Origin of the sequence: Actinomadura chibensis NBRC 106107 (assembly GCF_001552135.1) — a bacterium.
Lineage (GTDB): Bacteria > Actinomycetota > Actinomycetes > Streptosporangiales > Streptosporangiaceae > Spirillospora > Spirillospora chibensis.
On record NZ_BCQP01000041.1, the window covers coordinates 1 to 55138 of the forward strand.

The 55138-nt window shown below is 71.8% G+C and carries 59 protein-coding genes (1 of these 59 cut by a window edge); 34 read left to right on the forward strand and 25 right to left on the reverse strand.

Annotated features, from left to right (window positions below; translation table 11 throughout):
- Nucleotides 1–269: 269 nt before the first annotated feature.
- Entirely contained in the window at nucleotides 270–737 is a 468-nt protein-coding gene (locus ACH01S_RS23585; protein WP_067895327.1) for a nuclear transport factor 2 family protein, read from the forward strand.
- Between the two features lie 13 nt (nucleotides 738–750).
- Here the strand turns inward: ACH01S_RS23585 and ACH01S_RS23590 are convergent, their stop codons facing one another.
- From ACH01S_RS23590 to ACH01S_RS23605, 4 genes are all read right to left on the reverse strand, one after another.
- Nucleotides 751–2370, reverse strand: coding sequence for a hypothetical protein (locus ACH01S_RS23590; protein ID WP_067895330.1), 1620 nt, complete (start codon nucleotides 2368–2370; stop codon nucleotides 751–753).
- Between the two features lie 68 nt (nucleotides 2371–2438).
- Nucleotides 2439–3449 (reverse strand): LLM class flavin-dependent oxidoreductase, encoded by a 1011-nt coding sequence (locus ACH01S_RS23595; protein WP_067895333.1) that lies wholly within the window; start codon nucleotides 3447–3449, stop codon nucleotides 2439–2441.
- A gap of 18 nt (nucleotides 3450–3467) precedes the next feature.
- The gene (locus ACH01S_RS23600) at nucleotides 3468–4277 is read right to left on the reverse strand and encodes an IclR family transcriptional regulator (protein WP_067895335.1); all 810 of its coding nucleotides are present in this window, start codon (nucleotides 4275–4277) and stop codon (nucleotides 3468–3470) included.
- A 138-nt stretch (nucleotides 4278–4415) separates the two neighbouring features.
- The gene (locus ACH01S_RS23605; RefSeq protein WP_067895338.1) at nucleotides 4416–4844 is read right to left on the reverse strand and encodes a DUF3237 domain-containing protein; all 429 of its coding nucleotides are present in this window, start codon (nucleotides 4842–4844) and stop codon (nucleotides 4416–4418) included.
- A gap of 102 nt (nucleotides 4845–4946) precedes the next feature.
- Here ACH01S_RS23605 and ACH01S_RS23610 point away from each other — a divergent pair, with 102 nt between their 5' ends.
- From ACH01S_RS23610 to ACH01S_RS23665, 12 genes are all read left to right on the forward strand, one after another.
- On the forward strand, nucleotides 4947–5459 hold the full coding sequence (locus tag ACH01S_RS23610) for a VOC family protein (protein WP_067895341.1): 513 nt from the start codon (nucleotides 4947–4949) through the stop codon (nucleotides 5457–5459).
- Nucleotides 5456–6526, forward strand: a complete 1071-nt coding sequence (locus tag ACH01S_RS23615; RefSeq protein WP_067895344.1) for a hypothetical protein — start codon at nucleotides 5456–5458, stop codon at nucleotides 6524–6526. The genes ACH01S_RS23610 and ACH01S_RS23615 overlap by 4 nt, the downstream gene beginning before the upstream one ends.
- Nucleotides 6527–6599: 73 nt before the next feature.
- Entirely contained in the window at nucleotides 6600–7127 is a 528-nt protein-coding gene (locus ACH01S_RS44555; protein ID WP_067895347.1) for a UGSC family (seleno)protein, read from the forward strand.
- On the forward strand, nucleotides 7124–7912 hold the full coding sequence (locus tag ACH01S_RS23625; RefSeq protein WP_067895350.1) for an SDR family NAD(P)-dependent oxidoreductase: 789 nt from the start codon (nucleotides 7124–7126) through the stop codon (nucleotides 7910–7912). Before ACH01S_RS44555 ends, ACH01S_RS23625 begins: the two co-directional genes overlap by 4 nt.
- Before the next feature lie 242 nt (nucleotides 7913–8154).
- Nucleotides 8155–9339 (forward strand): ABC transporter substrate-binding protein, encoded by a 1185-nt coding sequence (locus ACH01S_RS23630; protein ID WP_067895353.1) that lies wholly within the window; start codon nucleotides 8155–8157, stop codon nucleotides 9337–9339.
- A 4-nt stretch (nucleotides 9340–9343) separates the two neighbouring features.
- On the forward strand, nucleotides 9344–10222 hold the full coding sequence (locus ACH01S_RS23635) for a branched-chain amino acid ABC transporter permease (protein WP_067895357.1): 879 nt from the start codon (nucleotides 9344–9346) through the stop codon (nucleotides 10220–10222).
- Complete coding sequence (locus tag ACH01S_RS23640; protein WP_067895362.1) at nucleotides 10222–11082, forward strand: branched-chain amino acid ABC transporter permease; 861 nt, start codon at nucleotides 10222–10224, stop codon at nucleotides 11080–11082. The genes ACH01S_RS23635 and ACH01S_RS23640 overlap by 1 nt, the downstream gene beginning before the upstream one ends.
- On the forward strand, nucleotides 11075–11827 hold the full coding sequence (locus tag ACH01S_RS23645) for an ABC transporter ATP-binding protein (RefSeq protein WP_218010363.1): 753 nt from the start codon (nucleotides 11075–11077) through the stop codon (nucleotides 11825–11827). The genes ACH01S_RS23640 and ACH01S_RS23645 overlap by 8 nt, the downstream gene beginning before the upstream one ends.
- Nucleotides 11817–12572 carry an ABC transporter ATP-binding protein gene (locus ACH01S_RS23650; RefSeq protein WP_246236474.1) on the forward strand — a complete coding sequence of 252 codons (756 nt, stop codon included), beginning with the start codon at nucleotides 11817–11819 and terminating at the stop codon, nucleotides 12570–12572. The genes ACH01S_RS23645 and ACH01S_RS23650 overlap by 11 nt, the downstream gene beginning before the upstream one ends.
- Before the next feature lie 36 nt (nucleotides 12573–12608).
- Entirely contained in the window at nucleotides 12609–13373 is a 765-nt protein-coding gene (locus ACH01S_RS23655) for an SDR family NAD(P)-dependent oxidoreductase (RefSeq protein WP_067895366.1), read from the forward strand.
- A 31-nt stretch (nucleotides 13374–13404) separates the two neighbouring features.
- Nucleotides 13405–14538 (forward strand): alpha/beta hydrolase family protein, encoded by a 1134-nt coding sequence (locus ACH01S_RS23660; RefSeq protein WP_218010364.1) that lies wholly within the window; start codon nucleotides 13405–13407, stop codon nucleotides 14536–14538.
- A gap of 52 nt (nucleotides 14539–14590) precedes the next feature.
- Entirely contained in the window at nucleotides 14591–15340 is a 750-nt protein-coding gene (locus tag ACH01S_RS23665; RefSeq protein WP_148344128.1) for a cupin domain-containing protein, read from the forward strand.
- Here ACH01S_RS23665 and phtC read toward each other — a convergent pair.
- From phtC to ACH01S_RS23700, 7 genes are read right to left on the reverse strand one after another with little or no spacing between them, the layout of a single operon-like run.
- Nucleotides 15324–16049: a 3,4-dihydroxyphthalate decarboxylase gene (gene phtC, locus ACH01S_RS23670; RefSeq protein ID WP_067895375.1), complete on the reverse strand. Its 726-nt coding sequence runs from the start codon at nucleotides 16047–16049 to the stop codon at nucleotides 15324–15326. The two genes, ACH01S_RS23665 and phtC, sit on opposite strands and share 17 nt — an antisense overlap.
- A complete protein-coding gene (locus tag ACH01S_RS23675; protein WP_067895379.1) occupies nucleotides 16046–17281 on the reverse strand; it encodes an NAD(P)/FAD-dependent oxidoreductase in 1236 nt (411 codons plus the stop codon). The genes phtC and ACH01S_RS23675 overlap by 4 nt, the downstream gene beginning before the upstream one ends.
- Nucleotides 17282–17286: 5 nt before the next feature.
- A complete protein-coding gene (locus tag ACH01S_RS23680) occupies nucleotides 17287–17484 on the reverse strand; it encodes a ferredoxin (protein WP_067895383.1) in 198 nt (65 codons plus the stop codon).
- Between the two features lie 36 nt (nucleotides 17485–17520).
- Nucleotides 17521–18306, reverse strand: coding sequence for a 3-(cis-5,6-dihydroxycyclohexa-1,3-dien-1-yl)propanoate dehydrogenase (gene hcaB, locus ACH01S_RS23685; protein ID WP_067895387.1), 786 nt, complete (start codon nucleotides 18304–18306; stop codon nucleotides 17521–17523).
- Nucleotides 18303–18623 carry a hypothetical protein gene (locus tag ACH01S_RS23690; RefSeq protein WP_067895390.1) on the reverse strand — a complete coding sequence of 107 codons (321 nt, stop codon included), beginning with the start codon at nucleotides 18621–18623 and terminating at the stop codon, nucleotides 18303–18305. Before ACH01S_RS23690 ends, hcaB begins: the two co-directional genes overlap by 4 nt.
- Entirely contained in the window at nucleotides 18620–19207 is a 588-nt protein-coding gene (locus tag ACH01S_RS43755; protein ID WP_067895395.1) for a 3-phenylpropionate/cinnamic acid dioxygenase subunit beta, read from the reverse strand. The genes ACH01S_RS23690 and ACH01S_RS43755 overlap by 4 nt, the downstream gene beginning before the upstream one ends.
- The gene (locus ACH01S_RS23700) at nucleotides 19204–20562 is read right to left on the reverse strand and encodes an aromatic ring-hydroxylating oxygenase subunit alpha (RefSeq protein ID WP_246236473.1); all 1359 of its coding nucleotides are present in this window, start codon (nucleotides 20560–20562) and stop codon (nucleotides 19204–19206) included. Before ACH01S_RS23700 ends, ACH01S_RS43755 begins: the two co-directional genes overlap by 4 nt.
- 306 nt (nucleotides 20563–20868) lie before the next feature.
- Between ACH01S_RS23700 and ACH01S_RS23705 the strand changes: the two genes are divergently transcribed.
- The 3 genes from ACH01S_RS23705 to ACH01S_RS23715 are packed head-to-tail and all read left to right on the forward strand — an operon-like array spanning nucleotide 20869 to nucleotide 23622.
- Nucleotides 20869–22062 carry an MBL fold metallo-hydrolase gene (locus ACH01S_RS23705; RefSeq protein ID WP_067895402.1) on the forward strand — a complete coding sequence of 398 codons (1194 nt, stop codon included), beginning with the start codon at nucleotides 20869–20871 and terminating at the stop codon, nucleotides 22060–22062.
- A 40-nt stretch (nucleotides 22063–22102) separates the two neighbouring features.
- Nucleotides 22103–22957 (forward strand): phosphotransferase family protein, encoded by an 855-nt coding sequence (locus ACH01S_RS23710; RefSeq protein ID WP_067895405.1) that lies wholly within the window; start codon nucleotides 22103–22105, stop codon nucleotides 22955–22957.
- A 53-nt stretch (nucleotides 22958–23010) separates the two neighbouring features.
- The gene (locus ACH01S_RS23715; RefSeq protein ID WP_067895408.1) at nucleotides 23011–23622 is read left to right on the forward strand and encodes a GNAT family N-acetyltransferase; all 612 of its coding nucleotides are present in this window, start codon (nucleotides 23011–23013) and stop codon (nucleotides 23620–23622) included.
- A gap of 29 nt (nucleotides 23623–23651) precedes the next feature.
- On the opposite strand, the gene ACH01S_RS23720 is transcribed toward ACH01S_RS23715, so the two are convergent.
- From ACH01S_RS23720 to ACH01S_RS45455, 3 genes are read right to left on the reverse strand one after another with little or no spacing between them, the layout of a single operon-like run.
- Nucleotides 23652–24488: a methyltransferase domain-containing protein gene (locus tag ACH01S_RS23720; RefSeq protein ID WP_067895412.1), complete on the reverse strand. Its 837-nt coding sequence runs from the start codon at nucleotides 24486–24488 to the stop codon at nucleotides 23652–23654.
- 45 nt (nucleotides 24489–24533) lie between these two features.
- Nucleotides 24534–24734 carry a hypothetical protein gene (locus tag ACH01S_RS23725; RefSeq protein WP_067895415.1) on the reverse strand — a complete coding sequence of 67 codons (201 nt, stop codon included), beginning with the start codon at nucleotides 24732–24734 and terminating at the stop codon, nucleotides 24534–24536.
- A 26-nt stretch (nucleotides 24735–24760) separates the two neighbouring features.
- The gene (locus tag ACH01S_RS45455; protein WP_218010365.1) at nucleotides 24761–24901 is read right to left on the reverse strand and encodes a hypothetical protein; all 141 of its coding nucleotides are present in this window, start codon (nucleotides 24899–24901) and stop codon (nucleotides 24761–24763) included.
- On the opposite strand from ACH01S_RS45455, the gene ACH01S_RS46825 reads away from it, so the two are divergent.
- Nucleotides 24833–25048: an MmyB family transcriptional regulator gene (locus ACH01S_RS46825; RefSeq protein WP_370671583.1), complete on the forward strand. Its 216-nt coding sequence runs from the start codon at nucleotides 24833–24835 to the stop codon at nucleotides 25046–25048. The genes ACH01S_RS45455 and ACH01S_RS46825 overlap by 69 nt on opposite strands.
- Here ACH01S_RS46825 and ACH01S_RS23730 read toward each other — a convergent pair.
- Nucleotides 25045–25950 (reverse strand): alpha/beta hydrolase, encoded by a 906-nt coding sequence (locus ACH01S_RS23730; protein ID WP_067895418.1) that lies wholly within the window; start codon nucleotides 25948–25950, stop codon nucleotides 25045–25047. The two genes, ACH01S_RS46825 and ACH01S_RS23730, sit on opposite strands and share 4 nt — an antisense overlap.
- A gap of 239 nt (nucleotides 25951–26189) precedes the next feature.
- On the opposite strand from ACH01S_RS23730, the gene ACH01S_RS23735 reads away from it, so the two are divergent.
- The 12 genes from ACH01S_RS23735 to ACH01S_RS23790 all read left to right on the forward strand — a co-directional run bounded on the left by ACH01S_RS23735 (nucleotide 26190) and on the right by ACH01S_RS23790 (nucleotide 40486).
- Nucleotides 26190–27236, forward strand: a complete 1047-nt coding sequence (locus tag ACH01S_RS23735; protein WP_067895420.1) for an NAD(P)H-dependent amine dehydrogenase family protein — start codon at nucleotides 26190–26192, stop codon at nucleotides 27234–27236.
- Nucleotides 27237–27247: 11 nt separating this feature from the next.
- A complete protein-coding gene (locus ACH01S_RS23740; RefSeq protein WP_083981045.1) occupies nucleotides 27248–28291 on the forward strand; it encodes a thiamine pyrophosphate-dependent dehydrogenase E1 component subunit alpha in 1044 nt (347 codons plus the stop codon).
- Nucleotides 28284–29261, forward strand: coding sequence for an alpha-ketoacid dehydrogenase subunit beta (locus ACH01S_RS23745; RefSeq protein WP_067895422.1), 978 nt, complete (start codon nucleotides 28284–28286; stop codon nucleotides 29259–29261). Before ACH01S_RS23740 ends, ACH01S_RS23745 begins: the two co-directional genes overlap by 8 nt.
- Before the next feature lie 36 nt (nucleotides 29262–29297).
- Entirely contained in the window at nucleotides 29298–31406 is a 2109-nt protein-coding gene (locus tag ACH01S_RS23750; protein ID WP_067895425.1) for a hydantoinase/oxoprolinase family protein, read from the forward strand.
- 2 nt (nucleotides 31407–31408) lie between these two features.
- The gene (locus tag ACH01S_RS23755; protein ID WP_067895428.1) at nucleotides 31409–33163 is read left to right on the forward strand and encodes a hydantoinase B/oxoprolinase family protein; all 1755 of its coding nucleotides are present in this window, start codon (nucleotides 31409–31411) and stop codon (nucleotides 33161–33163) included.
- A 37-nt stretch (nucleotides 33164–33200) separates the two neighbouring features.
- On the forward strand, nucleotides 33201–34451 hold the full coding sequence (locus tag ACH01S_RS23760) for a 2-oxo acid dehydrogenase subunit E2 (protein WP_067895431.1): 1251 nt from the start codon (nucleotides 33201–33203) through the stop codon (nucleotides 34449–34451).
- Nucleotides 34452–34608: 157 nt separating this feature from the next.
- Nucleotides 34609–35439 (forward strand): LLM class F420-dependent oxidoreductase, encoded by an 831-nt coding sequence (locus ACH01S_RS23765; RefSeq protein ID WP_067895434.1) that lies wholly within the window; start codon nucleotides 34609–34611, stop codon nucleotides 35437–35439.
- A gap of 202 nt (nucleotides 35440–35641) precedes the next feature.
- Nucleotides 35642–36865: an ABC transporter substrate-binding protein gene (locus ACH01S_RS23770; RefSeq protein ID WP_067895437.1), complete on the forward strand. Its 1224-nt coding sequence runs from the start codon at nucleotides 35642–35644 to the stop codon at nucleotides 36863–36865.
- A 108-nt stretch (nucleotides 36866–36973) separates the two neighbouring features.
- Entirely contained in the window at nucleotides 36974–37741 is a 768-nt protein-coding gene (locus ACH01S_RS23775) for an ABC transporter ATP-binding protein (protein WP_218010366.1), read from the forward strand.
- Nucleotides 37738–38493 carry an ABC transporter ATP-binding protein gene (locus ACH01S_RS23780; protein ID WP_067895441.1) on the forward strand — a complete coding sequence of 252 codons (756 nt, stop codon included), beginning with the start codon at nucleotides 37738–37740 and terminating at the stop codon, nucleotides 38491–38493. The genes ACH01S_RS23775 and ACH01S_RS23780 overlap by 4 nt, the downstream gene beginning before the upstream one ends.
- On the forward strand, nucleotides 38490–39374 hold the full coding sequence (locus ACH01S_RS23785; protein ID WP_067895444.1) for a branched-chain amino acid ABC transporter permease: 885 nt from the start codon (nucleotides 38490–38492) through the stop codon (nucleotides 39372–39374). The genes ACH01S_RS23780 and ACH01S_RS23785 overlap by 4 nt, the downstream gene beginning before the upstream one ends.
- Nucleotides 39374–40486: a branched-chain amino acid ABC transporter permease gene (locus tag ACH01S_RS23790; RefSeq protein ID WP_083981047.1), complete on the forward strand. Its 1113-nt coding sequence runs from the start codon at nucleotides 39374–39376 to the stop codon at nucleotides 40484–40486. Before ACH01S_RS23785 ends, ACH01S_RS23790 begins: the two co-directional genes overlap by 1 nt.
- Nucleotides 40487–40545: 59 nt before the next feature.
- Here ACH01S_RS23790 and ACH01S_RS23795 read toward each other — a convergent pair whose 3' ends face one another.
- A complete protein-coding gene (locus ACH01S_RS23795; RefSeq protein WP_218010367.1) occupies nucleotides 40546–41487 on the reverse strand; it encodes a PDR/VanB family oxidoreductase in 942 nt (313 codons plus the stop codon).
- 1 nt (nucleotide 41488) lies between these two features.
- Entirely contained in the window at nucleotides 41489–42199 is a 711-nt protein-coding gene (locus tag ACH01S_RS23800) for an MSMEG_1061 family FMN-dependent PPOX-type flavoprotein (RefSeq protein ID WP_083981048.1), read from the reverse strand.
- 192 nt (nucleotides 42200–42391) lie between these two features.
- Between ACH01S_RS23800 and ACH01S_RS23805 the strand changes: the two genes are divergently transcribed.
- Nucleotides 42392–43216, forward strand: a complete 825-nt coding sequence (locus ACH01S_RS23805; RefSeq protein WP_169809340.1) for an IclR family transcriptional regulator — start codon at nucleotides 42392–42394, stop codon at nucleotides 43214–43216.
- Here the strand turns inward: ACH01S_RS23805 and ACH01S_RS23810 are convergent.
- Nucleotides 43182–44093 (reverse strand): LysR substrate-binding domain-containing protein, encoded by a 912-nt coding sequence (locus tag ACH01S_RS23810; RefSeq protein ID WP_067895448.1) that lies wholly within the window; start codon nucleotides 44091–44093, stop codon nucleotides 43182–43184. The two genes, ACH01S_RS23805 and ACH01S_RS23810, sit on opposite strands and share 35 nt — an antisense overlap.
- Before the next feature lie 72 nt (nucleotides 44094–44165).
- Here ACH01S_RS23810 and ACH01S_RS23815 point away from each other — a divergent pair, with 72 nt between their 5' ends.
- Genes ACH01S_RS23815 through ACH01S_RS23825 form a run of 3 tightly spaced genes read left to right on the forward strand, consistent with a single transcriptional unit; the run spans nucleotide 44166 to nucleotide 46695 of the window.
- A complete protein-coding gene (locus ACH01S_RS23815) occupies nucleotides 44166–45347 on the forward strand; it encodes a thiolase family protein (RefSeq protein ID WP_067895452.1) in 1182 nt (393 codons plus the stop codon).
- Nucleotides 45344–46039: a 3-oxoacid CoA-transferase subunit A gene (locus ACH01S_RS23820; protein ID WP_067895456.1), complete on the forward strand. Its 696-nt coding sequence runs from the start codon at nucleotides 45344–45346 to the stop codon at nucleotides 46037–46039. The genes ACH01S_RS23815 and ACH01S_RS23820 overlap by 4 nt, the downstream gene beginning before the upstream one ends.
- Nucleotides 46040–46041: 2 nt before the next feature.
- The gene (locus ACH01S_RS23825; protein ID WP_067895461.1) at nucleotides 46042–46695 is read left to right on the forward strand and encodes a 3-oxoacid CoA-transferase subunit B; all 654 of its coding nucleotides are present in this window, start codon (nucleotides 46042–46044) and stop codon (nucleotides 46693–46695) included.
- On the opposite strand, the gene ACH01S_RS23830 is transcribed toward ACH01S_RS23825, so the two are convergent.
- From ACH01S_RS23830 to ACH01S_RS23840, 3 genes are all read right to left on the reverse strand, one after another.
- Nucleotides 46685–48049 (reverse strand): chymotrypsin family serine protease, encoded by a 1365-nt coding sequence (locus ACH01S_RS23830; RefSeq protein ID WP_148344127.1) that lies wholly within the window; start codon nucleotides 48047–48049, stop codon nucleotides 46685–46687. The genes ACH01S_RS23825 and ACH01S_RS23830 overlap by 11 nt on opposite strands.
- Nucleotides 48050–48162: 113 nt before the next feature.
- A complete protein-coding gene (locus ACH01S_RS23835) occupies nucleotides 48163–49905 on the reverse strand; it encodes a beta-N-acetylhexosaminidase (protein WP_218010368.1) in 1743 nt (580 codons plus the stop codon).
- 177 nt (nucleotides 49906–50082) lie between these two features.
- Nucleotides 50083–50892: an SDR family NAD(P)-dependent oxidoreductase gene (locus tag ACH01S_RS23840; RefSeq protein ID WP_083981051.1), complete on the reverse strand. Its 810-nt coding sequence runs from the start codon at nucleotides 50890–50892 to the stop codon at nucleotides 50083–50085.
- Nucleotides 50893–51023: 131 nt separating this feature from the next.
- Here ACH01S_RS23840 and ACH01S_RS23845 point away from each other — a divergent pair, with 131 nt between their 5' ends.
- Nucleotides 51024–51707, forward strand: a complete 684-nt coding sequence (locus ACH01S_RS23845; protein WP_067895469.1) for a winged helix-turn-helix transcriptional regulator — start codon at nucleotides 51024–51026, stop codon at nucleotides 51705–51707.
- A 51-nt stretch (nucleotides 51708–51758) separates the two neighbouring features.
- Here ACH01S_RS23845 and ACH01S_RS23850 read toward each other — a convergent pair whose 3' ends face one another.
- The 4 genes from ACH01S_RS23850 to ACH01S_RS23865 form a co-directional block, all read right to left on the reverse strand.
- A complete protein-coding gene (locus ACH01S_RS23850; RefSeq protein ID WP_067895472.1) occupies nucleotides 51759–52169 on the reverse strand; it encodes a hypothetical protein in 411 nt (136 codons plus the stop codon).
- Nucleotides 52170–52192: 23 nt separating this feature from the next.
- Entirely contained in the window at nucleotides 52193–53350 is a 1158-nt protein-coding gene (locus ACH01S_RS23855; protein ID WP_067895474.1) for an amidase domain-containing protein, read from the reverse strand.
- 311 nt (nucleotides 53351–53661) lie between these two features.
- Complete coding sequence (locus ACH01S_RS23860) at nucleotides 53662–54417, reverse strand: TIGR03943 family putative permease subunit (protein ID WP_067895478.1); 756 nt, start codon at nucleotides 54415–54417, stop codon at nucleotides 53662–53664.
- A protein-coding gene (locus ACH01S_RS23865) for a permease (protein WP_370671584.1) crosses the window boundary here: on the reverse strand, nucleotides 54414–55138 show its 3' portion. It continues 304 nt past the right edge of the window; only the last 725 of its 1029 coding nucleotides appear in the window; its start codon lies off the right edge, out of view; its stop codon occupies nucleotides 54414–54416. Before ACH01S_RS23865 ends, ACH01S_RS23860 begins: the two co-directional genes overlap by 4 nt.

Below are 55138 nucleotides of genomic sequence, written 5' to 3' on the forward strand. Positions count from 1 at the left end.
GGGCCACCGCGGCGAGCCAGCGGCGGGCGCCGTCCACGCCGGTCAGCGCGTCGTGGACGCCGTGCCGGTCGGCGAAGACGGTGTTCATCAGTTCGACCGGCAGCGCCTGTCCCATCAGCGGGGGCTGCGAGGTGGGCATCCCGCCAGTCTACGGTCTTCTAACGGATACTTCCCGCTTTATCCGTTTGACAGCGGACGAGCCACGGACCTACCGTTCTAACGGATGAAGAACAACTAACCCGTTAGAGTCGCCATCGGAAGGGTCCGCCATGAGCGAGTCACGTCCGCCGTTCCCGCCGTTCGACGAGGAGTCGGCACCGCGGAAGGTGCAGGCCGCCGAGGACGCGTGGAACACGCGCGACCCGCACCGGGTCAGCCTCGCCTACACGCCCGACTCCGTTTGGCGGAACCGCGACACCTTCATCACGGGCCGGGACGAGATCGTGCAATTCCTGACGGCGAAATGGGAACGCGAACAGGACTACGTGCTGCGCAAGAGCCTGTGGGGTTTCCGCGGAAACCGCATGGCCGTCCGGTTCCAGTACGAATGGCACGACGCGGACGGCCAGTGGTGGCGCAGTTACGGCAATGAATTGTGGCAGTTCACCGAGAGCGGGCTCATGAGCCGCCGCGAGGCAAGCATCAACGACGTGCGGATCGCCGAGTCCGACCGCCGCTGGTTCGGGCCGCGCTCGGACGACGAGCGCGGCCCGGGCCACGAGATTCCCCTCCGGTGAGTTCGGGCGTGGGTCAGCGGACGTCCACGTAGTCCCCGGCGCCGGTGACGGGCATGTAGGTGGCGCTGCCCGCGTAGACGGCGCGCCAGGTGCCGTCCTGCTTGGCGGTGAACGACTTGCGGAACACGCCGGTGGAGGCGCTGCGGGTGGTCCCGGCGAGCGTCCACGACGACGTCCCGGCCCGCTGGAAGTAGATCTTCACCGTCGCGCCCGACCCGGGCTTCCACCCGCCGACGTTCCGGCTCAGCTTGCCCTGCACCGTGAGCGCCCTGCCCTTGCGGACGGGCTCCGGCGCGGCGTTGAAGGAGGTGATGGAGGTCGCGTACCGCGTGTCGACGAAGTCGGTCCCGCTGACCACCGGGCGGTACGCGGCCGACCCCGCGTAGCGGACCCGCCAGTACCCGTCGCGCGCGGCGGGCGCGCCGACCGAGAACGCCCCGGTCGAACCGGTCGTCCCCCGGCCGACGCGCGTCCACCCGGACGTGCCGTTCGCGGAGAACTCGACGTCCACGGTGGCGCCCTTCACGGCCGCGCCGTTCGCCAGCAGCCGTCCCGACGTCGTGACCGTCCCGTTGAGCGCGACGGGCTCCGGCCCGGCGTTCGCCCCGCTGAACGCGGTGACGGCCCGCGCGGTCCCGACCTCCAGCGGCTGCCGGACCTCGCTCCGGGTGAACAGCCCGGTCGAGTTGGGCGCGTACTGGACGAGCAGCTCGCCCGGGGACGCGGTGAAGGTGAACTCGAACGACCCGCCCGCGCCGAGCGTCTCGACCTTCCCGAGGTACCGCGTGTCGCCGCCGTCGAACGGGATGATCCACGCCTCGACGTCCTCACCCGGCCCGAGGGTGACCGGCCCGCCGGTCCCGGCGCGCGTCAGCGCTCCCCGGACGGTGACCGTGCTGCCCGCCGGGACCGGGTTCGGCGCGCTGACCCGCGCCGAGATCGCCGTGGCGGTCTGGTTGACGGTGACCGGGAGCGCCGACCGGCCCTGGCACACCACGCCCTTCGCGGCGTTGGAGAGCTCGGGCCGGACGAAGGCGTCGCCCCGCACGGTGAACCGCCCGTCGGCGCCGGTCTCGGCGGTCCCCGGCGTCCCGAGGAGGTTCACCGACAGCCCGGCCGCGGGCTGGAGCGCGGCGCCCTTGGACGTCCGGTAGGAGATGCCGCCGGACGCCGTCACCGTCCGGTGGTCGGCGTCGAGCACCGAGGGCGTCGCGGTGACGCCGGAGTAGACCGCTCCGTAGCACGCCTGGAAGGTGTTGGCGTTCTGGCCGAGCAGGTCGCCCTTCGCGTCCTCCACGTAGGCGATGGCCCAGTGCCCGCCCGGGTGCTCCTCGACGGAGACCGGGAGGGAGCCCTGCCAGGTGCCGTCCTGCGCGGTCCCGCTGATCAGCCGGAGGTCTCCGAGCGTCGCCCAGCTCTCCCCGAACCGCGAGTCGGCGAGCCACGCGCGAACCCGCGCGACGCCCTCGCCCTTGACGTCCACCGTGACGGTCACGGGGTGCGCGGGATCGTCGCGGTCCAATGTCGAATGCACGAACACGTAGGGGGCCGCGTGCGCGGCGGGCGCGGCGACCACGACGACGGGCGCCGCCAGGACGGCGGCGGAGATCAGAGAGCGGAAACGGCGATGCACGGAATGCCTCCTCGGGCTGCTCACCCAGGAGGACGCGGCGCCCCGCCTCCAAGATCACATATCTTAGATTACGAATCGGTCACTGATCGCTCAGAGGTAACTGGCGGGAGGTCCGCGGCCGGAGCCAGGCGGCTGATCACGTCCGCGTACCGCCACGCCCCGTCGACCGGGATCGGGTACAGGACGGGCATGTCGACCCCGGCCTTGCGGTACTCCTCGACGCGGGCGCGGCACGCGGCCGGGTCGCCGTGGGCCACGAACGAGTCCGCGACGTGCTGCGGGACGTGCCGGGCCGCCCCCTCGAAGTCGCCCGCGCGGATCCGCTCCCGGACGGCGTCCATCGGGTCCCCGAACAGGCTCGGCGCGGCGGGGTGCAGCGCGTAGCGCGGGACGACGGCCCGCGCCCCCCGCGCCGCGACCTCCGCGTCGTCGGACAGGCAGGTGTGGACGACGCACGAGATCTCGACGTCCGCCGGGTCGCGTCCCGCCGCCACGGCGGACTCGCGGACGACGGCCACCGCCTCGGCGGCCCGGTCCGGCGACATGAGGTTGAGGATCACGCCGTCGGCCACGCGGCCCGCCAGCCGCAGCATGCGCGGCCCGAGCGCGGCGAGGTGGACGGGCAGGTCGGAGCGGTGCGGCGGACGGTCGAACAGCACCCGCCCGGTTCGGAAGACGGCGCCGTCGAAGCCCGGCGCGCCGGTGAGCGCCGCGCGCAGCACCGCCACGTACTCCTCGATCATCTGGAGCGGCGGCAGCGGCGGCAGGCCCAGTTGGGCGTTCCTGGCCGCGTTCGCGAGGCCGAGGCCGAGCCGGAACCGGCCGCCGGACATGTCGTCCAGGTGGACGGCGGTCCTCGCGGTGAGCACGGGCGGGCGCAGCGCCGCGTTGGCGATCGCGGTGCCCACGGCCACCGACCGGGTCGCCGCGATCATCGGCTGGCACAGCGCCAGGGCGTCGCCGTTCACCTCGGCGACGAACACGGCGTCGTATCCGGCGTCCTCGGCCGCCCGGGCCAGTTCGCCGAGCTCCGCGTGCGGCAGGGCGCTGTTCGACGCGATGGACAGGCCGAGGCTCATGCGGCCGCCTTTCCCGGTCTAGATGATCAGTTCGTCGATCTCCCGCACCGCGTCCGCGAGGGCGGCGACGATCTTGCGGCGGGTGGGGACGTTCATACGGCTCGCGGGAACGGAGATGTTCAGCGCCAGCGGGGAGTGGTTGGAGCGGGGCAGGGCCATCGCCACCGACATCACGCCCTCCTCGCTCTCCTCCTTGCTGGTCGCGTAGCCCTTGCGGCGCACGTCCTTCAGCGCGTCCAGGAGGGCGTCGCGGGAGTCGATCGACGCGCCCGTCATCTGTTCGAGCTTGGGCTCGGGGTACAGGTCCATGAGGTCGGCGTCCGGCAGTTGGGCCAGCATGGCCTTCCCGGTCGAGGTGCAGTGCGCGAGCATCGACCGGCCGAGGCGGGACCCGACGCGGACGGCGCGCGGGCTCTCGATCGAGTCGATGAAGCGGACCATCTGCCCTTCGAGGGTCCCGAGGTGGACGGTCTCCTGCAGCTCGGCGTTGAGCCGCTCCAGCACCGGGCGGGCGCGTTCGCGCACGTCGAGGCGGCCGAGCAGGGAGAAGGCGATCTTGTCGAGGGACGGCCCCGGCTCGTACATCCGGGACTGCCGGTTCTGCCGGACGAAACCGCGGTACTGGAGCATCGCGAGGAGCCGGTGCGCGGTGGACGAGGCGACGCCGAGGTAGTCCCCGGCGTCGGTCAGCCGGAGGGAGCCGCGCTCGCCGATCAGCCAGAGCAGCCGGAGGGCGTTGTCGACCGACTCGATCGGGTACTGCGGGGGCGCGGAGTGCTCCGGCTCGGCGGGCGGCTCCGCGTCCGGACCGGCGGGGTGATCGGGCATTGGTGCCTTTCTGGCGGTTGTCTTGGAACGCGGTCGTGAGCGCGTCTGGCGACGTCCCGATCGGGACTCTCCATTATCGCTCCGACACCGGCGGCGCGGAGAGCCGCGCCGACCGCGCGGCCCCCGCGCGCACGGGGGTCAGGTTCCGGCGGTCAGCGCGTACATCTCGTAGACGAGCGTGCTGCCGGTCCGGCGTCCGAGGCCGACCGCCTGCACCCTGTTCAGCCACCCGTACCGCTCGTCGTCGGTCTCGAAGGTGGGCGCGGTGAAGATGACGCCGCCGTCCGCGGGCGGCTTGTCGGCCTTCCCCCGGTAGGTCATGGCGATGACGGCTCCGTCGTCGGTGCGCAGCAGGATCCGGGCGTCCACGCTGACCGAGTTGTCGGCGTGGACGCGTACCCAGTCGCTGGCGCTGCGTCCGAGCTGGCTCGCCCGGACCCGGTCCCCCTCCCACCGGCAGTCGGCGGCCTCGCCGATGAGGCGCCCGCCCGCGGGGGTGGACGGCAGCTTCGTGTGCCGCTCGATCGTGATGGTCAGCGTGCCCAGCGGGTCCAGCTCGATGCCCACGCGCGCTCCTTCGGCCGACTCGGGGGTTGACATCCGATGACCAGAAAAGCATTCTGCATTGAAGAAATCAACCGACACCCTCGCTGATCAGAGAGGCCAGCCATGACTGGATTCGACCGACCTCGGGGCCTCAACCACGTCGCGTACGTGACCCGTGACACCGCGGCGACCAAGCGCTTCTACACCGAGCTGCTCGGCCTCCGGCTGGTCGGCTACGCCATGGACGACAGCGTGGGCAGCACCGGCGAGCCGACGACCTTCCTGCACACGTTCTTCGAGATGGGCGACGGCTCCTGCATCGCGTTCTTCGAGATCGAGGGGCTCGACGCCGACCACAACGACTCCCCGCTGCCGCGCTGGGCGCCGCACATCGCGCTCTCGCTGGACAGCCTGGAGGAGGTGGGGGCCGCCCGTGACCGGCTGGTCGAGGCGGGTGTCGAGGTCAAGGGCGTGGTCGATCACGAGGGCATCTGGTCGTCCATCTACTTCTTCGACCCCAACGGCGTGCGCCTGGAGCTGACGTACCAGAACCGTCCGCTGAACGACGACGACGCGGCGGCGGCGGAGAAGGCGGTGCGCGCCTGGCAGGACGAGCACGGCCCGGCCCGCGCATGACGCTCGCGTCCACCCGGCACGCGGTGGCCGACGAGGACGCGGCGCAGGACCTGTTCACGCGGAACGGCTGGGGCGACGGGCTGCCCGTCATCCCGCCCACGCCGGAGCGCGTCGAGCGGTTCGTCGCGGCGTCCGGCATCCCGGCCGGCCAGGTGATCGGACGGCTGCCCGAGCAGGGCGCCGCGCTCACCCTGGAGAAGATCGCGGTCAACGCGGTCGCGGCGGGGTGCCGCGAGGAGTACATGTCGGTGCTGGTCGCGACCGTCCGCGCCCTCACCCGCGAGCCGTTCAACCTGCACAGCACGACGGTCAGCGGCGCCACCGCGCCGCTCCTGATCATCAGCGGGCCGGTGGTGGACCGGCTGAACGTCAACACGTCGTTCAGCCTGTTCGGGCCGGGCCACCACGCGAACGCCACGATCGGCCGGGCCGTCCGGCTCATCCTGCAGAACCTGTGCGGGGGCGTGCCGGGCGTCCTGGACAAGTCCACCTTCGGGCATCCGGGCAAGTACGCCTACTGCGTCGGCGAGAGCACGACCTTCCCGCACGCCGCCGGGTGGCCGCCGCTGCACGCCGACCGGGGCGTGCCCGCCGACCGGAGCGCGGTGACGGTGTTCGCCGGTGAGGCGCCGGTCAACGCGCGCAACGACTGGGCGGGCGAGCCGGGCCCGATCCTCGCCACGATCGCGGACGCGATGCTGCCGTGCCACTACACCGGCGGGAGCTTCGTCGTCGTGATCGGCCCCCGGCACGCCGAGATCGTCCAGCGCGCCGGGATGACGAAGGCGGACGTGCGCGAGGAGCTGTTCCGGCTGGCCAGGCGCAGCGTTGGAGCGCTCCGCCGCGCGGGCCGCCTCCCGGACGCCGCCGCCCCGAGCGACGACGAGGAGCGCACCGTCGTCCGCCGTCCCGAGGACATCCTGATCACCGTCGCCGGGGGCGACGCCTACGGCTACTCGGCGGTCGTCCCGTACTGGGTCGGCGGCCACGAGTCCGAGCCCGTCACCGAGCCGCTCTCCCCTGAGGAGGCGGAGAGGTGCCAGATACCGCCGAGGGAGACGTCATGACCGGAGCGAAGCGAGGATCATGGCGTCCCCGCCGCGGGGGCCTGGGGGTCGTCCCCCAGAAAGGCAGGGCGTCATGACCGGAGGACTCGTCGTCCTTGATCCGACCGCCGACGTCCCGCGCGAGACGGTCGGGGCGCTGCCGCGTCCGGTGACGCTGTCCGGGCTCGCGGTCGGGTACCTCGACAACGGCAAGCCGAACAGCGACCGCTTCCTCCGCCTGCTCGCCGCGCGGCTGCGCGAGGACGGCGCCCTCGACGCGGCCTGGGAGCGCAAGCCCAGCATCGGACGGGTCGCGTCCGAGGAGACGCTCGACGACCTCGCCGCGCAGTGCGACGTGGTGGTGACGGGAGTGGGCGACTGCGCCGGGTGCTGCTCGTGCACGGTGCGGGACGCGATCGCGCTCGAACGCCGGGGCGTCCCGGCCTACGTCGTGTGCACCACGGAGATGGTCACCACGGCGCGGATCGCGGCGCGGGCGGCGGGCGTCCCCGAACTGCCGCTGACCGTCATCGACCATCCGCTCGGCTCGCTGACCGACGACCTGCTCGCCGCGCGGGCCGAGGTCGCGCTCGGCCAGATCCGCGGGCGGGCGGACCGGTGACGGCGGCCGAGCGGGCGGCGGCGGAGCGGGTGGCGATCGTCACCGGCGGCGGACAGGGGCTCGGCCGGGCCTACGCGGCCCGGCTGGCGCGGGCGGGGAACCGCGTCGCCGTCGTGGACGTCGCGGGCGCCGCCGCGCACGCCGCCGCCGCCGACATCGCCGCCGACGTCGGCGCGGACCGGGTGAGCGCGCACGAGGCCGACGTCACCGACGAGGACCAGGTCGCCGCGTTCGTCGGCGCGGTGGTCGAGCGCTGGGGACGCGTCGACGCCCTGGTCAACAACGCCGGGGGCGCGCTGCTGCCGGCCGCGCCGTTCGACTCGTTCGACCGCGCCGAGTGGACGCGGGTCCTCGACGTGAACCTGACCGGGCAGTGGCTGTGCGCGCGGGCGGTCGTCCCGCACATGCGCGCCGCCGGGCACGGCAAGATCGTGAACGTCAGCTCGACCATGGTGTCGAAGGGCCTGCCGGTCGGGCTCGCGCCCTACGTCGCGGCCAAGGCCGGGGTGGTCGGCCTGACCCGGGCGCTCGCGCGCGAGCTGGGCCCGGACGGGATCCGCGTGAACGCCATCGCGCCCGGCTACATCCCGGTGGAGACGAGGAAGACGGTGCACACCCCGCGGGCGGCGACGGCGCTGCGGGAGCGCATGAAGACGGAGCAGTGCCTGCCGGTGGTCGGCGTCCCGGACGACCTCTGCGGCGCCGTGGAGTTCCTGTGCTCCCCGGCCTCGGACTTCATCACCGGGCAGGTCGTGAACGTCGACGGCGGCTGGGCGCACGGCTGACGGCGGCCCGGCCCGCCCCGTTCCAGCGGCGTCCGCACGCGCCGCGGCCCCGGCACGCCCGCGTGCCGTCCACATGTGGTCCGACCAGCGCGAATATCCGTCAGGAAGGCCCCGCGAAGGGCTTTACGGACGCACCCGCACTCGCTATTCTCCAGAAACCAATTCTGGAGAAAAGAGAACCTGGCCGCCGAGACCGTGCTCAGCAGGCGCTTCGCACGCTCGCCAGATGAAGGGATCCCACGATGATCACAACCGGCACCGCCGGTCGCGTCGCGGTCGGGCTGACCGTCGCCGCGCTGGCCCTGGCGGCCTGCGGCGGCGAGGGCTCCGACTCCGGCGGCGGGTCCAAGACACTGAAGATCGGCCTCGTCACCAGCTCCGCCGGGCCGTTCGCCAGCAACGCGAAGACGATGGTGGCGGGCGCCGAGTACGCCGTGAAGCTGCTGAACGACGCGGGCGGCGTCGGCGGCGCCAAGCTGGAGCTCGTCAAGGTCGACAGCCAGAACAAGCCGACCGCCACCGCGACGCTCATCCCCGAGCTGGCCGCGAAGCAGAAGGTCCTCGCGATCGTCGGCCCGGTGGACAGCGCGGGCTGCGAGGTCGCCTGCACGGCGGCCAACAAGCTCAAGGTGCCGATCGTGAGCCCGGGGGCGGCGCGTCCCGGCGTCCTGCAGAACGCCCGCCCGTACGGCTTCACGATCGCCCAGCCGGACGCCGACAACAGCACCCCCGTGCTCACCAAGATCATTCAGAGTAAGAAGCTGAAGCGCGCCGCGATCATCAGCGACGAGGCCAACGCCACCACGAAGGCCCAGGCCGACCTGTTCCGCAACGTCTTCGGCAGCAACGGCGTCGAGATCGTCAAGGCCGTGACGTTCAAGAGCGGCGACTCCAGCTTCGCCTCGCAGATCACGTCGGTCGCCGCCGCGAAGCCGGACGTGCTGGCCCTCGCCGCCGGTCCGGACGACGCGGGCCGCATCGCGCGGGAGGCGCGCAGCCAGCGCCAGGACTTCACGCTGCTCGGCACCGGCTCGCTCCAGTCCGGCGGCGCCGCCTACGTCGCGGCGGGCGGGAAGGCCACCGAGGGCACGCTCGCCGCCGCCCAGTACGACCCGCACAGCGAGACGCCCGCGGCGAAGCCGCTGCTGGAGGCGGCGCAGACGGCCACCGGCCAGGCCGACATCCCGCTCAACTTCGCCTATGCCTTCGACGCCGTCCACATGATCGCCAAGGCGATCGAGGAGAAGGGCGTGAAGGCCGGTGACGTCGAGAAGGGCCGGGTCTCGATCCAGGAGAGCCTCAACGCCATGCAGAACTACCAGGGCATGGCCGACGCCAGCACGTTCAAGGAGGGCATCGCGCAGCGGCCGCAGCTCCAGGCGGTCGTCAAGGACGGCAAGTTCGTGATCGACAAGAGCGCCGGCTGACCGCATGCTCGCACAGCAGCTGTTCAACGGTCTGTTGCTCGGGGCGACCTTCTGCCTGGTCGCCCTGGGCTTCAACCTCGTCGTCGGCGCGATGGACCGGCTCAACTTCGCCCTCGGCGAGACGGCGATGCTGAGCGCCGTCCTCGGCGCGCTCATCATGACCGAGACGCCGGCGCCCTTCCTGGTGAGCTTCGCCGCCGCCACCGCGATCGGCGGGGGCGTGGCGGTGGCGGTGTACTACCTGTCGTTCCGGTTCGTGTCCGCGGACTTCCCGACGGCGTCGATCCTCAGCAGCCTCGGCTGCGGGCTGGTGCTGACCGCCGCCGTCACCAAGGCGTTCGGCAGCCACCAGCGCTCGGTCCCGGACGTGCTGTCCGGCGTCCGGCTCGACCTCGGCGCCTTCACCGTGTCCGGCGCGCAGCTCGTGATCCTGCTGCTCGCCACGCTGCTGACGGCCGGGCTGTACGTGTTCCTCGAACGCACGCCGTGGGGGACGGCGATCCGCGCCGTGTCCGACGACGCGACCGCCGCGGGCCTGCTCGGCGTCCCGGTGCAGCGGGTCATCCTGCTGACGTTCGCGCTGTCCGGCGTCCTCGCCGGGGCGGCGGGCCTGCTGACCGGGCTCGCCTACCACTCGGTCAGCCCGTTCGACGGGTTCACCACCACGCTCACCGCACTGATGATCATCGTGGTGGGCGGGCTCGGCAGCGTCTCGGGCGGCGTGCTCGCGGCCCTGCTCATCGGGCTGATCCAGACGCTGACCGTCGCCTACCTGTCGGCGACGCTCCGCGACCTGATCGTGTTCGTCCTCGTCGGCATCGTGCTGCTGGTGCGGCCGCAGGGGCTGTTCGGACGCAACGCCGGCGTGTTGGAGAGGGTCTGATGTCCAGCTTCAACGAGGCGGTCATCCTCACCGTCGGCATCAACGTCCTGCTGGCCCTCGGCTACTGGATCGCGGTCTCGACCGGCAAGTACTCGTTCGGTCACACGGCCTTCATGGCGATCGGCGCCTACACCGCGTCGATCCTGACCGTGAACTTCTCCTGGCCGCTCCCGCTCGCCATGGTCGCGGCGGGCGTCACGGCGGCCGTCGCGGGCGCGCTGATCGGCTGGATGGCGCTGCGGCTCTCGCTGCTCTACCTCGCCATCATCACGTTCGTCTTCTCCCAGCTGGTCAACCTGCTGATCTCGCAGTGGGACTACGTCGGCGGCGCCAGCGGCATGCTCGGCATGACCGGCACGACGGTGCCGCTCGTGCTCGGCTGCGTGCTGCTCGCGGTCGGCTACCTCGTGCTGCTGAGCCGGTCCCGGCTCGGCCTCGCGCACAGGGCGATCCGGGAGGACGAGCGGGCCGCGATGGCGTCCGGGCTGCGCATCACGCGCATCGCGGTCGGCGCGTTCGCCACGTCCGCGGCGGTGACGGGCGTCGCCGGGGCGCTGTCCGCGCACCAGCTCATGGTCATCACCCCGGAGCTGTTCGGCCCGCACCAGGCGCTGCTGATCATCCTCTACTGCGTGCTCGGCGGGGTCGAGTACTTCTGGGGCGCGGCGATCGGGGCCATCGCGCTGAGCCTGCTGCCGATCTACTTCGACTGGCTGAACGAGTGGTACGAGATCGTCTACGGCCTGCTGTTCGTGGCGCTGATGATCGTGCGCCCGCAGGGGCTGATCGGGCGCGGCGGCGCGGGCGGCGTCCGGTTGCCGCGGCTCGTCCCGCGACGGGAGCGTGAGTCCGTTGGCTGAGCCGCTGCTGCGGGTGTCCGCGGTGACCAAGCACTTCCAGGGCGTCGAGGCGCTCGGCGCGGTCGACCTGGAGGTGGCCGAGGGATCGGTGCACGGCGTCGTCGGCCCGAACGGGGCGGGCAAAACGACCCTGCTCAACGTCGTCTCCGGCTACGTCCCGCCGGACGAGGGACGGGTGGTGCTCGGCGGCCGGGACGTCACCCGCCTCACCCCGCAGCGGCGGGTGCCGCTCGGGATCGTCCGGACGTTCCAGAACATCCGGCTGTTCGGCGGGCTGACCGTCCTCGACAACGTGCTGCTCGGGCAGCACAGCCGGGCCGTCACCGGGGCGCGGTCGCTGTGGCCGCTGCGGACCGGCGCGGACCGGCGGCTGCGCGCCGAGGCCGAACGGTCCCTGGAGCTGTTCGGGCTGGCCGCCTACCGGGGCCGCCGGGCCGCGGAACTGCCCTACGGCCTGCAGAAGCAACTCGAAATGGCGCGTGCGCTCGCCGCCCGGCCGAAGGTCCTGCTGCTCGACGAGCCCGCGAGCGGCATGACCGCCGAGGACCGGCGGTCCCTCGTCCCGCGGATCCGGGAGCTGCGGGACGAGGGGCTGACCGTCGTCGTGGTCGAGCACGACATGGACGTCATCTCGAACATCTGCGACCACGTCACCGTGCTCAACTTCGGCCGCAGGCTGACCGACGGACCGCCCGGACAGGTCCTCGCCAGCGATGAGGTAAGGACGGCCTACCTTGGCACTTGAACAGGCACCTGAACAGGCACCTGAACCGGAAGAGCTGCTGAAGATCACCGGGCTGCGCGCCGGGTACGGCCGCGTCACCGGGGTCGCGGACGTGAGCGTCGAGGTGCGGCGCGGCGAGCTGGTCGCGGTGCTCGGGCCGAACGGCGCGGGCAAGAGCACGGTGCTGCGCGCCGTCTCCGGGATGATCCGGCCGTGGTCCGGCAGCGTCGTCCTCGCCGGGCGGGACGTCACCGGCCTGCGCAGCGACCTGCTGGTCCGCGCGGGCATGGCGCACGTGCCGGAGGGGCGGCGCGCCCTGCCCCGGCTGACCGTGGAGGAGAACCTCCGGGTCGGCGCGTTCACCCGCCGCGACCGCGCGGAGGTCCGGGCGTCGCTGGACGAGGTCTTCGACCGCTTCCCCCGCCTGAAGGACCGCCGCGCGCAGAAGGCGGGCACCCTCTCCGGCGGCGAGCAGCAGATGCTCGTGATCGGCCGGGCGCTGATGGCGAAGCCGAAGCTCCTCCTGCTGGACGAGCCGTCCCTCGGCCTGTCGCCGCTGCTCGTCCGCGAGGTGTTCGCGATGATCCGCGCGCTCGCCGCCGACGGCCAGACCGTGCTGCTGGTGGAGCAGAACGTCGCCCAGGGCCTCGCCGTGGCCGACCGCGGCTACGTCCTCACCGCCGGGCGCGTCACCGCGTCCGGCCCCGCCGCCGAGCTGGCGGAGGACCCGTCGCTGCTCCGCGGCTACCTCGGCTCCGCCGAATAGCCGAATAGCCGAACCGCCGAAGGAAAGGGAGAGCCCGTGCCGTCTCGCCGCCGTTTCGAGGAGAGGTCCGTCATCGTCACCGGGGCCGCGTCCGGCATCGGCCGGGAGACGGCCGTCCGGTTCGCGCGCGAGGGCGCGCTCGTGACCGTCGCCGACATCGACGCGGAGGGCGCGCGGCGGACCGTCGAGGCGATCACGGCGGACGGCGGCGCCGCCCGCGCCTGCCGGACCGACGTGTCGGACCCGGACGCCGTCCGGGCCATGGTGGACGGCGCCGCCGAGGCGTACGGCGGGCCGCACGTCCTGCACAACAACGCCTACTGGGCGCCGCTCGGCCGCACGGTCGCCGACACGACCCTGCCGGAGTGGGACCGGACGATCGACACCACGTTGAAGAGCGTCTTCCTCGGCTGCAAGTACGCCATCCCGCGCATGGTCGCGGCGGGCGGCGGCGTGATCGTCAACACCGCGTCGACGGCCGGTCTGGTCGCCACCCCGAGCTTCGCCGCCTACATGGCGGCCAAGGGCGGCGTCATCGCGCTGACCAGGTCGGTCGCGTTCGACTACGGCAAGGACGGCATCCGCTGCAACGCGGTGGCCCCCGGGCTGATCAGGACGCCCGCCACCGACCCGGTCTTCCGCGACCGGGACCGGCTCGACTTCCTCACCGACAAGCTCGTCCTCGGGCACGCGGGCGAGCCGAAGGACATCGCGGAGGCCGTCCTCTACCTGGCCGGGGACGAGTCCCGCTTCATGACCGGCCAGACGATCGCGGTCGACGGCGGCCGCCTCATCGCATGACGGCCCACACGAGACGAAAGGTGCGTGAGCGGTGATCGAGCTGCTCGGGATCCCGATGGCGGCGGGCGCCGGCATCGACATCTACTCCGGGGTGGCCCGGATGGCCGGGAAGGTGTGGGGGTCGCTGCACCGCGCGGCGGAGCCGTCCCGGACGGCCGTGGTCGTGGTGCACCCCAGCTCGAACTTCCTCGGCCACTACCTGCTGGGCCCGCTGGCCGAGCGCGGCGTGGACGCCGTCGGCCTGAACACCCGCTACATCGGCAACGACAGCGCGCTCATCATGGAGAACTGCGTGCTGGACGTCGGCGCGGCGATCGGGTTCCTGCGCGGGCGCGGCTACGAGAAGGTCGTGCTGATCGGGAACTCCGGCGGCGGCGGGCTCACCGCGTTCTACCAGAGCCAGGCCGAGTCCCCGACCGTGCGCGCGACGCCCGCCGGGGACCCGCCGGACCTGACGAAGGCCGAGCTGCCGCCGGTGGACGGCCTCGTGTCGCTGATGGCCCACCCGGGACGCGCCATCGTCTACACCGAATGGCTGGACCCGGCGATCGTGGACGAGCACGATCCGCTCACGCGCGACCCCGAACTCGACATGTTCGATCCGCGCAACGGCCCGCCCTACAGCCCGGAGTTCGTCGAGCGGTACCGGGCCGCGCAGCTCGCCCGGAGCCGCCGGATCACCGCGTGGGTGCGGGAGCGGCTCGCCGCGCTCGACGAGCGCGACGACGGCCTGCGCGACCTGCCGTTCCTGGTGCACGGCACGGTCGCCGACCCGCGCTTCCTGGACACCGCGCTCGACCCGTCCGACCGCACGCCCGGGACGCTGTGGGGTCCGGCGGTGACGTCCAACCTGCTGCCCGCGACGCTCGGCCACCACACGAGCCTCCGCTCGTGGCTCAGCCAGTGGAGCGTGGACGACTCCAACTGCGACGGCCCCCGCCACATCGCGCGGACGAACGTCCCGACGCTCGTCATGTACGGCACCGCCGACCAGGTGTGCTTCCCGAGCCACGCCCGGTCGATGTACGACGCGATCCAGCATGACGACCGGCTGCTCGTGCCGGTGGAGGGCGGCAACCACTACCTGCAAGGACAGCCCGACCTGATCGCGCACGTCGCCGACACGCTGGTCGGCTGGATGGAGACGAAGGGGCTACGCGCATGAGCGAAGCGAACCGGGGGGCGTGGGGGGTCGTCCCCCCACGAGGAGAGAGAGCATGACTGAGTTGCATCCGGATTTCGCCGATCTCAAGGTCGAGCCCGGCGAGTCGCACATCGAGGGCAGGCACGAGCTGTTCGACATGGTCAACGTCCTCGCGTTCGGCGGGGCGGCGGACCGTCCGACGCACGTGCCCGCAGAGCTGGGCGCGATGGGGCCCGTCCGGATCTGGGAGTCCACCGGCGCCGCGGACTTCCTGCCGTTCTGGAACACCAACCTGGACGGCGCGCAGTACCTCTACATCGCCTACGGCAGCGTCCGCGTCGAGTTCAAGGACACCGAGGGCGACCAGCGGTACGGCCACTACGTGGGCAGGGCCGGTGACCTGCTGCGGCTGCCCAAGGAGGTCGCCCACCGGACGTACTCCGGCGACGGCAGGCGCCGCATCACCCTGGAGCTGATGCCGCACAACCCGTTCTGGGACGACCTCGGCAAGAACCCCGTCACGCCGGACACGAGCCGGAGGGCCGGCGGTTTCGCCTTCGAGATCCACGACACGGAGGTCGAGATCTCCTGGCCGGGCGGCGGCTCGTTGCGCACCCCGCGCGACTCGTTCATGCGCGGGGTGCGGGCCCTGTGCGCCTACGAGATGCACCTCGGGCACAACGAGTTCGACGGCGGCTTCGTCGTCCACGACCTCGGCGAGCGGGTGCGGCTGAAGGCGGGCGGGCATGAGGAGACGCTGGACGGCCGGGACGTGCTCGCGGTCTTCCACGGCCTCCGCGACGCGCTCACCGAAGGCGGCTGAGCTCGTGCCTCCAGGCCGTGGCCTCGTTGAACGCGCCGCCCAGGTCGGGGAGTTCGGCGAGGTCGCGGTCCGGCAGGTCGCGTAGCGTCCCGCCCGCGCTCGCGACCGTGAGCGACAGCCGCGCGATGGTGTCGACCGAGATCGCGCGGAGCACGGCCTCCGGCACCGTCGCGCCGGTGCTGGTGATCCCGTGCCCGCGCAGCAGCACCACGGCCTTGTCGCCGAGCGCGTCGGCCATCTCCCCGGCGAGCCGCCGGTCGCGGACCAGCACGCCGCGCGGATACACGGGCACCCCGGCCTCGGCGAGCCGGGCGCCGGGGATGTCGAACGCGCCGACGATGGGCCGGATCGCGATCCCGGCCAGGTCGGCGGCCACCACGGCGGGCGGGTGCGCGTGGACGACCGCCTGGACGTCCGGGCGCCGTCGCAGCACCTCGGTGTGGAGGGGCAGTTCGTTCGGCGGCGTCCAGCCTCCGTCGAGTTCGCCTTCCGCCCCGGGCGCGCCGTCCAGGTCCACCAGGTGGATGTCGGCGGGCGTGGTGTGCGCGAGGCCGCGCTCGTGCGGCCCGCGGCAGCGGACGAGGAGCCGGTCGGGGCCGGTGCGCAGGCTGATGTGGCCGAGGATCCCGTCGGCCAGGCCGCGGGCGGCGAGCACGCGGCAGGCGTCCGCGATCTGGCGGCGCGGCTCGGCGAAGGGTCGTTCGGTCATGATCGCCTTCCGGTGGGACGGGCGTCGGCCAGCGGTTCGAGTTCCTCGACGGCCCGGGTGAAGTCCGCCTCGGCGGCCAGGAGCCGTCGGCACGCGACGAGCGCTCGCGGCCAGTTGAGGGTGACGGCGGCGGCGAGGCGTCCGGCGGCGTCGGTGTAGGCGACGGCGGCGCGCGGCCTGTCGCCGGTCGGGTCGCCGAGCACGGTGTGCCCGGTCGCCCGCGCCGGGCTCCCGGCGATCTGGATCTTCCAGTCGTACTGGTCGCTCCACACGTACTCCACCGGCCGGTAGGGGACCGGCTCGTCGGGGCGGACGATGTTGCGGGCAACGCAGGCCGCCTGCTCGACGGCGTTCGTCCAGTGCTCCACCCGGACGTGGCCGCCGTGCCGCGGGTGCGGCCAGCGGGCCACGTCACCGGCCGCGTACACGTCGCGCGTCCCCTGCGCGCGGCAGTACTCGTCGCAGAGCACGCCGTCCGCGACGTCCAGTCCGGACGAGCGCAGCCATCCGTCGTTGGGGACGGCGCCGATGCCGACCACGACGGTCGCGGCGGGCAGGACGGTCCCGTCGTCAAGGAAAACGCGGAGGTCGCCGCTCGTCCCCTCGATCGCGACCACTCCGGTGCCGAAGCGAGTTCGAACGCCGTGGCGCTCGTGGATCCCGCTCAGCAGCGGCCCGATCGTCGGGCCGACGACCCGCGCCATCGGATCGCGGAGCGGATCGACGACCGTGACCCGGCGGGCGAGCCCGCGCGCGGCGGCGGCCACCTCGGCGCCGACGAACCCGCCGCCCACCACGACGACGTCGCCGCCGCGCAGCAGGTCCCGGCGCAGCGCGGCGCCGTCGCGGAGGGTCCGCAGCACGTGGACGCCGTCGCGCGCCGCCCACGGCGACGGCCGGGCGGACGCCCCGGTCGCGATCACGCACACGTCGTAGCGGACGCGGGTGCCGTCGCTGAGCCTGACCTGCTTGTCCTCGACGTCGAGGTGTTCGGCGGCGGCTCCGAGGCGCAGTTCGACCCGCTCGTCCGCGGGCCCGCCGTTCAGGAGGGCCAGCTTCCCGGCCGTCCAGGCGCCGGTGAGGAAGTGCTTCGACAGCGGCGGCTTGTCGTAGGGCGCGGTGTCCTCGGCGCCGACGACGAGGACGCGGCCGTCGAACCCGCCCGCCGCGAGCGCCTGGGCGGTGCGGACGCCCGCGACCGACGAGCCGACCACGACGGCGGTGCGGCTCACGCGGCTCACTCGTCCTCGATGGTGAGCGCCGACACCGGGCAGCTCCGGGCGGCCTCCTCGACGCGCCGCCGGTCCTCCTCGGGGATCCGCTCCTTCAGCAGGACGACGACGCCGTCGTCGTCGATGTCGTAGACGTCCGGGGCGCCCGCGACGCAGTTCGCGTAGCCCTGGCAGGCGGTCTTGTCAGCCCGCAGGATGGGCATGGCGACAACTCCTATCCGTTGTTGCGTTGGGCGTCATCAGGACTTGGCGGCCATTCCGCCGTCCGGATGCACGACGTCCCCGGTGATCCCCCGGGACCGGGACGAGGCGAGGAAGACGTAGCTCCACGCGTGGTCCTCGCCCCTCAGCGCGACGCCCAGCGGGGTGCGCGCGGCCAGCTCCGCCGCCCGGCCGGGGGTGTCGTCGAGCCGCCGCGCCTGCTGCCCGAGGCTCGGGATCCCCCGCAGGTCGGTGTTGAGGGTGCCGCCGGGGGCGACGCCGTTGACGCGGACGTCCGGCGCCAGCTCGTGCGCCAGCGCCGTCACCAGCCCGCGCACCGCGAACTTGGACGACACGTACAGCACGCCGCCCCGTCCCGGGTAGTACGCGGACGTCGACTCGGTGAGCACGATCGAGCCGCGCGACCGGCGGAGCGCGGGCAGCGCCGCCTTCACCGAGTGCAGGTGGCTCTTGACGTTGGTGGAGAACATCTCCGCGAACGCCTCGTCGAGCACGTCGGCGTCCAGCTCTTCCAGGCCGCGGTAGAAGTCGAAGACGCCGACGCAGTTGACCAGGACGTCCAGGCCGCCGAACGCGGCGACCGCCGCCGCGACGGCCTCGTCGTTCGCCGCCCGCGTCGTCGCGTCGCCGACCGTGACCGGCACGCCCGGCAGCGCCTCGGCGATCGCCTCGGCCTTGGCCGCGTCCCGCTCCAGGACGGCGGCCGACGCGCCCTCCGCGCGGAACGCGTCGAGCACCGCGCGCCCGATGCCCGACCCCGCGCCCACGATGAGCGCCCGCCGCCCGTCCAGCCAGCCGGTCATTCGTCCTCCGCTTCGGGGTCGTCCTGGACGAGCGAGCCGAAGGGGTGGCCGATCATCTCCGAGAACGTCGCGGTCTGCTGCCAGGTCAGCGCCTCCAGCTCCAGCGGGCACAACGCGATCCACTGGCCCGAGCGCGGGGACTCCACCAGCAGCCGGGCGCCGTTCCGCGTCTCGACCTTGGTGATCCTGATCTCGGCGAACTCGTTGCCGAGGACGAGCGGCTCGCCCTGAGCGTGCTCCAGGAGCCGTCGCCGCTCCCGCTCGGCGCGGGCGGCGCCGTCGGCGTCCTCCCGCTCGCCCTCCCAGCCGATCGTCATAGGAAGATCGCAAGGTTCTGCATGCGGATCACCGACTCGTCCACCAGGATGGTGCGCCGCGCGAGCCGCCAGCCGTCGGCCTCGCGGCGCAGGAGGTCCTCGCGCCCGGCCGAGACCAGGGCCGGTTCGCGGACGTCGCCGCGGCTGCGGAACAGCAGCACCCCGGAGTCGACGACGAGGTGGTCGTCGTCGCCGGTCGCGAACGTGCGCACGTTGGTGACGTGGTGGCGCAGCCTGGACGGCGGGTCCTCCGTCCAGGCGTGCTCGGTCAGGAAGCGGGCGACGCGCCGCGAAAGGGAGTACTTGTTCTCATCGAAATGCGCGGCGCCGGGCGCGGTGTCGAATCCCGTTCCCAGGGCGGTCGTCACCCTCACGGGCATCAGGTAGTGGATGTCCTCGGTGAGCAGTTCCAGCCATTGCGTGTACGCCTGCTCGTCCAGCAGGTACGCCTCGTCGACCAGCCATTGGTGCGCGAGCAGGTGCCGTTCGTCGCCGAAGGGCAGGGTGGAGCCGACGCGCCGTTCGCGTGGCGCGTGGCCGCCGAGGATCGACCGCGCCGAATGGGTGTCCTGGCCGCCGGTCACTTCCCGGCCTCCGCCCGCTGCCCGTTCACGCCGACCTCGACCCCGGCCGCCTTCGGCATCGGCCGTTCCATGTGGTCCGCCCAGCGCAGGAGCAGTTCCCGCTGGTTGTGCTCGCTGTATCCCGTGCGGGCGATGCCGGGTCCGCTGAACCGCTCCGGCGGAAGGGCGGGGGAGACCTCCGTGCCGTCCTCCAGCAGGCCCATCCGGCTGTTCAGCATGAGCCGCCGGGCCATCGACCCGGCTGCCGTGTTGGTCAGCGAGACCCAGTTCTCGACGTCGTCCTGCTCGAACATCCCCGTGCTGCCGAAGCACATCAGATACGCCTTGTAGGAAAGGCGTTTGAACTCTTCCGGAGCCTCGGCGTCCACGGCGAACCAGGAGAGGATCTCGGTCTCGTCGTGGCTGATCGGCTGCCACTGCCGGACGGAGATGAACGGGACGACGTCGTCGGAGTCCTCCACTCGCGGCCAGTTGTGCACGAAGCTCAGGTTCGGGAACACCGTGGCCGCCGAGATCATGAAGCCGTCCCGGCCGATGACCTCGCACTGCTCCCGCGACCATGCCCGCTTCATCCGCGTGATCATTTCGTCGGGATAGCCGACGTAGCGGAGCCGTTCGTCCAGGTCGCCGGGCGGCAGTTTGTACGTCGTGCCGCCGCCGTTCCCGGCCCAGTACGTGGCGCCGTCCCGGCGCTTCTCCGCCTTCGGCTCCCGGAAAAGGCCGATCTCCACCACGCTCGTGTGGGTCTGCGGCGTGTGGTACATGTCGCCCGCGAAGTTCTCCGCGCCGATCTTCCAGTTCGCCTTCACCCGCCAGCGCTGCGGGCCGCGCATCTCGATGCCGCTCGGACTCTGCTTGGTGTAGTAGTCGAGATAGAAAGCGAAATCGCCCAGGTAATCGCGCAGCGGCGGCGCGTCGTCGGCCAGGCTGATGAAGATCATGCCGTTGTGCGAGCCGATGTTCGGGGCGCGCAGGAGCCGCTGGCTCTTGCGCTTGAACCCCGCCTCGCCGCCGTAGGCGTCCTGGTGGAAAGGCAGGCCGACGATCCGTCCGTCATTCCGGTAGGACCAGCCGTGGTAGGGGCAGCGGAAATGCGAGGCGTTGCCCATCTCGGCCCGGCAGACCTGCATGCCCCGGTGCAGGCACATGTTGAAGTGCGCGTGGATCTCGCCCTTCTCGTCCCGGACGACGATGAACGAGTCGTCCAGGACGCGGCGGACGACGTAGTCCCCGGCGCTCGGGATCTCCGACTCGTGGGCGACGAACGTCCACGCCCTGCCGAACACGCGTTCCTTCTCCAAGGCGAAGACGTGCTCATCGTTGTAGATGTGCGCCGGGACCATGCCCCGCCGCACGCTACCCAGGACACCCGCTTGGTCGATCATCTGCGACGTCTCCCCACGACCCTCGTCTCCCACCCGAACGTCCCGCCCAAGTTTCTCTGTAGTGCAGAGTCACACTCTGGATAGTAGAACAGCGCCCCAATGGGGCTGTCAACCAGGGTCAGGCCCGCCGAGGAGGCGCTCCGGGAGCCGGGACCGGCGTCCTTCTGCACTGCGGAAATCCGTGGACGCTCGCCGGACGGCCATATGAGGGTGGTCGCGTTCGTACCGAACGATCGGTACGTTCCCGCGATCGGCGCCGCTCCAGAAGGAGAACCCATGTGCGAGCTTCTCAACCAGGCCGTCGCGGCGAGCGCGCCGGCGGCGGGGCCGTCGCGGCGCGGCGTGCTCGGCGGAATCGGGACCGCCCTGCTCGGCGGCGGGCTCGCGATGGCGGCGGGCATGCCCAGCGCGGAGGCCGCGCCGCCTCCCAAGCCACGGAACCGGACGCGCCTCGTGCTCCTCGGCACCGGCGGCGGACCGATCGTGCTCAGCGGCGACCGGATGGGCATCTCCACCGCCGTCGTCTACGGGGACGACATCTACGTCGTCGACCTCGGCCATGGAGCGGCGGTCCAGCTCTACCGCTCCGGCCTGCTCGACGGCCCGGCGGGACGCGCCAGGGTACGCGGGATCTTCTTCACGCACATGCACTCCGACCACACGGTCGAGTGGCCGGCGCTGTACGCCACCGCCCACGTCAACCTGCGGCAGGGACGCCCCGGCGAGCCGTTCCGCGTCTTCGGGCCGGGCGACCGGCCGGTCCCGCCCCGGACGTTCCCGCCCGAGCGCCCCGCGCCGGGACCGGTGAACCCGGGCGGCCCGATCTCCGGGATCTCGGCCATGACGGGCTACCTCCGGCAGGCGTACGCCGCGGACTTCGAGGACCGCATCCGCGACGCGAACATGACCGACCCGAACAAGCTCTTCGAGACCCACGACATCGACATCTCCCCGTACTGGACCGTGGACGCGGCCGGAATCCCGCCGCGCCTCCCCGCCGGGACCCGCATCCCCGTCTGGCGGGACGGCGACGTCACGGTGACCGCGACGCTCGTCGACCACCGTCCGACCGCCCCGGCGTTCGCGTTCAGGTTCGACACCCCGGACGGGTCGGTCGTCGTCTCCGGCGACACCGCCCCCTCGGAGAACCTGATCGACCTCGCCCAGGGCGCCGACTACCTGGTGCACGAAGTGATCGACCCGAAGTACGTCGACGAACTGGCGGCCACCCTCCCGCCCGAGATCAGGGAACCCGCACGCCAGCACCTGCTCGCCTCGCACACCACCATCGAGCAGGTGGGACGGGACGTGGCCCAGAAGGCCAGGGCGCGCAACCTCGTCCTGACCCACCTCGTCCCGATGAACAACCCCGTGAACCGCTGGCGCGCCGCGCAACGCGGCTACTCGGGCAAACTCATCGTCGGACAGGACCTCATGCAGCTGGGAGTAGGCACCCACCCAGGTCGATAGAACGCGGCCGCTACTCCCCGAAGGAACCGGGGACACTCTCGTGAGCATCCGTGCGACGCATCGCGCTCTGCTGAGCCGTCTGCTGCCCGACGACGAACCGGACGGCCTGGCGGTACGCGAGGGGCAATTCCACATCGTGGTCATCGGCGCGGACCGCGTCGTGTGCCTGCCGCGCACCGAGGCGGCGGCCGCCCGCCTTCCCCAGCGGGCGGCCGCCCTGGACGCACTCGCGGGCCTCGACCTCGGCTTCCGCACACCTGGGCCACTGCTCCGGTCCGGCGCCGATGAGGAACCATTCCTCGTACTGAGCCGCATTCCCGGGGAACCGCTGGAGAGTGGCGCTCTCAACCGATCCCAGGTGTTCGACGCCGTCGCGGAGCAATACGTCACGCTGCTGTCCGGTCTAGCCCGCGCCGGCACTGACGAAACAGTACGGACGGTTCTCCCTCGGGAAAAAGAAGACCGGTGGCGCCTGTTCGCACAGGACGTGCGCGCGGACTTGTACCACTTCATGTCCGACAGCGGGCGGCTGCGGGCCGAACGGGAACTCGCGGCACTCGACGGCTTTCCCCCGGGCGCCCGAGCAATGGTGCATGGCGACCTCGGTGCCGAGAACGTCCTTTGGGAGTGGACGAACGGGCTGCCGCGCCTTTCCGGAGTGCTCGACTGGGACGATGTCGCGATCGGAGACCAGGCCGAAGACCTCGCGGCCATCGGCGCCGGTCACGGCCCCGAGTTGCTGGAGCGGGTACTCGCCTTGGGCGGCTGGCCAGACCACGGGCTCCATACCCGCATCGCCGCGATCCGCGGCACATTCGCGTTGCAGCAGGCCCTTTACGCGCTCCGCGACGGCGACGAGGAAGAACTCGCGGACGGCCTGGCCGACTACCGGTGAATCCGGCGGGAAATCGAATCGCTTCGTCGTTATCGGTGTGCGACGGTTGTCGGGTGCCTCAACCGATCCTGCGCACCGACCGCCTGTTGCTGGTCCCGCTGGCCGACCGGCACCTCGACCTGGAGATCCGACTCGACTCCGATCCCGAGGTGCTTCGCTATCTCGCCGGCCGGGCGTCGACCAGGGACGAGGTGGTCGCCGCCCACGAAAGGCGAATGGCGCTGGCGGGCAAGGTGGACGGCCTGGGCCTCTGGACGGCCTTCGCCTCCGGCGGCGGCGAGCCGGGCGCGTCGCCACCGGACCGCGAGGAGGACGGCGAATTCGTCGGGCTGATGATGCTGCCGCCCGCGCACGGCCCCGACCAGCCCGACGACCCCACCGTCTCAGACCTCGGATACCGCCTCGTCCGCCGGTACTGGCGGCGGGGCCTCGCGAGCGAGGCGTCCCGCGTCCTGCTGCGGCACGCCTTCGACACGGTCGGCCAGAGCCGCGTGATCGCCCAGACCATGGCCGTCAACGCCGGATCCATCGGCGTGATGCGCGCCATCGGCATGCGCTACGTGCGCACGTACCACCCCGATTTCGGCGACGACCCGCTCCCGGGCACGGACCAGGGCGAAGTCGAATACGAGATGACCCGCACCATGTGGAACGAGACCCGCTGACGCAACCCCCATGAACCGACCGCCGGAGGTCAGGCGGGGTTCGTGGCGGTGGCCTTGAAGAAGGCGTAGTGGAAGGTGCCGTCCTCAGCGGCGGCGCGGCGGAGGTCGGCGACGCCGCGGTCGAAGTCGGCGGGTGTGGACAGGCCCGCGGCGACGGCCTCGTCGCGGACGGCCTCGACCATCGCGGTGAAGGTGTCCAGGGTGAAGGCCCGCGCGAGCTCCGGACGGGACCCGTCGGCGTACACCGTGCGCGGCGCGGCGCGCACCCCTTCGTATCCGGCGGCGGTCAGCAGCGGCCGCAGCCGCCGTCCGACCAGGGCGTCCCCGCCCGCCGCCGCCTGCAGCGCGACCAGGTGGCCGATCGCGGCGCGGGCGTGGGCGCTGTCGGGGTGCAGGAACACCGAGCCGTGGTCGCCCTCGATCACGGTGATGGACCCGCCGGGGCGCAGCACGCGGCGCAGCCCGGCGAGCGCGGCGCGCGGGTCGGGCAGGTGCTCCAGGACGAAGCACACGAACAGGTGGTCGAACGCCCCGTACGCGAAGGGAAGGTCGTGCAGGTCGGCGCGGACGAAGTCCACCGACGCGCCCGGGTGGGTCTCGGCGACGCGGGCGCGGGCCTGATCGAGCGACGCGGCGGACACGTCCACGGCGGTCAGCCGCGCGCCGGGGGAGCGGGAGACGAGGTGCACCGTCTGCGCGCCCACCCCGCACCCGACCTCCAGCACCCGGCTCCCCGCCGGGAAGGACGTGCCGTCGTGCAGCAGCGCGGCCAGCGCGTCGGCCTGGTCGCCGAGCCGCCGCGCCTCCCGTCCGGAGTATCCGTGCACGTATCCGGGGGCAGGGGCGGGTGAGGTCGTCGTGTCCATGGACGCCACCCTGCCCGCCGCAATGGCCCGTCCGACAGGTCCAATTCAAGAGGTCCAGGATGGTCCAGTTCGCGGGGCGTCGGCGGCCGGGCGCGGGACGCGGCGCACGGTGACGGCGCCCAAGGCGGCGTGCAGCGCGGCGGCGACGACGGCGAAGGAGATCCCGTAGCCCACGCCCGCGACGGCGGTGGACGCGACATACCAGCCGACCCCGCCGGAGACGCCCGTGGGCAGCAGCAGGAGCAACCCGCCCGCGATCGTGAAGTGGCTGGTCAGCAGTCCGGCCCGAGCCCGAGCACCCGCACCCGCGCGGCCTGGCGCTGCTGTCGTCCCTGGGCGAGTCGATGCCCGCCGTCGTCCTCGGTCGCCGCGGCGACGTGCTGGCCTGGAACCGCACCGGCCACGCCCTGCACGCCGCCCACGTCGACTTCGACGCGCCCGCCGACCCGGACCCCGCATGTTCTTCCTGGACCTGCTCACCCGCGACTCGCTGCGCTACTGGGACGAGCTGGCCCGCGTCCACGGACGCCCTCCACCTGCTGGCGAGCGCAGCGTTTTAGAGGTGCTCGGTGAACCAGTCGGCCGCGACCTTGGCCGTCTCGCGACGCACCTGGACGTCCTCGTAGAGGGTCAGGTGGGTGGAGCGGGGGACGACGTGGAACTTCTTGCGCGGCCCGGGGATCGCGTCGAACGCCTCGGCCGCGAGGTCCCAGTGCGTGTGGTCGTCGCCCTCGGCGACGCACATCAGGGTGGGCGTGGCGACAAGGCGCGAGAGGAACGGGCGGACGCTGTAGGCGAGCAGCATCTCGGTCGACCGGGCCGTGGCGTCGCCGACGTAGCCGGGCGCCTCCGTCGCCTTGATGCGGGCGAAGGTGTCGCGGCTCGCCGGGAACGGGAACGTTCCGACGGCTCCGAGTTCGACGGGCTGGTGGTCGATGTAGGTGTGCTCGCCCGTCTCGAACAGCCGGGCGCGCGCCTCCTCCAGGGCGGCGCGCAGGGCGCGGAAGCTCACCGTGCCGTGCGAGAGGCGGAGGTTGTCCCAACCGTCGATGACGGGGACGACCGAGCACACGGCGCGGACGCGCGGGTCGATCGCGCCGAGGATGAGGACGTGCCCGCCGCTGTAGGAGATGCCCCAGGCCCCGATCCGGGCGCCGTCGATCTCGTCGAGCGCCTGTAGGTGGGAGATCGCGTTCCGGTAGTCCTCGATCTGCCGCCAGGGGTCGATGTGCCGTCGCGGCTCTCCCGTGCTCCCGCCGAAGTGGCGGTAGTCGATGAGGAGCGCGGCGACCCCGGCCTCCGCGAAGACCTCCGCGAACAGCGGCTGGGCCACCTCCTTGACGTAGCACCACCCTCCCGCGAGGACGACGGCGGGATGGGGCCCGGGGCCGTCCGGGACGTAGAGCAGGCCGCTCAGCTCGTCGCCGTCGCTGGGCACGGTCACCGCGCGTGGTTCTGCCATTCCGGCTCCCTGGTCATCTCATGGGTCCCAGCATCTAGCCATATGCGGTCAGATGCACGGATGATGAACATAGCGTAGCGGCGTGTCCGGGTCACCGGGCGGCCCGCCGCCGAACGGGCAACGGCAGAGGTGGCAGGACTTCTCAACAGGAGAGACGCCGCCTTCGCCCTCTTGACACGCTCGGCAGCACGCTCATAATACGTACTCATGTTCGCTAATCGTGCATTCGAGGAGACCTGATGAGCCCTCGTCCGATCCGGATCGGCCTATGCGGCCTCGGCAGCATCGGCGGCGCGGCCGCCCGTCTCCTGCTGGACCACCGGACGGGGTTCGAGATCGTCGGCGCGGCGACCAAGGAACCCGACGCGGTGGGCCGTCCCCTGCACGAGGTGGTGGGCTCGGCCACGCCGGGCGGACCCGTCGTCGTGGACGGGCTCGAACAGGTCCTGGCGGCCGACCCGCAGATCGTCGTCTACGCGACGGGCTCGTTCCTGCGCGACACCGAGGACGACATCGTCGCCTGCGCCCAGGCGGGCGTGGACGTCGTCTCACCCTGCGAGGAACTCGCCTTCCCGTTCACCCGGCACGCCCCGGCGGCGGCGCGCATCGACGCGGCAGCCCGCGCGGGCGGCGCGACCGTCCTCGGCACGGGCGTCAACCCCGGCTTCCTCTTCGACTCGCTCCTCGTCGCCGCGACCGGCGTGTCCTGGGACGTCCGCACGATCCGCGGGAAGCGCGCCGTGGACGTGTCCGGCTTCGGGGAGAACATCCACCGCCGCCTCGGGATCGGCTACACCCCCGAGGAGTTCGAGAAGGGCCACGAGGCGGGCGCGATCGCCGGTCACGTCGGGTTCCCCGAGTCGATCGAGCTCGTCTGCGAGCGGCTCGGCCTGCTGCTCGACGGCCCGGTCACCGAGCGGTTCGTCCCGTTCGTCGCCGAGACCCCGGCCCCGACCCGGTACGGGCACGTGCCCGCCGGGCACACCGAGGGCTTCCTGCAGAAGGCCACCGGACTCGTCGGCGGGGTCCCGTTCGTCGAGATGGAGCTGATCCTGCACCTGCGCCCGGAGAGCGCGGGCTTCGAGACCGTCGACTCGATCACCGTCGAGGGCCTGCACCCGGTCAACCTCACGCTGTCGCCCGGCATGGACGCGATCCCGGCGACGTCGGCGCAGCTCGTGAACAGCATCCCCGGGGTGCTCCAGGCGGCGCCCGGCCTCAGGACCGTGAAGGACCTGCCCGCCGCCGGCGCCTGGCACGACCTGCAGTCCCATCCCTTCCGGTGAAGTGAGCCCCCATGACCCAGACAGCAGCAAACCCGCACAGTCCGGCGGGCGCGTTCACCGGCCTGCCGGTCGGCCCCGCCGACCTGGACGCGGCGCACGAGCTCTACCGCGGCATGACCGTCGTCCGCGCCGTCGAGCTGGAGATCGAGAAGATGCACCGGCTCGGACGCATGTCCGGGTCGTTCCACTCCTCGCTCGGCCAGGAGGCCGCGGCGGTCGGCGTCTGCGCGGCGCTGCGCGGCGGCGACATGGTCACGAGCACCCACCGCGGGCACGGGCACGCGCTCGCCAAGGGCGTGCCCATGGAGGGCGTCTTCGCCGAGCTGTTCGGCCGGACGTCCGGCGTCAGCGGCGGGCGCGGCGGCTCGATGCACCTGCACGACCGGCGCAGCGGGTTCCTCGGCGAGAACGCCATCGTCGCGGGCGGCCTGCCCTGGGCGGCGGGCGCGGCGTGGGCGCGCAGGCGCCGGGCCGGCGGCGACGACATCGCGGTGGCCTTCATCGGCGACGGCGGGTTCGCGCAGGGCGTCACCCACGAGACCCTGCTGCTCGCGCGGTTCTGGGCGAGCCCCTGCCTGATCGTCTGCGAGAACAACGGCCTTGCGCACTCGATGCCGTCCGACCGCCTCTTCGGGCCGCCGGGCAGCATCGCGCGCATCGTCGAGGGGACGGGCGTGCACGCCCGCTACGTCGACGGACGGGACGTGGTCGCCGTGGCCGAGACCGCCAGGGAGATGGTCGCGCGGGTGCGGGCGGGGACTCCGGCGTTCCTCGAATGCGGCGTGTTCCGCGTCCGGCCGCACAGCCTCTCCGACCCCGACTACCGGTACCGGCCGAAGTCGGCCGGGCGGGACTGGATGGCGCTCAACGACCCGATCGCGAACCTCCGCGCCCGGCTGGAGGCGCACCCCGGCAACCGGGTCGCCCGGATCGACGCCGAGGTGGCCGCGGAGATCGAGGCCGCGCGGGACCGGGCCGAGGCGGCCGAGCGGCCCCCCGCGGCCGCCGCGAAATCGTTCGTCTACACCTCCCCGGAGCTGCAGAACCATGCGTGAGGTCAAATACGCCGAAGCGGTGCGCGCCGCGCTGGAGGCCGAGATGGCGGCCGACGAGAGCGTCGTCGTCATGGGCGAGGAGGTCGCGGCGCTCGGCGGGGTCTTCACCGTCACGCAGGGCCTGGCCGAGAGGTTCGGCGAGGACCGGGTGCTGGACTCGCCGATCGCCGAGGCGGGCGTGGTGGGCTTCGCGATCGGCGCCGCCGCCGAGGGCATGCGCCCGGTCGTCGAGATCATGTTCTCGGACTTCGTCCTGCTGGCCCTCGACCAGATCATCAACCTCGGCGCGAAGATCCGCTACATGAGCAACGGCCAGTTCAGCGTGCCGCTGACCATCCGGATGCCGGGCGGCGGGGGCACCAACCACGGCCCGCAGCACTCGCAGAGCCTGGAGAGCCTGTTCGCGCACGTCCCGGGGCTGGTCGTCGCGATGCCGAGCAACGTCTCGGACGCCTACTGGATGCTCCGGCACGCTATACGTTCCGACGATCCCGTGATTTTCTTGGAGAGCAAGAACCTGTATTTCCGCACTTCAGGGGATATCGATGCGCGCACCGGCCCGGACGGTTTCGGGGCCAGGGTCGCGCGCGCCGGGGACGACCTCACCGTCGTGTCGGCCGGGCGGATGGTCGAGCGCTGCGAGCTGGCGGCCGCGGAGCTCGCCGCCGAGGGCGTCGCGTGCGAGGTTATCGACCTCCGCTACCTGTGGCCCCTGGACACCGCCTCGATCGAGGCGTCGCTGAGGCGGACGGGCAAGCTCGCCGTCGTCTCCGAGGCCGTCGAGTTCTGCGGCTGGGGCGGCGAGGTCGCCGCGTGGGCGGGCGAGCACTGCTTCGAGAGCCTCGACGGGCCGGTCGTGCGGGTCGGCTCCGAACGCGTCCCGATCCCCTACGGGCACGCCCTTGAGGACGAGATCGTCCCCACCGCCGAACGCATCGCCGGCGAACTGCGCAAGCTCGCGATCTACTGACCGTCGCCGCGGCGACCTGAGAGCAGGAACGTCTCCATGAGGTTTGCAGTCGACACCGGTGGCACTTTCACCGACCTGGTCATCGAGGACGAGGGCCGCCTGAGCGTCCACAAGAGCTCCACCGTGCCCGCGGACCCGATCCAGGGCATTCTCAACGCGTTCGAGGTCGCCGCCGCCGACCGCGGGTGCACGCGGCGGGAGCTGCTGGAGCGCGGCACGATGCTCGTCCACGGCACCACGCGCGGGCTGAACGCGGTGCTGACGAAGAAGGTGGCGCGGACGGCGTTCCTCACGACCGAGGGCCATCCCGACATCCTGCTGCTCCGCGAGGGCGGTAGGCGCGACATCTTCAACCAGCGGCAGCCGTACCCAGAGCCGTACGTCCCGCGCTCGCTCACCTTCGAGATCCCCGAGCGCGTCGGCGCCCAGGGCGAGGTGGTCAGGGAGCTGGACGAGCAGGCCGTGGCCGACCTCGCGGGCAGGCTGCGCCGGGAGCGGGTCGAGGCCGTCGCGGTGTGCCTGCTGTGGTCCATCGCCAACCCCGTCCACGAGCTGCGGGTCGGCGAGCTGCTGCGGGAGCTGCTGCCGGACGTCCCGGTGACGCTCTCGCACCAGCTCAACCCCTGCGTCCGGGAGTACCGGCGCGCGTCGGCGACCGCGATCGACGCCTCGCTCAAGCCGCTGATGACCGCCTACATCAGCGGGCTCCAGGGGCGGCTGCGGGACGCGGGCTTCGCCGGCCGGGTGCTCATGGTCACCTCCGCGGGCGGGGCGCTCGACGCCGAGGACGTGGCGGCGTCCCCGATCCACTCGCTGAACTCCGGCCCCGCGATGGCCCCCGTCGCCGGACGCTTCTTCGCCGACCTGGACACCACGGCGTCCATGGCCATCGTCGCCGACACCGGCGGGACCAGCTACGACGTCAGCGTCGTGCGGAACGGCCGGATCCCGTGGACGCGCGAGTCCTGGATCGGCGAGCCGTTCCGCGGCCACATGACCGGGTTCCCGTCGGTCGACGTGCGCAGCGTCGGCGCGGGCGGCGGCAGCATCGCGTGGGTGGACGCGGGCGGGCTCCTGCACGTCGGGCCGCAGAGCGCGGGCGCCGACCCCGGCCCGGTCTGCTACGGGCGGGGCGGCACCAGCCCCACGATGACCGACGCGTGCCTCGTCCTCGGCTACCTCGACCCCGGCTACTTCCTCGGCGGGCGCTCGGCGCTCGACCTGGAGGCGGCCCGCGAGGCGATCAGGACGCAGATCGCGGAGCCGCTCGGACTGGACGTGATGGAGGCGGCGGGCGCCGTCTACCGGCTCGCGACCGAGCGCATGGTCGGCGCCATCGAGGAGATCAGCGGGCAGAAGGGCATCGACGTCGCGCAGGCCGTCCTGGTCGGCGGCGGCGGCGCGGCCGGGTTCAACACCGTGGCGATCGCGCGGCGGCTCGGCTGCCGGGAGGTCATCGTCCCGATCATGGGCCCGGCGCTGAGCGCGGCGGGCGCGCTGATCTCCGACCTGTCGCGCGGCTTCGAGACGACGTTCCGGACCACCACCGAGGCGTTCGACTTCGCGGGCGTCAACGCGGTGCTCGCCGACCTCGCGGTCCGGGCCCGGGACTTCATCGCCGGGCCGGGCGCGGGCGCCGTCGAGACGTCCGTCGAGTTCTCCGTCGAGGCGCGCTATCCGAGCCAGGTGTGGGAACTGGAAGTGCAGCTCGGCTCGGAGGGGTCGCTGGACGCCGAAGGGCTCGAACGGCTGAAGAAGGCGTTCCACGAGGTGCACCGGGACGCGTTCGCCGTGGACGACCCCGGCTCGCCGATCGAGTTCGAGAGCTGGCACGTCCGGGCGCGCTGCCGCATCACCGACCCCGTCCTGCCCGAGGCCGGGACGGGCGACGGCGCGCACCTGGAACGTGACATCTACCTGCCGGGCGTCGGGCTCGTGCGCGCGGAGGTCTGGCGGCTGGAGTCGGTGCCGGTCGGCGCGGAGCTGCGCGGACCGGCGATCGTCGAGTCGGCGACCACGACGATCGTCGTGGACGACGGCGCCGTGTTCACCCGCCGCGCCAGCGGCACCATCCACGTCGTCCCCGGGACGAGGGCGGCCGCCGCCCCGGCCGCGGACGCCGCCGGCGGACGAGGGGGCAAGTGACGATGGACGGCGTGCGCATGGCGGTGATCAGCAACCGCCTGAACGTGGTCGTGGAGGCCATGATGAACACGGTCTTCCGGTCCAGCCGGTCGGGGGTCCTGAACAGCGCCCACGACTTCTCCTGCTGCATCGTCAGCGCCGACCACGAACTGGTGATGGGCGCGGAGAGCCTGCCCATCCACATGATGAGCGGCCCCGACCTGATCTCGAAGGCGGTGCTGCGTTTCCACCCCGAGATGCGGCGCGGCGACGCCTACCTGCACAACTCGCCGTACAACGGCAACTCGCACGCCGCCGACCACGCGATGCTGGTGCCGGTCGTGGACGACGAGGGCGTCCACCGGTTCTCGGTCCTCGCGAAGGCCCACCAGGCCGACTGCGGCAACTCCAAGCCGACGACCTACATGACGGACGCCCGCGACGTCTACGAGGAGGGCACCCTCCTGTTCGACGCCTGCCGCGTCCAGACCGACTACCAGGACAACGACGACATCCTCCGCATGCTGCGGCTCCGCGTCCGGGTGCCGGACCAGTGGTGGGGCGACTACCTCGCGCTGATCGGCGCGGTGCGCCTCGGGGAGCGCCGCATCCTCGAACTGGGCGAGGAGCTCGGCTGGGACGTGCTCCAGGAGTTCGTCGACGAGTGGCTCGCCTACAGCGAGGGCCGGATGCGCGACGCCATCGCCGGACTCCCCGCCGGGCGGCTGAACCTCACCACCAGGCACGATCCTTTCCCCGGCATCCCCGAGGGCCTGGACATCAAGATCGGCATCGACATCCGGTCGGCGGACGAGGAGATCCACGTCGACCTCACCGACAACGTCGACTGCCTGCCGAACGGCCTGAACCTCACCGAGTCGACGGCCGCCACGGCGGCCCTGATCGGCGTCTTCAACTCCGTCGGCGAGGGCGTGCCGCCGAACGCGGGAAGCCTGCGCCGGGTGAAGGTCCGGTTGCGGGACGGCAGCGCCGTGGGCGTCCCCGTCCACCCGCACAGCTGCTCGGCGGCGACCACCAACCTGGCCGACCGGGTGACGAACGCCGTCCAGCGCGGCATGGCGGAACTGGCCGAGGGCATCGGACTGGCCGAGTGCGGCGCCGTCATTCCGGCGGCGGCGGCGGTCGTGTCGGGCGTCGACCCGAGGTCGGGCGGGCGGCCGTTCGTCAACCAGATCTTCCTCGCGGTGACCGGCGGGGCCGCCACCCCCTGGTCGGACGCCTGGCTGACGATCTTCCACGTGGGCTGCGCGGGCATGCTCCGCCGGGACAGCGTGGAGATCGCGGAGATGACGCACCCCATCCGGGTGACCCGGCAGCGGCTCGTCCAGGACACCGAGGGCGCGGGACGGTTCCGCGGCGCCCCCTCGGCGGAAGTCGAGTACGGGCCGGTGGGGACGTCCATGACGGTCGTCTACGGCTCCGACGGCGCGGTCTTCCCGGCGCTCGGCGTGCGCGGCGGCGGCGCGGGCGGCCTCACCCGGCACCTGCGCCGCGACCGCGCGGGCGAGCTCACCGAACTGTCCTCGCAGGGCCTCGTCGAACTCGCGGACGGCGAGCGCATCGTGTCGATCACCGCCGGCGGGGGCGGGTACGGGCCCCCGGCGGAGCGCGACCCCGACCACGTCCGGGAGGACGTGCGCGAGGGCTGGATCAGCCCAGAGCGCGCGCGGGACGTCTACCGCGTCTCCCTGCGTCCGGACCTGTCGATCGATGAAGCCGCGACAGCGCGGTTGCGCGCGGAGCAAGCGTCCAGTTGACCGCCTTCCAAGGCTTCTTTGAGAGAGGGCTCCGCGCATGGACGTCCCCGTCACCATGCCGCAACTCGGTGAAAGCGTCACCGAGGGCACCGTCACCCGCTGGCTGAAAGGCGCGGGCGACTCCGTCGAGGCCGACGAACCCCTGCTGGAGGTGTCGACCGACAAGGTGGACACGGAGATCCCCTCGCCCGCCGCCGGGATCCTCCGGTCGATCCTCGTCCAGGAGGACGAGACGGTCGACACCGGCACGCAGCTCGCGACGATCACCGAGGCCGTCCCGGCGGCCGCGCTACCCGCCGTCCCGCCGCCGCCCGCCCCGGTCGCGCGGACTCCGCACCCGGTGGCGCCTGATCGGGGCAATGGCGTCGCGGTTAGGAGCCGGGCTCGTTCCGGGGGTTACGTGACGCCGTTCGTCCGGACGCTCGCGCGCGAGCACGGAGTCGACCTGGCGTCACTGCGGCCGTCCAGAAGCGGCGACCGCGTCCGGCGGGGCGACGTCCTGGCGGCCGCGCGCCCGCCGCACCCGCCGCAGCCGCCGCCTATCGCCCCTGTCCCGCAGGCGGTGCGGGGAGGGGCGGTCGTGGGGATCGGTCCGGCGCGGCGGGCCTTCGCCGCGAGCGCGCTGGAGTCGCTGCGCACCAGCGCGCACCTGACCACCGTCGTGGAGGCGGACGTCACCGAGACCGTCCGGTCGTGCGAGGCGGCCGCCGCGTCCTTCCGGGCGCGCGAGGGCGTCGAGCTGACCTTGCGGCCGTTCCTCGCCCTCGCCGCGCTGAGCGCGCTCAGGGCGCACCCGATCCTCGGAGCGCGCGTCGACCTGGACCGGAAGGAGATCGTCCACCCGGACGGGACGCACCTCGCCGTCCCGGTCGACACGCCGGACGGGCCGGTGGCGCCGGTGATCCGGGACGCCGGGCGCCTCAACCTGGCCGGGCTCGCCCGCGCGCTGGACGATCTCCACGACCGGGCGCGGACCGGCCGCCTCGCCCCCGAGGAGCTGAGCGGCGCCACGTTCACGCTCGACGACCGGAGCGCGGAAGGGGCCCTGTTCGCCACGGCGGTCATCGCGCAGCCGCAGGTCGCGGTCCTCGGCGCGGGCGCGGTCACGAGGCGGCCCGTGGCCGTGGCGCATCCGGCGCTGGGCGAGGTCGTCGCGGTGCGGTCGATGCTCTGCCTCGCGCTCACCTACGACCACCGGCTGATCGACGGCGCCGACGCGGCGCGCTTCCTGACGGCGGTGGCCGAGCGCCTGGCGGACGGCGGGCCCGCCACCGGCCCCGGCGGCTGAGACGGCGGCCTCCCGGGACCGCCCGGGAGGCCGCGCCGCACACCGCCCCACCGGGCGCACCCGGCGCGGCCTCCGTTCACATCACGCATTCATGCTCGCATGGCGCACCGCGTGTGCCCCGTGACCACTGGACACCCCTTCCACCAGGAGTTTCTCGATGAAGTTCGGTCTCGCCGTCTTCGCGACGGATCAGGGCCTGACGCCCGCGGACCTCGCGCGGCTCGCCGAGGACGGCGGTTTCGAGTCGCTGTTCTTCCCGGAGCACACGCACATGCCCGTCGAGCGCACGGCGCATTTCAAGCCGGAGGGCGGTGACGTGCCGCCCGAGTACGCGCGGACCCTCGACCCGTTCGTCGCGCTCACGGCCGTCGCGTGCGCGACCAGCGCGCTCCGGGTCGGCACCGGCATCTGCCTGGTCTCCCAGCGGGACCCGATCACGACGGCGAAGGAGGTCGCGACGCTGGACCTGCTGTCCGGCGGACGGTTCCTGTTCGGCGTCGCGGCGGGGTGGAACCGCGAGGAGCTGGAGAACCACGGCACCGACCCCAAGCGGCGCCTCTCGGTGATGGCGGACCGGATAAAGGCGATGCGGACGATCTGGACCGAGGACGTCGCCACATACTCGGGGCCTTACGTCTCGTTCGACCGCATCCAGTCGTGGCCCAAGCCCGTCCAGTCGCCGGTCCCGATCCTCATCGGCGGGAACGGCCCCACCGTTCTGGACCGCGTCCTGTCCTACGGGACCGAGTGGCTGCCCGAACCGGCCCCCGACCTCCCCGACCGCATCGCGGAGTACCGCGAGCGGGCGCGCGCCGCCGGATGGGCCGACGCGCCCGTGACCGTCTACGGCTGCGACCCCGCCGACGTCGACCGCTACGCGGAGGCGGGGGCGCACCGGTGCGTGTTCTGGCTGCCGCCCGGCGACGCCGACGGCGCCCGCCGCCGGGTGGCCGAGCTTCGCGCCGCCCTGCGTCTGGACGGGCAGTGAAAATGAATAGGCGATCGTATGGTGAATCCGCCGCCGTCTCAGAGCGTTTGCCGATCACCCGTATTGACGCCTCTTCCTGCATTGATGTCAGACAGTCGACAACCTTGACCGCGGAATACCCGCGCGTTAGCGTGATTTCACTTCGCGAACATGCGCACGCATGTCGATCGAACCTGGAGGAGACATGGCGCATCCACACCTCATGAGGCGCCGGTGGCCGGCCGTGGTCGCCGCCGGAGCGACGCTGGCCGGGGCGGTGGCGTGCTCGACCGCCTCCGACCGCAAGGAGGGCGGCGCGGGCTCCCTCGCCTGCAAGGACGGGAAGGTCCTGGTCGGCGTCGCCAAGGCCGACAGCGGGTTCGCCTCGTTCTTCGACGTCGCGGGGAAGCGCGGGCTCCAGGTCGCGATCCAGGAGATCAACGCCCGGGGCGGGATCAAGGGCTGCAAGATCGAGACCATCACCGGCGACACCAAGTCCGACCCCGCCGTCGCCGCGCAGGTCGCGCGCTCGCTCATCGCGAAGGGCGCCCAGATCCTGGTGGTCGCCGACGACTTCGACACCGGCGTCGCCGCCGCCCGCATCGGCCAGCGGGAGGGGCTGCTGACGCTGTCGCTCGCGGCCTCGTCCACCGTCTTCGGCAAGGCCGTCGGCGACCGCTTCTTCAGCGGCGGGATCACCACCACCGAGCTCGGGCTGGCGCAGGCGAAGTTCTCCCTGGACCGCAAGTGGCGGACCACCTTCCAGGTGCTCGACCCCGGACTCGCCTACTTCACCGAGCAGGACACCGCCTACCGGAAGCTGTACGAGGGCGGCGGCGGCAAGGTGAGCGGGGTCGACCGGGTCGACTCGCTCGGCGGGCAGTCCGACTTCAGCTCCACCATCTCCAAGATCAAGGCCGCGAAGCCCGACGTCGTCCAGGCCCTGGCGGTCTTCCCGGCGGTCGGCACCTTCGTCAAGCAGCTCCGGGCCGCCGGAGTGGACACGCCGGTGCTCGGCAACATCACCCTCCAGACGCGGGAGCTGCCGAAGCTCGTCGGAACCGGCCGGGCCGACAAGATCTACTACGCCGCCCAGGTCTACTTCGACGGGGCGGGCGTCGACCCGAAGACCGACCCGGCCGTCACGAAGTTCGCCGAGGCGTACCAGAAGATGTTCGGGCACTTCCCCGAGCAGGCCAACGCGCCGGGCGCCTACCAGACGTTCCTGGCCGTCGACACCGCGCTCCAGCGCAAGGACGTCACCGACGCCGCGTCGGCCGCCAAGGCGATCCGCGAGCAGCGCGGCCTCAAGGTCCCCGGCGGCACCCTCGACCACTGGAAGGACGGCTACGCCGTCTGGAGCCCGACGATCGTCGGCCTCGAAGGCGGCAAGCTCAAGTCCGTCACCGCCTACAACGCGACGGCGATCAGGAACGAGGCGTCATGACCGCAGCGAAGCGAGGATCATGGCGCGCTCGCCCCGGGGGTCTGGGGGTCGTCCCCCAGAAAGGTAGGGCGTCATGACCGCAGCGAATTTCCTGGAAGGTGGGGCGGCGTGAATGCGGCGTCTGCGCCTGCCTCGCGGACGCGGAGTCCGGGGCGGGAGGCGGAGGGGGCGCTGCTGCGGGTGACCGGGGCGGTCAAGCGGTTCTCCGGGCTCACCGCGCTGGACGGCGTCGACCTGGCCCTGGCGGCGGGCGAGGTGCTGGGGCTGATCGGGCCGAACGGCTCGGGCAAGACCACGCTCGTCAACTGCGTCTCCGGGGCGCTCCGGATCGACCAGGGCGAGATCCGGTTGGACGGCCGCGACATCACCCGCGCGTCCCGCGCCCGCCGCGCCAAGGGCGGCATCGCCAGGACGTTCCAGAACCTCAAGCTGTTCGGCGAGCTGACCGTGCGGGAGAACGTGCTCGTCGGCCTCAACGCGTCCTCGGGGGCGACGTCCCCGAAGGACGTGGAGGGCCTGCTGCGGAGCCTGCGCGTGGACGACGTCGCCCGCGAGATCGTCTCCACCCTGTCCTACGGCACGCAGCGCCGGGTGGAGATCGCGCGGGCGCTCGCCGGGAACCCGCGGGTGCTGCTGCTCGACGAGCCCGCCGCCGGGCTGAACGACGGCGAGACCGCCGAGCTGCGGGAGCTGATCCACGAGATCCGGAGCGAGCGGGGATGCGGCGTCCTGGTCATCGACCACGACATGAACCTCGTCCTTGGCATCAGCGACCGGGTCCAGGTCCTCGACGAGGGCGCCGTCATCTATGAAGGCGCGCCGCGGGAGGCGTTCAAGCAGCCCCGCGTCGTGGCGGCGTACCTGGGGGCCGAATGAGCGCGCAACCACTCCTGGAGGTCTCGGACCTCGTGGTCGGCTACGGCGCCACGAAGGTGCTGAAGGGCGTCTCCCTCACCGTCGCCCCGGGCGAGGCCGTCGCCGTGCTCGGCGCCAACGGGGCGGGCAAGTCGACGCTGATGAAGGTGATCTCCGGCCTGCTCGCCCCGTGGGAGGGCGCCGTCCGGTTCGGCGGCGAGGACGTGACGGGCCTGCCCGCCGAGGAGCGCGCCGCCCTCGGGATCGCGCTCGCCCCGGAGGGGCGCGGCATCTTCGCGACCCTGTCGATCGAGGAGAACCTCCTGATCGGCGCCACCTGCCTGCGGCGGCGGATGTCGACCGCCGAACGGCGCGCGCACGAGCGCGAGGTGCTCGACCGGGTGTACGGGACGTTCCCCGTCCTCGCCAAGCGGCGGACGTCCAGGGGCTGCGACCTGTCCGGCGGCCAGCAGCAGATGCTCGCGATCGGGCGGGCGCTGATGGCCGCGCCGAAGCTGCTCGTCCTGGACGAGCCCTGCCTGGGCCTCGCGCCGAAGATGGGAAACGAGGTGTACACCGTGCTCCGAAGCCTCCGCGAGGCGGGGCAGAGCCTGATCGTCGTGGAGGAGTCGTCCCGGCGGGCCCTCGACTTCGTCGACCGCGCCTGCTGCCTGAAGCTCGGCGAGAAGGTCCTCGACGGCGACGCGGCGGAGATGAAGGCCGACGAGCTGCTCATCGAGGCGTACTTCGGGCTGAAGGGGGCCGAGCGATGACGGCGCTCGTCCAGCACGTGCTCGACGCCCTGAGCGTCGGCTCCACCTACGCCCTGCTCGCGCTCGGCCTGACGCTGGTGTTCAGCGTCATGAACCTGATCAACTTCGCCTACGGGCTGCTGCTGGTGTGGGGCGGCTACGGGGCCTGCGTCCTGGTCGACGCGGGCCTGCCGTTCGTCCTCGTGGTCCCGCTGTGCATCCTGTTCGTCACCGCGCTGTCGATGGCGATGGGACGGGTCGCCTTCCGGCCCTTCATCGGCGCGCCGCAGATCACCCTGCTGATCACCTCGTTCGGCGTGCTGCTGATCATGCAGTACGTCGCGATCCTGATCTTCGGTGAGAAGCCCCGGGTGCTGAACACCCCGGACTTCCTGACCGGTGTCATCGCGGCGGGCGGGCTGCGCGTCCCGGTGCTCCAGGTCGTCACCATCGCGGGCGGCGCGCTCGTCGTCGCCGCCTTCTACGGGCTGCTCCACCGCACCCCGTTCGGCGCCCACCTGCGCGCCGCCGCGGAGTCGCCGGAGACCGCCCGGCTGATGGGGATCCGGCCCGACCGCGTGCTGATGATCGCCTTCGGCATCAGCGGCGCGATCGCCGGAGTGGTCGGGCTGCTCTGGTTCGCCAAGGTCGGCGCGGTGACCCCGCGGTCCGACCTGGAGCCCACCCTGAAGGCGTTCATCGCGATCGTCCTCGGCGGCCTCGGCCGCACCTCGGGCGCCATGCTCGGCGGGCTCGCGCTCGGCGGGATCGAGGTCGGCATGAACGTCGTCCTTCCGTCCGGGGCGATCACCTACGCGCAGGCGATCGTCTTCGCGGTCGTCATCGCCCTACTCGTGCTGCGGCCCGGCGGGCTCAGCGGCGCCCGAACGGAGGCCGCCTGATGATCAGGCTCGCACTGCGCAAGGACAGCCCGCCCGACCTGCGCGGACGCCTCGGCGCCACGGCCGGGGCGCTGCTGGCGGCGGGCGTGGTGACGCTGCTCGGCGCCCTGCTGTTCCTCGCGCCGACGATGGCGGAGATCGTCCTGCTGTTCGGCATCAACGCCATCCTGGTGATCGGGTTCCAGGTGTTCGTCGGCAACACCGGCATCGTCTCGTTCGGCCACGTCGCGTTCATGGCCGTCGGCGCGTACGCGGGCGGCATCGCCGCGATGCCGGTGATCGACAAGGAGGTCACCCTGCCGGACCTGCCGGGCCCGCTCGCGGGCTTCGAGGTGGGGTTCCTGCCCGCGCTGCTGATCGGCGGCGCCGCCGCCGCGCTCCTCGCGCTGCTCACCGGGCCCGCGCTGATGCGCCTGTCGGGGGCGGCGGCGTCCATCGCCACCCTGGGCCTGCTGATCATCGTCAGCAACGTCATCGCCCAGGCGACGCCGCTGACGCGCGGGCCGCAGTCGCTGTTCGGCGTCCCGGAGAACACCACGTTCGCCGGGGTCTACGCGTGCCTCGCCGTCGTGGCGGTGCTCAGCGCGTGGTTCAAGTGGTCGGCGGCGGGGCTGCGGGCCCGCGCCGTCCGGGACCAGCCCGCGGCGGCGGAGGCGGCCGGGGTGTCGGTGCTGCGCTCGCGGCTGTGGGCGTTCGTCCTGTCGGCGTTCATCACCGGCATCGCCGGGGCCCTGTACGCGCAACTGCTCACCGCGTTCTCTCCCGGGTCGTTCTACATCCCGCAGCTCGTCCTGGTGATCGCCATGGCGATCGTCGGAGGCATCGGGGGCATCAGCGGGGCGCTGCTCGGCACGGCCGTGATCACCGTCATCAACGAGGTGCTGCGCAAGGTCGAGAGCGGCGTGTCGATCGCGGGCGTCGACGTCCACGCGCCGAGCGGGATCTCGTTCGCCGCGCTCGGCGTCGCCTTGATCCTGATGCTGCGGTGGCGTCCGAGCGGACTGCTCGGTGCCTCGGAGGTGCAGTTCGAGGGCCGGACGCCCGCGTCCCCGGAGCCCGGGACGGCCGCCCCGCCGGTCAGGCCACCCGCCGAGGTCGCCGCGGAGGAGTGAGGCCCGACACGGCGAGAGGGGGAGGCGTCCGGTCGCCTCCCCCTCTTCGGTCTTCGGCGCTAGACGTCCAGGACGATCTCCGGGGTCGCGGCGCGGGAGACGCAGGCGTGCATGCGGTCCGCCGTGTCGGCGGTCAGCAGGGAGTCGCGGTGCTGGGGGACGCCGTCCAGCACCGTGACGGCGCACGAGCCGCACACCCCCTTCAGGCAGCCGCCCGCGACGCGCACGCCCGCGCGGCGAAGCGCGGTGAGGAGGCTGACCCCGGCGTCCACCGGAACCCGCAGCCCCGAGCGCGCGCACACGGCCTCGAACGGCTCGCTTGGGCCGAAGTCCCTCGGAACGGGAAGGAAGCGCTCGACGTGGAAGGTCCCCGCAGGCCACCCGGCCACGGCCTCCTCCGCGGCCTCGACGAAGCCGGGGGAGCCGCAGCAGTAGACGGCCGTCCCCTCCTCGAACGGCCCGACGTACTCGCGGACGTCCAGCCGCCCTTCGGTGCTCGTGGCCCGCAGCGTCACCGCCTCGCCCAGCTCGGCCAGCTCGTCGCGGAACGCGGCCTCCTCCGGCGTCCGGACGCTGTAGGCCAGCCTCCACGGGATCCCGGCGTCCCGCGCCCGCTCGACCATCGGCAGGATCGGCGTGATCCCGACCCCGGCGGCCAGGAAGACGTAGCGCTCCGCCGGGCGCAGCACGAAGTGGTTGCGCGGCTCCCACACCCGCACCTGCTTGCCGACGCGCAGGTACGTGTGCATGTAGGCGGACGCGCCCCGGGACAGCCGCTCCCTGAGCACCGCGATGCGGTAGCTGGACCTGTCGGCGGGGCTCCCGCACAGGGAGTACTGCCGGAGATGGCGCGTGACCAGCTGGACGTCGATGTGGGCGCCCGGCTCCCAGGCCGGGAGCGGGCCCCCGGCCGGGTCCGCGAGCCGGAGGGACACGATGTCGCGGGCCGGACGGTCGATCCCCGTCACGGTCAGGAGGCGCCCGCCTTCACGGATCATCATCTCAGTAGAGCTCCTGGTAGCCGTCGTCGAAGAGGCGGTCGAGCCGTTCGGCGTCGAGCCCCTCCGTGGCCGCCGCGTCCGCCCAGAAGGTGCCGGGGGAGGGGATCTCGCCCGCCAGGTCGCGCATGTCCTCCTCCCAGAGCCGCGATCTCAGCAGCGACCGGCCGCAGTGCAGGTAGGCTTCGTCGACCTCGACGAGGGTGGCCAGCTCGGGACGCACGTCGTCCTGCTCCAGCATCGTCCGGAGGTCCTCGTCGTCGGTGATGTACGCGCGTCCGTTCACGCGGAGGGTCTCCACCACCCCCGGGACGAAGAAGAGCAGCCCGACGTGCGGGTTCTCGGCGATGTTGGAGAAGGAGTCGCCCAGCTTGTTGCCGAGCCGGTCGGGGATGACGAGCGTCCGCTCGTCGAGCGCGCGGACGAATCCGGGATAGTCGCCGCGGGGCGTGCAGTCGGCCGCGCCGGAAGCGTCCGCGGTGGCCATGCAGCAGAACGGCGAGTGGGCGATGAAGGCCAGGCAGTTCCGGTCGAGGTGATCGATGATCTTCAGCCGGGTCTCCGGGTCGGGGTCGCCCAGCAGGCCGCGCGTCTCGGCGGCGCCGAGCCGCCGGTAGGCCGTCCGCCACGGCGTCGCGACCGCACCGGCGGCGGCGGTTCCCCGGCGCCCCTCGGATGCGAGCCGGATCTGTTCACGATTCGACTGCACGCTCATATCGTGAGCATACTCTGCTCTCCCTGGCCGGAGAAGGTCCGCCCTGGTCGGTGCGCGCCCGACCCTGGCGCCCCGCCGCGAAGGGCCGCAGCAGGGACTTGTCGCTGACAGGACGCCCTTCGCTGCGGGAGCTCGGCGTGCGTGCCGCGCGCGGAATGCGACCGTCCGCCGCTGTGGGCTACCATCGTGCCTGTGGCTCGCACATCGAACGATAATTCGCCTGGTGATGCCGGAGGCGGCAAGAAGGACGGCATCCAGTCCGTCTCGCGCGCGCTCGCCATCCTGGAGCTGTTCAACGAGAGGCGCCCGGAGCTCACCACGAGCGAGATCGCCTCGTTGACCGAGCTCAACCGCGCGACCGCGTACCGGTTCTGCCAGACGCTACTGAATCTCGGCTATCTGGAGGAGACCCAGTCCAGGACGTTCCGTCCCGGCCTGAAGGCGATCTCGCTGGCGCGCGCGGCGCTGAGCAGCCGGGAACTGCCGGAGATGGCGCGCCCCTATCTCCAGCGGCTGCGCGAGAGCACCGGCGAGACGGTCAACATGGCGCTGCTGAGTGGCGCGGAAGTCGTCTACGTCGCGCGGCTGCTCAACGACGACCTCCTCGCGCTGCGGCTGTTCGTCGGGAGCAGGCTGCCCGTCCACGCCACCTCGCTCGGACGCGCGATCCTCGCGTTCCTGCCCCGCGAGGAGGTCGAGCAGATCCTCGGCGGCCGCGAGCTGGAGGCCGTCACCCAGTACACGATCACCGACTTCGGCAAGCTCGCCCAGGAGCTCGACCGCGTCCGCAGCCGCGGCTACTCCCTGAACGACGAGGAGATGGTCCTCGGGATCCGCGGGGTCGGCGCGCCCGTCTTCGACGCCTCCGACCGTCCCATCGCCGCGATCAACGTCTCCATCGCGCGCCCGCTCGACAAGACCGAGCTGCGGGACGTCATCGCTCCCCAGGTCGTCGAGACCGCCCGCGCCATCAGCACCCTGGTCACCGAGCTGGCGATCGACTCCGACCACCGCTGACGATCCGCCGGACGACCGAGACGGCCCGGAGCAGGTGCGGCTCGGTGCGGTCGGTCCGGTGCGCGATCGCGAGGTCGACGGTGACGGCGGGCCGCGCCAGCGGGCGGAAGACGACGCCGTCGAGGGCCAGCGCGGTCACCGGCTCCGGGACGACGGCGACGCCGAGGCCGCCGGCGACGAGCGTGACGAGGGTGGACGTCTCGCCGACCTCGTGCCGGATCCGCGGCTCGACGGCGGCGTCCCGGAACAGCCCGAGGACCACGTCGTACATCACCGACCGGCGGTCCGCCGAGTGGACGATTAGGTCGGCGTCCGCGAGGTCGCCGATCCCGATCCGCCGCCGCGCGGCGAGCGGGTGGTCGGCGGGGGCCGCGACGACGAGCCGGTCGCGGCGCAGCGGCAGGACGGTGAGGGACGCGTCGGCGATCGGCGGCCGGAGCAGCGCCAGGTCGATCCCGCCGGCGCGCAGCGCGGCGACCTGGTCGGGCACCAGCATCTCGCCGCGGAACGAGAAGTCGACGCCGGACAGCTCCGTCGACAGGCCGCGGGAGAGGGCGGGCAGCAGGCTGTAGGTCGCGGTGCCGACGCAGCCGATCGTGAGGTGGCCGACGGCCCCGGCCGCGATGCGGCGGGCCTCCAGCGCCGCGTCGTCGACCTCGCCGAGGATCTTCCGGGCGCGCGCGAGGTAGCCGCGCCCCGCGTCGGTGAGGACGACGCGGCGGGTGCTGCGGTGGAGCAGCTCCACGCCGAGGTCGGCCTCGAGCCTGCGGATCGCCTGCGACAGCGGCGGCTGGGCCATGGTGAGGCGTTCGGCGGCGCGTCCGAAGTGGAGCTCCTCGGCGACCGCGACGAAGTACCGCAGGTGACGCAGATCCATATCGTGAGCGTCTCAATTGGAGCGAATATTGATACTTCACTGTATCAAGGCAGGCCGCCTAACCTCGATCGCATGAGCACCTACCTGTACTCGGCCGTCCGGACGCCATTCGGACGGTTCAACGGCGCCCTCGCGGACGTCCGGCCGGACGACCTCGCGGCGGGGGTGATCACCGCGCTGCTGGAGCGGGCGCCCCGGCTGGACCGGGCGGCGATCGACGAGGTCGTCTGGGGCAACGCGAACGGCGCGGGCGAGGAGAACCGCAACGTCGGCAGGATGGCCGCGCTGCTCGCCGGGCTGCCGACCAGCGTGCCGGGCTCGACCGTCAACCGGCTGTGCGGGTCCAGCCTCGACGCGGCGATGATCGCGTCCCGGACGATCGAGACGGGCGACGCCGACGTGGTGATCGCGGGCGGGGTCGAGTCGATGACCCGCGCGCCGTGGGTGCTGCCGAAGCCGCGCAGGCCGTTCCCCGCCGCCGACGTCACCGCGGTGTCGACGACGCTGGGCTGGCGGCTGGTGAACCCGCGCATGCCGAAGGAGTGGACCGTCTCCCTCGGGGAGGCCAACGAGCTGCTCCAGGAGAAGTACGGCGTCCCCCGGGAGCGCCAGGACGCGTTCGCGCTGCGCTCGCACCGCCTCGCCGCGGCCGCCTGGGACGACGGCTTCTACGACGACCTGGTCGTCGCCACCGAGGGGTTGGAGCGCGACGAGGGCGTCCGCGCCGACACGTCGGCGGAGAAGCTCGCCGCGCTCAAGCCGAGCTTCCGCCCCGACGGCACCATCACCGCCGGGAACGCCTCGCCGCTGAGCGACGGCGCGTCCGCCCTGCTGCTCGGCTCGGCCGCGGCCGCCGACCGGCTCGGCCTCGAACCGCTCGCCCGCGTCGCCGGACGCGGCGCCTTCGCGCTCGACCCGCAGGACTTCGGCTACGCCCCCGTCGAGGCGGCGAACCGCGCCCTGGCCCGCGCCGGGATCGGCTGGGACGAGGTCGGCGCGGTGGAGCTGAACGAGGCGTTCGCCGTGCAGTCGCTCGTCTGCGTCGACGCCTGGGGCGTCGACCCGGAGATCGTCAACACCCGGGGCGGCGCGATCGCGATCGGCCACCCGCTCGGGGCCAGCGGCGCCCGCGTCCTCGGCACGCTCGCGAAGGTGCTCCGCGAGCGCGGCGAGCGCTTCGGCGTCGCCGCCATCTGCATCGGCGTCGGGCAGGGCCTGGCGATCGTCCTGGAGAACACGGAGGCCCGCGCGTGAGCCGCACGGAGATCCTGGAGACCATCGCCGAGGCCGTCCAGGGGATCGCGGACGGCAGCACCGTCCTGGTCGGCGGCTTCGGCTTCGCCGGCATGCCGTTCGACCTCATCGACGGGCTGATCCGGCAGGGCGCGAAGGACCTCACCATCGTGTCCAACAACGCGGGCAACGGCGACGTCGGCCTGGCCGCGCTGCTCAAGGCCGGACGCGTCCGCAAGGTGGTCTGCTCGTTCCCCCGGCAGAGCGACTCCTACGTCTTCGACGAGCTGTACCGGGCCGGGCGGATCGAGCTGGAGATCGTCCCGCAGGGCAACCTCGCCGAGCGGATGCGGGCCGCCGGGGCGGGCATCGGCGCCTTCTACTGCCCGACCGCCGTCGGCACCCCCCTCGCCGAGGGCAGGGAGACCCGGACCATCGACGGGCGCGTCCACCTCCTGGAGTACCCGATCAGGGGCGACGTGGCGCTGATCAGCGCCCACCGCGCCGACACGATGGGCAACCTCGTCTACCGCAAGACCGCCCGGAACTTCGGCCCCGTCATGGCCACCGCCGCGGCCACCACGATCGTCCAGGTGGGCGAGGTCGTCCCGGCCGGAACCCTGGACCCGGAGGCGGTCGTCACGCCCGGCATCTACGTCGACCGCGTGGTGCGCGTCGAGGAACGCCGCTACACCGTCCAAGGAGCGCGCTGACCATGTCCCTGAACCCGGACCAGCTCGCCGCGATCGTCGCCCGCGACATCCCGGCGGGCTCCTACGTCAACCTCGGCATCGGCCGCCCGACCAAGGTCGCCGACCACCTCCCGGCCGACTCCGGCGTCGTCCTGCACACCGAGAACGGCATGCTGAACATGGGCCCCGCCGCGACCGGCGACCAGGTCGACCCGGACCTCACCAACGCCGGCAAGGTCCCGGTGACCGAACTCCCCGGCGCCTCCTACTTCCACCACGCGGACTCCTTCGCGATGATGCGCGGCGGCCACCTCGACGTCTGCGTCCTGGGCGCGTTCCAGGTGTCGGCCACGGGCGACCTCGCGAACTGGAGCACCGGCGCCCCCGACGCGATCCCCGCCGTGGGCGGCGCGATGGACCTGGCCATAGGAGCCAAGCAGGTCTTCGTGATGATGACCCTCTTCGACAAGCAGGGCCGATCGAAACTCGTCCCCGAATGCACCTACCCCCTGACCGGCGTGGCCTGCGTGAGCCGCATCTACACGGACGTAGCCGTAATAGACGTGGGCCCAGACGGCGCCACCCTCCGCGAGTCATTCGGAACAACCCCCGAAGACCTACGCGCCCGCCTCCCCGTCCCCCTCAAAACCCCCGCGCCGCAGGGGGCTACGGGGTGATGGCGGTGATCTCGGCGAAGTCGCTCGGGCGCGGGACACCGGCCGTGGTGGCGTCGCCGTCCAGGGGAGCCTGGTCGTAGACCATGGGTGAGAGGCTTCGGAACGCGGCGGAGATGTCGCCCACGTTCACGAACGCCATGACCTTGCATGAACCGGTGCCGCAGCCGCCTCCGGCCGACAGCATGCCGACCCCTTTCACCGCGTAACGGCCGTTGAGGGTGTAGACGGCCGCCCCGCTGTCGCCGTGGTAGGCGACGGCGGCGGACGACTTCGGCTCGGCCCGCATGCCTTTCGCGGTGTAGGTGATGCCGTGCGCGGTGAGGTTCCACTGCGTCTTCCCTTTCACCTCCCAGTCGCACGGGGCGCCCTTTCCGTTCTCGAACGAGATGAAGCCGTCATGGCAGACCAGGGCGCCCGCCGCCGTGTTGCCGACGGCTGTGATCACTTTCCCGCTGATCCCGCCGTCCTCGTCGTCGAGCCCGTCCTCGAACGCCACCGCCTCGGGGGCGCCGCCGCCGACGACCTTGATCATCGCCGCGTCGGCGGATTTGCTGACTCCGGTGACCTGGCCGAGTCCGGGATGAGTCGGTGTGCCCACCGACTCAAGGGCCTCATAGCAATGGAACGCGGTGAGGACGTAGTAGGCGCGGACGGCCTTGTCGTAGAAGGGGAGGCCGCTGGTGCAGGCGTAGCCGGCGTCGTTCTCGATGTTGAGACCGGCGCCGGCCAGGGACGGGAAGTCCACGCGCCCGCCGAGGGCCTCCATGCGCTCACCGCGGACGACGGTGACGGCCTCGTCGAACACTTCGGCGTCCGCGGAGGCCGCCTCGGCGGCGAGGGCCCGCCGGGCCCGCTCCGGATCGGGCACCTCGACGGCGAGTCCGCTTCCATCGGGGGGCAGGAAGGTGGAACTCACTGCGAAAGGCAGTTTTCCCGCGCGGGCTCGCGCCATTATCAGGGTGGATTTGGCGGTGAGATACCGCTCGCTGTACTTGGCGGGCTTGATGACCAGGCGGCTTGCGTCCGCCCCTGGATCCCGCTTGCGGAGGGCGGTCAGGAAACGCGAGCCCTTGGCGGTGTCGGTGAGGAATACCTCCACCTTGCCGAAGCCGGGCTGAAGTCGCGTCCCCGCGTAGTAGCGGTCGAAGTCCTGCTCGCCGGTGGTGAGGGCCGCGCCGGCCAGACGGTGTAGGGGCCTGAGCGTCTCGGCCATCCGGACCTGCTCGGACGTCGCCGGGGTGAGCCGCGCGCCAGGATCCGGCGGCGGCGCAGGAGACGCCGCCGCCGGAGTGTGGACCCCGATCAGCGTGGTGAGAGCTGCCGTGACAACTGCCAGGACGCTGCCTGCTGACATCGCGCGTTCTCCAAGGGGGGCAATTGGGTGACCACCTCGGATGATTTTCACTGGAGCATCAGCGGCGCTGGCGCCTTGCTAATGGGAAACGGGCGGTCGCGGGTCGTCGGTCGTCAGCAGGGGCCGTTGTCGGTCCAGACGTCTTGGGAGTTGTTGCCGGGGACGTCGCCGTGGGTCCACCATCTGGCGGTCCAGGTGTGGTCGTTGTAGGACACCTTCTGACCACCGGTGTAGGTCGCCGAGGCGTCCCACGCGGTTTCGGCGCACGTCCCCGGGCCCGGGTTGCCGGTCTTCCACGGCACCTGGCTCGACCGGTAGAAGTCGACGCCCATGACCTGCCAGCGCGGCCCCTGCGCGGCCAGCCGCTGCCGGAAGGCGTTCCAGTTGTGGGTGGACTGCGGCGACCAGCCGAGTTCGGCGATGGCGGGCAGCCGGGGGAACGCCATGAACTCGATGTCGTCGATGTTCTGCAGGGTCTCCGACCACAGCGGCGCCTCGACGCCGGACACCTGCGACTCGCCCACGCCGGACAGGTGCGCTCCGGGGTTCCACTCGTAGGCGGTCTGCACCTCGATGAAGCCCGCCCAGCTCAGCCCGAGACGCGTGCTGGAGTTGTACTTCATGTCGAGGTAGGACTTGTTGGCCGGTGACATGAGGATCTTGTTGCCGCGCTTCGCCGCCGCCTGGACGCCCGCGTGCGATGTCGCCGTCCCCCAATACTGCGGAATCGCCGAGGTGGGCGGGGTGGCGTTGACGATGTCGTGCCAGCCCATCGCGATCTTCCCCTGCTGCTGGACGAGCGGCAGCACCTTGTTGAGGAAGGTGACGTAGTCCTGCTGGGGCGTGGCGCTGGCCTCGTCGCCGCCGATGTGGAGGTAGGGGCCGGGGGTGAGCGCCGCGACCTCGCGGATGACGTCGGCGACGAACTTGTAGGTGACGTCCTTGCTGATGCAGAGCGAGCTGTAGCCGACCTCGATGTCGGTGCGGCGCGGCGGCGCGGTGTTGTTGCAGTTGAGTTCCGCGTACGAGGCCAGCGCGGCGTTCGTGTGGCCGGGCATGTCGATCTCGGGGACGACGGTGATACCGCGGCTCTGCGCGTACGCGACGATGTCCCGGTACTGGTCCTGCGTGTAGTACCCGCCGGGTGTGCCGCCGACTTCGAGCTCGCCGCCGTATGTCGCCAGCCGAGGCCAGCTGTTGATCTGAATGCGCCAGCCCTGGTCGTCGGTCAGATGCAGATGCAGATAGTTGACCTTGTAGAGGGAGATCTCGTCTACGTACCGCTTGACCTCGTCGACGGTGAAGAAATGGCGGGCGACGTCGAGGTGGGCGCCGCGATAGGCGAACCGTGGATAGTCGATGATGCGGCCGCCGGGGATCTCCCACGGACCGGGTTGCGTGCTGGTGCTCTCGACCGCCGCGGGCAAAAGCTGCCGCAGCGTCTGCACCCCCGCGAACAGACCGGCGGGCTGGTTCGCCCGGACCACCACCGCGGCGGTCGAGACGTCCAGTTGGTAGCCCTGGTCGCCCACGCTCGGGTCGGCGCCGGTGAGCAGCAGCGATATGCCGTCGGCGGGCGTGGCGGGCGCGCTCTTGACCGGCAGCGGGTAGCCGGTCGACCGGCGCAGGAGGCCGGCGAGGTAGTCGCCCACCCCGGCCGAACCGGGCTGGACATAGATCACCGTCCCGCTGGTGATCGTGTGGTCGGCGCCCGTGGCCGGCTCGGCCTTGACCGGCGCCGGAACCACGTCCTGCATGCTCGCGACCTGGGCGGCGGCGGGCGCCGGACGCGCGTCCGCGCGCACCGCCGGCCCCGCGCCGCCCACCGGCAGCACCAGCGCGGACAGGATGACCAAGAACTGCTTGGAACGCGCTCGCGCGCGCGAAGGCTTGACGGACTTCATGGGAGCGGACCCTTCAGCGGCGGGGGAAAATTGAAAGGTTTGTTGCCAGTTAGACCGCTTCCCGTCCCTCTGTCAAGGGGGCGTCCACCCGCTGGACGACGGGCGCGCCGGTCGATATGCTCGCGGGCTTCAGTCGACCAGCGCGCCACCGGACAGGTTGACGATCGTCCCGGTCACGACACCGGCTCGGTCTGAAGCCAGGAACGCCGCCGTCTCCGCTATCTCGGACAGCGTGGGAAGCCGCTTCAGCAGCGTCCCCTGCGCCAGCCCGCTTTCCAGAAATTCCTGCACCGACTGTCCCGTCGCTCCCGCTGTCGCCTCGAAAAGGTCCCTGGTGTAGGAACCCGCCGCCGGCGCGTCCACGACGGCATGCGGACGTATGCCGATGACCCGGATGCCGTCAGGCGCCAATTCCGCGGCCAGAACGCGGGAGAAAGCCTCCTTGCCGGCCGCGCTCACCGCGTGCCCCAGGATGCCGCCGATAGCCAGTTTGGAGCCCGGCTCCGACAAGGTCAGGATGACTCCCGGACGCCCGCGCCCCATATGCGGAGCCACGGCCTTGCTGGTGGTGAAAAGCGCCCGCAGAAAGCCGTCGATCGGCTGCATGAACTCTTCCAGCGACAGGTCGGCCAGCGATGTCCCCTGGTCGTGCATGACGCTGACGGCGTTGAGGGCGACGTCGATGCCCCCGGCCGTCGCCGCGACCGCGGCGGCGTGCTCCTCCACCGCCTGCTGATCCAGGACGTCGACTCGCGCGGTCTCGACCGTCCCGCCTTCCGCGGCGATGTCACGCGCTACGGCGTCGAGCTTCGCCTGGGTCCGCCCGGCGATGAAGACCCGCGCGCCCTCCCGGGCGAACACCCGCGCGACCGCGCCGCCGATGGCTCCCCCACCCCCATAGACCACGGCGTTCTTGCCCTCAAGTAGCAACCCACTCATGTGTCCTCCCGTCCCCTAGCGGCCGTCGCCTCCTCCGGCACCACCGCTCGCAGCAAGAGAACCACAGTAGATTGTTAAAAACAACCAGACTCGCCTGTAGTTTAGGATCGTGGGCGAAGAGGAGTGTGACCATGCCGACCAGCCGCAGCTACCGGGACGCCTGCGGGATCGCGCGGGCCCTCGACGTCGTCGGGGAGCGCTGGGCCCTGCTGATCGTCCGCGAGCTGCTCTTGACGCCCCAACGGTTCTCCGAGCTGCGGAACGCTCTGCCCCACGTCAGCTCGAACGTCCTCGCCGACCGCCTCCGGGAACTCGAAAACAACGGAGTGATTCGTCACGGCCCGGCGGAGACCGAAGGCCCGAAGGCGTATCACCTGACCGATTGGGGCCGGAAACTGGAACCGATCGTGCGGTCCTTGGGCGAGTGGGGGACTGACGCGCCAGAGCCCCCCGAGCCGTCCGCGCTCAGCGCCAGCTCAGTCCTGATCTTCCTGGAGGACGCCGCCCGGCCCGACCCCAAGGCCCCGCCCACGGTCTGCCGCCTGGACCTCGGAGGACGAACGTGGACGGTCCGCCTGGCGGACGGCCGCCTCCAAGTACAGCCCGGGGAGACCACAAAAGCGGACGCCTCACTCCGAGCAGACCCCAAGACGCTCAGCACCCTCCTAGCCGACCCGTCCACCCTCGAACCCGCCTGCGCCAACGGCAGCATCGCCGTAGTAGGCGACCTATCAGCCATCCACCGCCTCCTAAACGCAGTCACCCCCGACGATCCTGCCCGCGCGGAGCCGGTGCGGCTGTCACGAGACAAGTGAGAAGGCCCGGGAGCCATAGGCTTCCGGGCCTTCACGATCCACAAGCGCGGCTTAAGTGGGATTTGTAATCAGATACCAGGCGCCATCCCGTTTGGCCGTGTCGAGCGCCTCTGTGTAAGGGCCCGCGTTCGAGGTTCCGATGATCTTCACCTGGGCCATGTCGGGACCGAACTCCTGTACCACGTCCATTCGGGTCACCCGGATCTTCTTTCCTCCGTACTTGGACAAGAGGGCGTTGATCTCATTCTTTGCCTGCGAGCGATCGCTCGGATAGTACAGTTTCTTCAGTCCATCCGAATCGCGATCATTCAGCGTCTGGACGTAGGATCTGGCTATGGCTCGCGGGTTGGAGGCGCCTCCCTTGTCCGGCCAGAGCCAGACGGCGAGGGCGGCAACGACGATCACCAGGGCGCCGACCGCGAGAATTAGCCATAATGCGGACCGCCGTACCTTGGACGCCATTTGCGCTCCGATCTTCGGATTGGTCAGAAGACGCCGCGCGGGTACCACCGCGCCTTCGGGTACGTCTTGAGGAGCTTATCCAGGGATGCGTGCTGACGATCGTTGGTGTGATAGTTCAGCAGCCGATCGCCGTTGGACTTCCAGCCCACGACGACCGTCGTGTGATCCTTGCCCCCGCCATCCCAGTCTATCTGGATCACGTCGGAAGGGATCGTGCTCCAGACGCTGGCCAGGGACAGTGTGCGGTAGGACCAGAATCTGCCCCAGTTGGCCGCGGCGGCCCAGGTGAAGCTGGTGCTCTTCTTGGTAGGGCCGTAGAACCACATTTTGTCGTTCCTGCGATTCTTGGCCCCCGAGCCGACCATTTTCTTGCCTCCGTGCCTCAATGCCTGGGAGACGAAGTTCGTACAGTCCTGGTCGTAGCGCCGGTACGCCCGGTTGTAGTTGTAGACATACTTCTCGGCGTACCAGATGATGTGCTTGTTCTGGGGGCGACTTCGCTGCCGCTGGGGTTCTCCAGGTTGAACGTCGGCGGTAAGCGCTCCGGTAGACGGCCTGGTGGTGGACGCCGGCCTCTCATCATCGGTACCGGTCACCTGTGGCTCCGCGACTGGTTGCGGATCACCGACCTGAACGGGAACGGGTACGCCTCCCGTGGGCGCCGTGACCGTATCGAGAAGCCACGCGTCGCCGACGTAGCGGAACGTCAGCGTCTGCGGCAGGCGGTACGACTCCCAGTCGTAGCCGCGCGCCCGGTCGGCCTCACTGACCTTCAGGGAGTAGAGCGTGGTGAACTCACTGACATTGAACGTCGCGACATTGCCCGTGACCGCGAGCTTTCCCGGAGTCACCTTGGTCACGGCGTGCGAATAGCCGCCGTCGAGGGCTTCACGCCTCAGGAGTTCTCGATTTTCGGCGAGTCGCGCGCTCTCCCAGGCGCGACGACGCTGGAGTGCGCCAGTCAGGGCACGCGTGCTGACCTGCACTTTGGTGGTAGGCCGTAAGGTTAACTGATCGGCTCTGCTCTGCATGTACGCCTGGGCAAGCTCGGTCAGTTGCGTCTTCACCGGCGCCGGCGCAGATGTGCTTGCTTCCCCCGGTGCCGCGGTGGCGGGAACCCCGTTGAGTGATGCGGCGATCGCGGCCCCCGCGACTGCGGTGATCGCAGCCCAGCGAGTCATCAATCCATCCTCCGTGGATCTCTGGCTTCCGCGCATTTGGTGCGGGGTGACGCGGGCTGACACGGACACTAACCAACCATTTGGCTACATTGTCATGTGACCCAGGTCTCACATCCCGTGCCACCTTGGCCTCGACAACGGACCGGTGGCCGACATCGGACATCGCCGGCCCGGCTGCACGATAAATCGGTACGCGAATTCAAGGGTTTTGTGCGGTACCGGGCAGCAGTTGAGGTTGTGAAGGTCGTTGGCCTTGGCCGTTCACTGGAGGCATACGGGCTCTGGTCGTTTCTGCGGCCAGGCAGGGGTGATCACTCGTAGGGGTTCTTGGGCTTTTTGATCCGATCGAGGGAGTGGCCGCTTAGCTCCTGGACGACTGTGCGCTTCGTGCCGGGCGGCGGTGGCTTCCAGACGCCGACTACCTGGACCCAGGAGTCGGCGGGGGGCTGGGGGAGACCGCGCACGATCACCGGGAACGGGACGGCGTCGCCCGCGCAGCAGGCGATCTTGAGCCGGGTGAGCTGCCAGCCGCCCTTCCCGGTCGCGGTCACGAAGCCGGTCAGCCGGACCGGGACGCCCTCGAATCGCGCGGGATCGCCCGTCTGTGCCTCGTAGGCGCGGCCGATGAACTCGCCCATCGTCATCGTGACCGGCGCGCCGTTCGCGGGCAGCGGCCGGTACCCCGAGGTCGGCGCGGCGGGCGGCGGCGCCGCGCGGCCGGTGTCGCGGGCGGCGGTGAACGAGCCGAGCGCGGGTGGGGCGATCACGAAGACGGCCAGCACGGGGAGGCAGAGCAGCCAGCCCGTCCTCGGGCCGTGTGAATGATCGTGACCGTGGTCCAGATCGCCGTTCTCTTGTGCGCTCCCGGGGATGTGTGTGTCTGCGGTGGGGCGCCAGTCCCGGCGTAGACCGGCGGCGCCCAGTAGCAGGAGGGTCAGCGCCGCGGGGACCAGCAGGAGCCGGAAGCCGGGCCGGACGTAGTTGACGTACTCGCCGCTGCCCAGGGTGATCCACAACACCGTGGCGGCGATCAGGATCAGCAGCAGGTTCTGCGCGGCTCTGCTCACAGCAGCCCTCCCGTGACCGCGCTGATCCCGACGGCCAGACAGAAGGTCAGGGGGATGAAGCGGACGGCGAAGCGGCGGCCGAAGAAGCCCGCCTGCAGGGCGATCAGCTTCAGGTCCACCATCGGCCCCACCACCAGGAACGCCAGCCGCGCCGTGGTGGAGAACTGCGTCAGGCTGGCCGCCACGAACGCGTCGGCCTCTGAGCAGATGGACATCAGCACCGCGAGCAGCGCCAGCAGCAGCACCGACGCGACCGGAATACCGGCGACCGCGGTCACCCATTCGGCGGGCACCACGACGTTGATGGCGGCGGCCGCCGCGGCGCCGACCACCAGGAAGCCTCCGGCGTGCATGATGTCGTGCCGCATGGCCTGCCGGAAAGCCTCCAGGCGTCCGGCCGTCCCGTGGGCGTCCGGCCGGGACGGAACCCTGATCCACTCGCCCTTGCCCAGCATCAGCCACGCCCACCCGGCCAGTACGGCCACCAGCAGGGACGCGACGAACCGGCCGACGACCATCTCCGGCTTCCCGGGGAAGGCGACGGCGGTGGCGACCAGCACGATCGGGTTGATCGCGGGGGCGGCGAGCAGGAAGGTCAGCGCGGCGGCCGGAGCCACCCCGCGCGCCATCAACCCGCCCGCGACCGGTACCGACGCGCATTCGCAGCCCGGCAGGACCGCGCCCATGGCCCCGGCGAACGGCACCGCCGCCCCCGGTCGGC

Coding starts and splice junctions, on each gene's coding strand:
- ACH01S_RS23585 (WP_067895327.1), top strand. CDS start 270: ATGAGCGAGTCACGTCCGCCGTTCCCGCCGTTCGACGAGGAGTCGGCA.
- ACH01S_RS23595 (WP_067895333.1), bottom strand. CDS start 3,449: ATGAGCCTCGGCCTGTCCATCGCGTCGAACAGCGCCCTGCCGCACGCG.
- ACH01S_RS23600 (WP_067895335.1), bottom strand. CDS start 4,277: ATGCCCGATCACCCCGCCGGTCCGGACGCGGAGCCGCCCGCCGAGCCG.
- ACH01S_RS23610 (WP_067895341.1), top strand. CDS start 4,947: ATGACTGGATTCGACCGACCTCGGGGCCTCAACCACGTCGCGTACGTG.
- ACH01S_RS23615 (WP_067895344.1), top strand. CDS start 5,456: ATGACGCTCGCGTCCACCCGGCACGCGGTGGCCGACGAGGACGCGGCG.
- ACH01S_RS44555 (WP_067895347.1), top strand. CDS start 6,600: ATGACCGGAGGACTCGTCGTCCTTGATCCGACCGCCGACGTCCCGCGC.
- ACH01S_RS23630 (WP_067895353.1), top strand. CDS start 8,155: ATGATCACAACCGGCACCGCCGGTCGCGTCGCGGTCGGGCTGACCGTC.
- ACH01S_RS23635 (WP_067895357.1), top strand. CDS start 9,344: ATGCTCGCACAGCAGCTGTTCAACGGTCTGTTGCTCGGGGCGACCTTC.
- ACH01S_RS23640 (WP_067895362.1), top strand. CDS start 10,222: ATGTCCAGCTTCAACGAGGCGGTCATCCTCACCGTCGGCATCAACGTC.
- ACH01S_RS23665 (WP_148344128.1), top strand. CDS start 14,591: ATGACTGAGTTGCATCCGGATTTCGCCGATCTCAAGGTCGAGCCCGGC.
- phtC (WP_067895375.1), bottom strand. CDS start 16,049: ATGACCGAACGACCCTTCGCCGAGCCGCGCCGCCAGATCGCGGACGCC.
- ACH01S_RS23680 (WP_067895383.1), bottom strand. CDS start 17,484: ATGCCCATCCTGCGGGCTGACAAGACCGCCTGCCAGGGCTACGCGAAC.
- hcaB (WP_067895387.1), bottom strand. CDS start 18,306: ATGACCGGCTGGCTGGACGGGCGGCGGGCGCTCATCGTGGGCGCGGGG.
- ACH01S_RS23690 (WP_067895390.1), bottom strand. CDS start 18,623: ATGACGATCGGCTGGGAGGGCGAGCGGGAGGACGCCGACGGCGCCGCC.
- ACH01S_RS23705 (WP_067895402.1), top strand. CDS start 20,869: ATGTGCGAGCTTCTCAACCAGGCCGTCGCGGCGAGCGCGCCGGCGGCG.
- ACH01S_RS23720 (WP_067895412.1), bottom strand. CDS start 24,488: ATGGACACGACGACCTCACCCGCCCCTGCCCCCGGATACGTGCACGGA.
- ACH01S_RS46825 (WP_370671583.1), top strand. CDS start 24,833: ATGCCCGCCGTCGTCCTCGGTCGCCGCGGCGACGTGCTGGCCTGGAAC.
- ACH01S_RS23730 (WP_067895418.1), bottom strand. CDS start 25,950: ATGGCAGAACCACGCGCGGTGACCGTGCCCAGCGACGGCGACGAGCTG.
- ACH01S_RS23735 (WP_067895420.1), top strand. CDS start 26,190: ATGAGCCCTCGTCCGATCCGGATCGGCCTATGCGGCCTCGGCAGCATC.
- ACH01S_RS23740 (WP_083981045.1), top strand. CDS start 27,248: ATGACCCAGACAGCAGCAAACCCGCACAGTCCGGCGGGCGCGTTCACC.
- ACH01S_RS23745 (WP_067895422.1), top strand. CDS start 28,284: ATGCGTGAGGTCAAATACGCCGAAGCGGTGCGCGCCGCGCTGGAGGCC.
- ACH01S_RS23750 (WP_067895425.1), top strand. CDS start 29,298: ATGAGGTTTGCAGTCGACACCGGTGGCACTTTCACCGACCTGGTCATC.
- ACH01S_RS23755 (WP_067895428.1), top strand. CDS start 31,409: ATGGACGGCGTGCGCATGGCGGTGATCAGCAACCGCCTGAACGTGGTC.
- ACH01S_RS23760 (WP_067895431.1), top strand. CDS start 33,201: ATGGACGTCCCCGTCACCATGCCGCAACTCGGTGAAAGCGTCACCGAG.
- ACH01S_RS23765 (WP_067895434.1), top strand. CDS start 34,609: ATGAAGTTCGGTCTCGCCGTCTTCGCGACGGATCAGGGCCTGACGCCC.
- ACH01S_RS23770 (WP_067895437.1), top strand. CDS start 35,642: ATGAGGCGCCGGTGGCCGGCCGTGGTCGCCGCCGGAGCGACGCTGGCC.
- ACH01S_RS23780 (WP_067895441.1), top strand. CDS start 37,738: ATGAGCGCGCAACCACTCCTGGAGGTCTCGGACCTCGTGGTCGGCTAC.
- ACH01S_RS23785 (WP_067895444.1), top strand. CDS start 38,490: ATGACGGCGCTCGTCCAGCACGTGCTCGACGCCCTGAGCGTCGGCTCC.
- ACH01S_RS23790 (WP_083981047.1), top strand. CDS start 39,374: ATGATCAGGCTCGCACTGCGCAAGGACAGCCCGCCCGACCTGCGCGGA.
- ACH01S_RS23795 (WP_218010367.1), bottom strand. CDS start 41,487: ATGATGATCCGTGAAGGCGGGCGCCTCCTGACCGTGACGGGGATCGAC.
- ACH01S_RS23800 (WP_083981048.1), bottom strand. CDS start 42,199: ATGAGCGTGCAGTCGAATCGTGAACAGATCCGGCTCGCATCCGAGGGG.
- ACH01S_RS23810 (WP_067895448.1), bottom strand. CDS start 44,093: ATGGATCTGCGTCACCTGCGGTACTTCGTCGCGGTCGCCGAGGAGCTC.
- ACH01S_RS23815 (WP_067895452.1), top strand. CDS start 44,166: ATGAGCACCTACCTGTACTCGGCCGTCCGGACGCCATTCGGACGGTTC.
- ACH01S_RS23825 (WP_067895461.1), top strand. CDS start 46,042: ATGTCCCTGAACCCGGACCAGCTCGCCGCGATCGTCGCCCGCGACATC.
- ACH01S_RS23830 (WP_148344127.1), bottom strand. CDS start 48,049: ATGTCAGCAGGCAGCGTCCTGGCAGTTGTCACGGCAGCTCTCACCACG.
- ACH01S_RS23840 (WP_083981051.1), bottom strand. CDS start 50,892: ATGAGTGGGTTGCTACTTGAGGGCAAGAACGCCGTGGTCTATGGGGGT.
- ACH01S_RS23845 (WP_067895469.1), top strand. CDS start 51,024: ATGCCGACCAGCCGCAGCTACCGGGACGCCTGCGGGATCGCGCGGGCC.
- ACH01S_RS23850 (WP_067895472.1), bottom strand. CDS start 52,169: ATGGCGTCCAAGGTACGGCGGTCCGCATTATGGCTAATTCTCGCGGTC.
- ACH01S_RS23855 (WP_067895474.1), bottom strand. CDS start 53,350: ATGACTCGCTGGGCTGCGATCACCGCAGTCGCGGGGGCCGCGATCGCC.